Origin of the sequence: Nonomuraea africana, from assembly GCF_014873535.1 — a bacterium.
Lineage (GTDB): Bacteria > Actinomycetota > Actinomycetes > Streptosporangiales > Streptosporangiaceae > Nonomuraea > Nonomuraea africana.
In genome coordinates, this window is record NZ_JADBEF010000001.1 from 2603140 (window position 1) to 2658098 (window position 54959).

A 54959-nucleotide genomic window follows, 5' to 3' on the forward strand; every position below is an offset into this window, starting at 1 on the left:
CCGCCGCCGACCACCACGACGTCGTAACGCCGCCCGTCATTCGCCTGTTCAGTGTGTGCGGTCATGTGTTCCTCCGTTCACCGGCGATAGTGGGGGTGCCACCCGCTCGTTGGCAAACCTTGTTGCCGGACTGGCAACCGGGCGGGAGGGCGCTCCGAGGGGTACCTTGCACTCGGTGATGCGGACCCGAGTGGGGGCCAGGGTGCCTGGTGATCTCGCGGCGTGACCCCGCTTGACCTTGACACGGTGACAAGGTCTTCACTGTTGCCAAGGAGGTGGTCCCGATGACCATGCAGAAACAGGACACGGATACGATTCGAGCTTCCCAGGGGCTGGAGGACAGCCGCTCGTCAGTGCGGCTGCGGGCGGCGATGGCGGTCGGTACGACCCCTGACCCGCGGTTCATCGACAAGCTCATCGAACGATGCGCGATCGAACCCGAATTTCACGTGCGCGATACGCTGACGTGGGCACTCACCCGCCACTCAGCATCCATGACGGTTCCAGAGCTTCTCAAGGAACTCCGCTCGGAGTGTGCGCAGGCACGAAGCCAGGCGCTGCACACGCTGTCCAAGATCGGGGATCGGCAAGCGTGGCCGGCGATCACACGGGCGCTTCTGTCCGACGCCGACGATGAGGTGGCACGGAGCGCTTGGCGGGCAGCGGTCGTGCTCGTGCCCGAAGGCGAAGAGCCCGAGTTGGCCGCGGTGTTGTCGACACAGCTCGGGCGCGGCGAACGTGAGATGCAGCTGAGCCTCAGCCGGGCGCTGGTGGCGCTCGGTGAGGTGGTTGTGCCCACGCTGCGCGCCGCGATGACGGATCTCGACCCGCGCGTGCGCGCGCACGCGATCGCCACGGAACGGCTGTTGCGCGACCCAGATGCCGGATTCGAGTCCGCGATCGAGGAGGCCAAGCGCGTCGTAGCCCTCGGCAGCACCAGCAAGGAGGAGTGATGGGCAGTGTTGATCGGTGATGTGGCACGACGGTCCGGGGTCAGCGCCCGCATGCTCAGGCATTACGACTCGCTCGGCTTGGTGCGGCCAACGGGTCGTACCGACGCAGGTTATCGAGAGTACTCCAGCGAGGACATTCGGCGGATCTTCCAAATCGAGAGCCTGCGGTCATTGGGGCTGTCGCTACGTGAAGTCAGGCGCGCGCTCGATGATCCCGGCTTCACGCCCTCAGAGCTCGTCGACGACCTCATCCGCCAGACGCGAGAACGCATTGCGGCTGAGACGGAGCTGCTCACGCGACTGCGTCGGATCGACGCCGTAGAACCCGCCGGCTGGGAGGACGTCCTCCAGATCGTCGCACTCCTGCAGGCGTTGGGGTCAAAGAGCGCCGGTAAGCGCCAGCGCGCGGCCTTGTCCTCAGTCGAAGAGGTTCCGGTGCCAGTGGAAGTACTGGTCGAGGCAGCGCTGAGCGAGACGGACCCGAACGTCGCCGGAGCCCTTCGCTGGGCTTTGGCGCAATCGGGCGATGACGGCTTGGCGCTGCTGGCGGAGGGCCTCGGCTCACCGGTAGCCGAGGTGCGCAAACGTGCCGTCCAGTCCATCGCCGAGATTCCGAACGGTGAGGCGACCACACTGCTGCAGGGCGCCCTCGCGAACCCCGACATCGTGGTCCGCAGGTATGCAGCTCTGGCACTCGGGGCACGTGGAGTGGCCGACGCGATCCCGACGCTCATCGACATCGTCGTCGAGGGGACGAATGACGTCGATGCAGCCGACGCCCTGAGCGCGCTGGCGAGTCGTCCCGCGTTGGCGGATCAGATCGCTACCAGGCTCGTTGATCGCCTCGCCCACGGCAGCGTTGAATCGTCTGCACGTCGACGGCTGACACAGGCGCTCGCGGACATCCCCGGAACCACAGCGTCACGAGCCCTCGCAGATCTGTCACATGACGAAGACCGTGCCGTTGCGCTTACCGCGACATACATTCTCGGGATACGCGACGCACGATGACGGATCTTTCCTGGCGTGCTGTGTGCGGCGCCGGGAGGGCAGCCCGGCCTGCTGCGGGCTGATCTTGGCCCGGCGGGAGGTCAGGAACTCACGGATCTCGCTGCGGTTGTCCACCTTCCAGAGGTTATGCGGCCTTCCAGCTTGCAGGGGTGCCCTGTCAGTACACCTTTCACCACTGCCTTCCTCGCCGTCTGACCTGCGCTTTTCATGGGTATGTGAACCAGCATGCCCGGCCTGCGGGAGGCACATCTGTAGGTGCCGTCCGGACGGCCGCGTCGCGGTCTGCCCGTGCCGGCGCCGAGCGCGCGCGGGCTGCTGAAAGCAACAGACCCTCAAGGAGTGAATGACATGCGTGGTGTAGTGCTGCACGCCCCCGGCGATGTCCGGGTGGAGGAGATCGACGACCCGAAGATCACCGCCCCGACGGATGCGATCATCCGGCTGTCGGCGTCCTGTGTCTGCGGCTCGGACCTGTGGCCCTTCCGCGGTGTCGAGCACGTCGATCGGCCCATGCCGATGGGGCACGAGTACGTCGGAATCGTCGAGGAGGTCGGCAGCGAGGTCAAGAACGTCAAGCCCGGCCAGTTCGTCGTCGGCTCCTTCGTCGCCTCCGACGGCACCTGCGAGATCTGCCGCGCGGGCTACCCCTCCTCCTGCGTCGACCGCGTGTTCATGTCCCAGGTCGGCACCCAGTCCGGACGGGCCCTGATTCCGCATGCCGACGGCACGCTCGTGGCCACTCCGGCGATGCCCGACGCGGAGCTGATCCCCAGCCTCCTGGCTGCCTCCGATGTGCTGGGCACCGGATGGTTTGGCGCGGTGGCCGCCGAGGCCGGCCCCGGCAAGACGGTCGCGGTCGTCGGCGACGGCGCGGTCGGCCTGATGGCGGTGCTGGCCGCCAAGCAGCTGGGCGCCGAGCGCATCATCGCCATCAGCCGCCACGAGACGCGCCAGAAGCTGGCCCGAGAGTTCGGCGGCACCGACATCGTCACCGAGCGAGGTGACGACGGCGTGGCCAAGGTCAAGGAACTGACCGCAGGGATGGGCGCCCACTCGGTCGTCGAGGCGGTCGGCACCCAGGAGTCGATGCAGCAGGCCATCCGCTCCACCCGCCCCGGTGGCCACGTGGGTTTCGTGGGCGTCAACCACGACGTCGCTCTCAGCGGGGAGGAACTCTTCTTCGCCCAGGTCCATCTGCTCGGCGGCCCCGCCCCGGTGCGCCGGTTCCTGCCCGAGCTGATCGATCTGATCTGGGAACGGAAGATCGACCCGGGCAAGGTCTTCGACCTCACCCTGCCGTTGGAGCAGGCCGCCGAGGGATACCGGGCCATGGACGAGCGTCGGGCCATCAAGGCCCTGCTCACCCTCTGACCTGTGCTCCCCCTATCGACCGCCGTCCCGCGCAGAGCATCGATACGGCCATAGCCCTCCACGGGGCGCGGCACGGAGAGGACACCACTTGATCGTTGGCAGTGTCAGCGGCCCATGGCGTACACCGCTTGGATGAAGCCGGTGAAGCCGTGCCAGGGGTCAGGGTCGGCCAGGGCTTCGGCGACGCCGGCGGCGTAGGCGTCCATGCGGTCGGCGAAGACCGCGTTGATGAGGTCCTCGCGGGTAGCGAAGCACCGGGACAGGGTGGCCTTGCCGACGCCGGCCTCGCGGGCGACGCAGGCCATGGAGACATCGAGCCCTTCGGTGGAGAACGGGCGGCGGCCAGGATGCGCTCGCGGTTGCGTTCGGCGTCGGCGCGCAGTCCCGGCTCGGGCTCTGCGGATCTCTATGCGGCGGTGACCAGGTTCTTCGTCGCTTAAATCTACTTTGTAAAGGCGCTCGGCGGGGCGACCTACCGGTCGCCCATCATTCAAGGACTAAAGACTCTCAACAACAAACAGGTGCGGCGTCGTGGTGGTCAGCGCGGTGAAGCCGAGGCGGCTCAGGATGGGGCGGCTGTCGTCGGAGGCGTCGACCTGCAGGTAGCGGTAGCCGTGTGCGGCGGCGATGCGGGCGCGATAGGCGACCAGCGCGCGGTAGATGCCGCGTCCGCGCCAGTCGGGCACGGTGCCGCCGCTCCAGAGGCTGGCGAAGTGGGTGCCTTCGTGGAGGTCGAGGCGGGCGGCGCTGACGGGGTGGGGGCCTGCCATGGCGACGACGGCGGCGATGGTGTGGGGCGCCTCGGCGAGCTGGGTGAGCAGGCGGTGCCTGATGTGGGTGGCGGTGGTGCCGAAGGCCTGGTGGTGGACCTCCATCATGAGGTCGACGTCCGCGGGGTGGGTGACGGGGTGCAGGTGGATGCCGTCGGGTGGCGGTGTGGTGGTGGGCAGGTCGCTGATCTGGGCGACCATGAGCGTTTCGGTGGGTTCGGGGGTGGCGCCCGCTTTCAGGAGGCGGTGGGCGAGGTCGGTGGGCTGGTCGTGGGCGTAGAGCTTCCATTCGAAGTCGTGGCCGAGTGCGGTGTAGTGGCTGATCTGGGCGGCGATGGCGGCGTCGGCGGTGGTGTGGTCGAGGTCGCTCCAGAGGATGCCGTTCCAGCCGTGGCGGGTGCTGGTCTGGCGGAGGACGCCGCTGTCGAGGTGGAGGGTGGCGTGGGCGTCGTCGGGTTGGGCGTGGCGGCGCATCTGGTGGTCGAAGAGGGCGAGGGTGTCGTGGGGGTTCATGGGCGGTCCTCGGTGATGTCGCGGAAGCCGTTGAGGAGGTCGGTGGTGGTGGGAAGGTCGCCGAGGATCATGATGGTGAGGGTGGCGCGGTCGGTGTCGTAGCGGGTTTGGACGCGTAGTCCGTGAGTGTTGTTGATGGAGGTCATGATCCAGGTGGTGAGGCGGTCGGTTTGGGGGCGGCTGATGGCGTGGATCTGGATGGTGGTGGAGACGTCGGTGTGGCGGTGGTCCGCGGTGGTTTCGGTGGCTGGCGGGGTGGTAGTGGCGCCGGTGAAGGCGTCGAGGTCGTGGCGGGCGATGCGGTATTGCTTGCCGATGCGGGTGGCTCTGAGTCGGCCGTCGCGGACGTAGCCGCGGATGGTTTTGACGTGGAGGCCGAGGAGGGTGGCGACTTGTTCGACGGTGTAGGGCTGTTCCGGCATGGCCTATCCTTCCGTATTCTTCCCTGAATTACTCTAGTGACGGGGTGTCTCATGGTGGATGCGGGCGTGCACGCCTATCTGAGGTCGGTGGCGGGGGCTCGGGCGCGTCGGGTGGGGCCGTTCACGGTCCGGTTCGATGAGTGTGATGCCGCGCTCTCGTTCAACTACGCCATCCCTGATGACGGCGCGGCGCCGACGGCGGGTGAGGTGGCGGCGCTGGTGGCGGCGTTTCGTGAGCGGGCCAGGACGCCGCGACTGGAGTACGTGCCGCGGGCGGCGCCGGAGGTGGAGGGCGCGCTGCTGGCGGCGGGGTTTCGCGCTGAGGGCCGGTTTCCGGTGCTGGTGTGCCGTCCGGAGGAGGTGGTGGACGCGCCGGTGTCCGGGGCTGTCCGGGTGGGGCTCGTGCGCGATGATTCCGTTCTCTGGCAGGTCGCGCGGGTGATGAACGAGGCTTTCGAGGCGCCGGAGGCGACGGAGCATGATGTGGCGCGGTTGCGTCGGGTGCTGGATGGCGGTGGCCTCGTGGCGGCGGCGGTTGACGAGGCGACGGGGGAGGTCGTCGGGGCGGGGCAGATCGGGAGCCCGCATGGGGGTGTCGCCGAGGTGGCGGGTATCGCGGTGCGGGCTTCGCATCGGCGGCGGGGGATCGCGGGGGCGGTGACGGCGCTGCTGACGCGTGCGGGCGGGGACGCGGGGATCGCGATGCCGTTCCTCACTCCGGCTGATGAGGCGGCGGCGCAGGTCTATGCGCGGGTGGGGTACCGGAAGGTGAGTGAGGCGCTGTTCATCTCGCTCCGCTAGTTCTCCCTGCAATCGCATTCTCATCGATAGGGCGTCCGGGAGGTTCGACCGTCGAAGCGAGCACCTGTACGGCGTGGGCGAGGCTGCGGTGGACCCAGTGGTCCCGGTAGCGGAAGCGTGGGATCTCAGTGTGAAGAAGATCGGCGGTCCTGCCGCACGGTCGGCACACCACAGGGCGAGGGTGCCGCCGGAGGAGTTGTCCGGGGCCTGCGGTTCGGCGCCCGAGGAGGTTGTCGGCGAGCGCCGCCGCGCGCAAGACCTCGACGAGTTCGAGACCGGGCACGGCGGTGCGGGATCAGCGAGTGCCGGGGGCGGGCCGGGCGTGGTATTCCTCGTCGGTGATCGGCTCGCCCCACTCGGTCTCGGGGACGCCGTCCTCGCTGGTGCCTTCCCACATGGCCAGGTGGGTCATGAAGCGGTCGGGGGCGGCGCCGCTCGTGCTCAGCGGCGGCGGGCGGCGGGCTGCAGGGCCGGGCTGACCCAGCCGTTCTCCGCCGGGTTGATGGTCAGTCCGGGCGGCACGATCTCGTCGATGCGGTCCAGCACGTCGTCCGGGAGTTCGACGTCGGCGGCCGACAGCTGGGATTCGAGGTGGTCCATGGTCCGGGGGCCGATGATCGCTGAGGTGATGGCGGGGTGGCGTAGGACGAACGCGATGGCCATCTCGATCAGTGTCGTCCCGGCCTGGTCGGCCAGTTCGGCGAGCTGTTCGGCGGCTTGGAGCTTGCGTTGGTTCTCCGGGAGCGAGAGGTCGAAGCGGTTGGCCAGCCGCTGGCGGGCCGCGGAGAACGGTCCTTCGGACTCGCTGCCCTTGCGGTAGCGGCCGGTGAGCCAGCCGCCGGCCAGCGGGCTGTAGGAGATGACGCCCATTCCGTATCGGGCGCAGGTGGGCAGCGTGTCGGTCTCGATCGCGCGCACGAGCATGTTGTACGGCGGCTGCTCGCAGGTGAATCGTTCCCGGCCGCGCTCGCGGGCGGTCCACTGGGCCTCCACGATCGCCGAGACCGGCCAGGTCGAGTGGCCGATGTAGCGGACCTTCCCGGCGCGGACGAGGTCGGTCAGAGCGCCGAGCGTCTCGTCGATGTCGGTGTCGGGGTCGTAGCGGTGGATTTGGTACAGGTCGATCCAGTCGGTGCCCAGCCGGCGTAGCGAGTTGTCGACCTCGTGGGTGATCCAGCGGCGGGAGTTGCCGCGGCTGTTGAGGTCCTCGCCCATCGGCATGTGCACCTTGCTGGCCAGGACGACGTCGTCGCGCCGGCCGCCGGCCAGGGCCTTGCCGACGATGACTTCGGACTCGCCGTCGGAGTAGACGTCGGCGGTGTCGATGAAGTTGATGCCGGCTTCGAGGGCGCGGTGGATGGTGCGGATGCTCTCGTCGTGGTCCTTGGTGCCCCATTCGCCGAACATCATGGCGCCGAGGCACAGCTTGCTGACCGAGACGCCGGTGCGTCCCAGACGGCGGTAGTCCATGGATGACTCTGGCTCAGGTGCGGGTGATGGGTCAGCGCGGCACGAGTTTGATCGTCGCGGCGCGTGCGTCGGGGTTGACGACGCCGCCGACGATGTTGGGGCCGTAGCGGTGGTACTTGGTGCGGTAGACGTCGTCGATCTGGTCGTCGAGGGAGCGGTCGGCGTCGGCGAAGGTGACGTCCCGCTGGAGGCCGCCGGCCGAGATGCGGCCCTCGTGGCGCGTCTGCGTGCCGCGGTACCAGGCGCCGTCGCGGCCGTTCATGCAGCGGACGTACAGCTCTTCGCCGTGGCGCACGACCCACATGGTCACCGGGTCGCGCAACGTGCAGTCGCCGCGGCGGGAGGCGAGTTGCAGTTCCTCGGCGTCGCCGATCGTGGCGAGTTCCTCGTTCGTCCAGTCGGCCATCGGTGTGCTCCTTGGTGATGCGGGATGTGATCTGATGGGCAGAAGGCGGGGTCCGGCGCCGGTTTCCGAACGGCGTGCGGTTCTTCGTCGGCTCGCTGTGGTCGCGACCTGCGCCGCCACGGGGTCACGCCCCTGGTGGAAGGTCGGTGGAGGCGGCGGGCTCGGTCTGGTTCTCACCATGTGCGATGCGCTTGCGCGCGCCGCCGGGCTCCACGATGGTCATGCCGATGCGGAAGGGCGCGAAACGTGGTGGCGTGGTGCAGCGGGTTGCCGGGGAAGTCGACGTGGCCGCCGTAGGATAGGCGCGCACAGGGGCGGGGCCGCAGGTGAGCTCGCGGAGCTTGGCGATGCCTTCCTGGCCGCGTTCGGTGACCACGTCCGTGGCGCCGAACTCCCGCCCAGGTGGCTGCGGGCCTTGTGGCGGCCCATCAGGATGATCTGGTGCTCGATGAATGTCGCGCGCATATCTCTCCAGCTGAATGGCGTCGAAAAGCTCCTACCCAGACGCCGGGCGGCCCGGTGCGGGCCGGCCTCTTGCGCCGGTCCGACTCCAGCAAACGTTGTTTTACCGACCAGTGGGAGTCACTGCCGTTCCAGGTAATGCCAGTACCTGTCTGGCCACTGAGCAGGTCACATGCCGTCAGTACATGGATGATCGAGCCGAGATCCCAGCCTTCCTCAGCTCCAGGCGGGCCCGCCTCACCCCGCAGCAGGCCGGCCTGCCGGCCTTCGGGGGCAACCGCAGGGTCAAGGGGCTGCGCCGCGAGGAGGTCGCGATGCTGGCCGGCGTCTCAGTCGACTACTACGTGCGCCTTGAGCGCGGCAATCGAGAACATCGAGAACATCGACAGCCCCCACCGCCGCCGGCGGGCGCGGATCACGCCAGGTCCAGCTCCCGGTTTCGGGCTGCTCCCGACCGGTCTACTTTCCGCGCTGCCACGATGATGAGTGCCCCGGAGATGATCCCGGCGAAGAACGGGCTTGGCACAAGGAGGACGCCGCCCACCGCGCACCACGTCGCGAGGCCCCAGCCGATCCCGGCGGGCACGGCCACTTCGCGTCCAGCGAGGTGCCAGGTCAGGCAGCCCAGGAGAATCAGGGGCACGGAGAAGCTTCCCGGACCGGCCCAGAAGGTGACCGTGTTCTGCAGGGACTCCACCGTCGGAACGGCGCCCCCGCCTGTGAGCACGAGCGGGACGGCTGCCCATATCCCCCGATCCACCCAGCCGGCGATGTTTTCAAAGGCGACGAGCGCCAGCAAGGACAGGTGCCCTGTTCCCAGCACGAGCATGATCCCGCTCGCCCAGCGGAGCAGCCGCTTTCTGGAGTTCATCGTGACTTCCCTTCTTCGTACGCCGCCGCCGCATGGTGGCGGTCGCGCCAGGCTTGTTCCCATCGCCGGGTCAGGGCTGGGTAGACGATGAGGTAGCGGAAAGGCGCGATGGCGGCCATGTAGAGCCGTCCGAACCGGCCGTTGGGCTTGACGAGGACGGCCATCCGTAGCTCGTAGTCGCCGTTCGCCCCTTGAATCCAGCCGAGGTGCATCACGGTGTGCACGGTCTTGTTCGCGAGCTCGCGTGCGGACTCCATGTCGAGCTCGTAGACCGCTTTGAGGGGCATGCTCTCGTGGTCGGTGCCGCGGGGAGCGTCGCGGACGTCGCCGGGCAGGCGGTCGCGGAGTGAGGCGACCCGCGCTCCGACGCCCGCTGATGGTTTGTCCCAGCCGAGGAGTGCGCCGAGCTTCCACCGAATGGCGAACAAGGACCTGACCAGCCGGGGCTGTTTTTCGAGTCCGCCGGTGGCTTGCATCGCTGCGAGCATCGTCGGGAAGTCGTCAGGTCCGGCTCCCGGAGTGCGGAACGACCACACGTCCTCGACCGAGAAGTCACTCGTGAATTCGTGGATGCGCCACGGCTGCTCGGTGTGGGTGGCCTCTGCGAGTCGTGGCAAGGTTCGGCCTCTCATTTATACGTTACCGTACATTACGTGTGTACGGTAACGTATAAATGAGAGGCGATCAATGGAGGTGGCCAGATTCCCGCCGTGGCCCGCACAACACGAGCCCGCTGGATAGAGGCGGGCCTCGAAGCCCTCGCCGAGGGAGGACCCGACGCGGTCCGCGTCGAGACGCTCGCCACCAAGCTCGGCGTGACGAAGGGCGGGTTCTACGGGTACTTCGATGGGCGTCCCGCGTTGCTCACGGAGATGCTCGACGAGTGGGAACGCCGCTGCACCAGAGAGGTCCTCGCCCAGGTCGACGCTGAAGGCGGCGACGCCGCCGAGAGGATCAGGCGCGTCGGTCAACTGACCTTCTCAGAAGACCTTCACCGGATTGATCTCGCGGTCCGGGCCTGGGCCCACCACGACCAGTCCGTCGCGGCGCGCCTGCGGCGTATCGACAACGAGCGCATGGACTTCCTGCGGAAGATGTTCGGCGCCTTCATCACCGACCCCGACGAGATCGAGGCCCGCAGCACCCTGGCGTTCGCGCTCGCGATCGGCCGCCACTTCATCGTCGCGGACCACCCTGGGTACACCAAACGCGAAGCCATCCACCTTGCCGGAGAACACCTCTTGCGCCCGCCACGGTGAACGCCCGGTTCGCGCCTCATCGCCATCATCCAGGGGCGTCCCCAAGATGCGTTTTCACCACGGGTGTACTCAAGTACAGGTGACGGGGACAGCTCTCGCGCCGCTTCCATCCTGACGACCGAGTCGCACCTGCCGCCAAGGGCAGGACCGTGCGCCCGAGTGCGCCACCGGCGGCACCGCGTACCACCCCTCCAATTGATCTGGCCCTCGCTCGGGTCGGTGCGCTGAGACCCAGGGGTCGGACGGGGTCGCCGGCACCCACCTCACCTGAGGGGGTCGAAGGACCGCCGTCATCACCGCATTCCTTCGGGGCAAGGCGGCACCCCTGCGGAAACTACCCGACCCGTGCCGACATCCCCACCTTCCTTCGTGACCACAGATGACGGCGACACCCGACGGCGATCCGCGAGGGGGCGGCATTCTCCCTCCGTTCGGGGCTCATGACAGATTTCTTGTCGGCACCCCACCTTGGTGGCCTCGGCGGTCGTTCTCGACGGGGTGCGGGCGGTCTCGGCGGCCGAGGACCGGCAGTGATGACGCCGATCCTCGGCGAGCCCCCACGACGAGGCGCACCTGCGGCCCCGGGCGGCAGGGAGCACGCCTGCCGGATCCGGTGGTGTGGGCTCTGCGGGTCGGTCAGTGGGCGGCGCTGGTGTCCTGGCGGGGGAGGGGAAGGTCGGCGGCGATGGCGGCGATCTTCGTGGTGATGTCGGCCAGGGAGCGCAGGGAGTCGATGTCGAGGCGCTCCATGATGCGGCGGTAGTTGCGCAGTCCGGCGTCGTTGATGTCCTCGACGAGGGCGCGGCCGGCGTCGGTGAGCTGGACGCGCCGTACGCGCCGGTCGTGGGGGTCTTCGTGGCGGGTGACGAGGCCCTGGGCGACGAGGCGGTCGACGATGCCGGTGACGGTGCCGAGGCCGACGCCGAGATTGCCGGCGAGGTCCTGCCCTGAGGCCGAGCCCGCGCAGGACAGGAGGATGACGACTTTGAGCTGGCGCATGGTGAGGTTGGAGTCGAACAGGGGGGAGCGGTCGTGCGCCAGGAGGCGCCCGAGGCCGCGCTGGGTCTCGCTGATCTGACGGATCAGGGCTTCACGTTCGTCGTCCACTCTCACCTCTCGCTTCCTGAGAAGGTTATCAGGAACGACACAAGCGGTTAAATATTCGCTCAAGGCGAAGTGTTAGTCTGAGGCGAATTCTTTGCCGCTGACACCGTGAGGACCGGATGACTGCTCTGGCCCGGCTGAGCCTCGCCAACCGAAGTCTCGTCATATTGGTGGCGATCGTGTTGAGCGCGTTCGGCGCCTTCACCATTCCGCAGCTCAAGCAGCAGTTGCTGCCGTCGCTGTCGTTTCCCGGCGCGTTCGTCGTCGCGCCCTATCCCGGTGCGTCGCCGGAGATCGTGGAGGATCTGGTCACCAAGCCGATCGAGGACTCGTTCGCGAGTGTCGACGGCCTGGAGGAGATGACCTCGACGTCGAAGGAGGGTCTGGCGCAGGTGCAGGTCGCCTTCGCCTACGGCACCGACATCGACGACTCGCTGGCCAAGATGCAGCAGGCGATCAGCCGTATCCAGCTGCCGGACGGGGTCGATCCGCAGGTGGTGGCGGGCAACACCGACGACATCCCGGTGCTGGTCCTGGCGGTGGGCGACGGCGGTGACGAGCGGGCGATGGCCGACCGGCTGCGCCGCGTCATGGTGCCGCAGCTGCAGGGCATCGAGGGTGTGCGAGAGGCGGAGGTCACCGGCGCCAGGGACGAAGAGGTGGTGATCACGCCGGACGCCAAGAAGATGGCGAAGAAGGGCGTGTCGCCGGCGCAGATCCCCGAGGTGCTGAAGGCGAACGGCACGCCGATCCCGGCCGGCACGCTGTCCGAGGACGGCAGGTCGCTGACGGTTCAGGTGGGCGCGCGGGTCGATTCGATCGAGGCGTTGAAGGACCTGTACCTGACGCCGGTCGCGCAGCAGGCTCCCCCGCAGGCACAGCCCCAGCAAGCACAGCCCCAGCAAGCACAGCAGCCGGGAAGGAGCGCGGAGGCGCCGCCCGGGACGCAGCAGGGTCAGCCGGGTCAGCAGCCGCAGGCCGTGCCGACGGCGGCGCCGAAGCCGCCCAAGCCGGTCAAGCTGGGCGAGGTGGCGAAGGTCGAGCGGCGCAAGGCCGAGGCCACGACGTTGACGCGGACCAATGGTGAGCCGAGCCTGGGCGTGTCGGTGACGATGACGCCGGACGGCAACGCGGTGAGCATCTCGCATGCCGTACGGGACAGCCTGCCGAAGCTGGAGGCGGCACTCGGTGGCGCGGCGGTGACGGTGATCTTCGATCAGGCGCCGTACGTGGAGCGCTCGATCGAGTCGCTGACGACGGAGGGCCTGCTGGGTCTGGCGTTCGCCGTACTGGTGATCTTGGTTTTCCTGCTGTCGGTGCGCTCGACGCTGGTGACGGCGGTGTCGATCCCGCTGTCGGTGGTGATCGCGCTGATCGCGTTGTGGGCGGGGGACTACTCGCTGAACATGCTGACGCTGGGCGCGTTGACGATCGCGGTGGGCCGGGTGGTCGACGACTCGATCGTGGTGCTGGAGAACATCAAACGGCATCTGGGGTACGGCGAGCCGAAGCGGACGGCGGTGACCGCGGCGGTGCGTGAGGTGTCGGGCGCGGTGACGGCCTCGACGCTGACGACGGTGGCGGTGTTCGCGCCGATCGCGTTCGTGGGTGGCATGGTGGGTGAGCTGTTCGCGCCGTTCGCGATCACGGTGACGGTGGCGTTGCTGGCGTCGCTGCTGGTGTCGCTGACGGTGATCCCGGTGTTGGCGTACTGGTTCCTGAAGGCGCCGGTGCTGGAGCCGGAGCAGGCGCGGGCGGTCAGGGAGGCGGCCGAGGCGAAGGAGCTGCGCAGCCCGCTGCAGCGGATGTACCTGCCGGTGCTGCGGTTCGCCACGCGTCGCCGGCTGGTCACGGTGCTGATCGGTGTGGTGGTCTTCGCCGCGACGATGGGTCTGGCGGGCCGGTTGGAGACGAACTTCATCGACTCCTCCGGGCAGGACACGATCTCGGTGAGTCAGCGGATGCCGGTGGGCACGGATCTGGCCGCCACCGACGCGGCCGCCAAGAAGGTGGAGCGGGTGCTGGCCGGGCTGGAGGGCGTGCGGTCCTACCAGGTCAACGTCGGCGGCGGCAACGCGATGATGGGCGGCACGGGGGGCGGCGCCGATCGGGTGTCGTACTCGGTGACGGCCGAGGAGGGCGCGGACACGGCGGCGCTGGAGGAGCGGCTGCGGTCCGAACTGAAGGGCCTGTCGGGCGTGGGTGAGGTGACGGTCGGCGGTCAGGGCGGCGGCGGTTTCGCCTCCGACTCGATCGACGTGATCGTTCAGGCGTCGGACGCCGACACGCTGGGCCGGGCGGCCGAGCAGGTGAAGGCGGCGATGGGTGAGCTGCCGCAGCTGCGGGACGTGTCGTCCAACCTGGAGGGCAGCGCGCCGCGCATCGAGGTGGTGGTCGACAGGAAGAAGGCGGCGGAGAAGGGGGTCACCGAGGCGCAGGTCGGGCAGGCGGTGGCGCAGGCCTTCCGCGGCGCGCCGCTGGGCCAGCTGACCCTGGACGGCATCGCCGGCGATCTGATCCTGCGGGGCGGTGACGCGCCGGCGGATGTGGAGGAGGTCGAGGACCTCAAGGTCGGGCCGGTGAAGGTGTCGCAGGTGGCGACGGTGTCGCAGGTGGACGGGCCGACGCAGATCACCAGGATCGACGGTGAGCGGTCGGCGACGGTGTCGGCCAAGGCGGCGGCCAGCGACCTGGGCAGTGTGACGCAGACGCTGACGACGAAGCTGAAGGCGCTGGCGCTGCCGGCGGGCGCCTCGTACACGATCGGCGGGGTGTCTGCCGATCAGGCCGACGCGTTCGCCGACCTGGGCCTGGCGATGCTGGCGGCGATCGCGATCGTCTTCATGATCATGGTGGCGGCGTTCAGGAGTTTCGTGCAGCCGCTGATCCTGCTGGTGTCGGTGCCGTTCGCGGCGACGGGCGCGATCGGGCTGCTGCTGGCGACGGGGACGCCGATGGGTGTGCCCGCGCTGATCGGCATGCTGATGCTGATCGGCATCGTGGTGACGAACGCGATCGTGCTGATCGATCTGATCAACCAGTACCGCGACCAGGGCATGGGCGTGGTGGAGGCGGTCATCGAGGGTGGCAGGCGCAGGTTGCGGCCGATCCTGATGACGGCGGTGGCGACGATCTGCGCGCTGACGCCGATGGCGCTGGGGGTGACGGGCGCCGGCGGGTTCATCTCGCAGCCGCTGGCGATCGTGGTGATCGGCGGTCTGATCTCCTCCACATTGCTGACGCTGGTGCTGGTGCCGACGCTGTACACGATGGTGGAGCGGACCAAGGAGCGGCTGCGCCGTACGCCCGCCGCGTCCTCGCCCGCCCAGGAGAAGGTCGGCGCTCCGGCCTAGACACGTGAAAGGGGGGGCGCCTCGCCCCCCTTTCACGTGCGCGGGGGCGGGCCCCATACACTGGGGCAACGTGACGTCCAAGCCGCTGATCCCCAATGTCCTGGCCGCCCGCTACGCCTCCGGTGAGCTGGCCCGCCTGTGGTCTCCCGAGTACAAGGTGGTCGCCGAGCGGCGGCTGTGGCTGGCGGTGCTGAGGGCGCAGGCGCAGCTGGGCGTCGCGGTGCCGCAGCAGGCTATCGACGACTACGAGAAGGTCGTCGAGCAGGTCGATCTGGCCTCGATCGCCGAGCGGGAGCGCATCAGCAGGCACGATGTGAAGGCGCGCATCGAGGAGTTCAACGCGCTGGCCGGGCACGAGCACGTGCACAAGGGCATGACCTCGCGTGACCTGACGGAGAACGTCGAGCAGCTGCAGATCCGCGACAGCCTGCTGCTGGTGCGCGATCGGGCGGTGGCGTTGCTGGCGCGGCTGGCGTCGCTGGCCGAGGAGCACGAGGCGACGGTGCTGGCAGGCCGTTCGCACAATGTGGCCGCGCAGGCCACGACGCTGGGCAAGCGGTTCGCCGGCGCCGCCGATGAGCTGCTGGTGGCCTTCGCGCGGCTGGAGGAGCTGATCGGCCGGTATCCGCTGCGGGGCATCAAGGGGCCGGTCGGCACCGCGCAGGACATGCTCGACCTGCTGGGCGGCGACCGGGAGAAGCTTGCGGCGCTGGAGGAGCAGGTGGCCGCGCACCTGGGCTTCGAGCGGCGTTTCACCAGTGTCGGGCAGGTGTATCCGCGATCGCTGGACTTCGAGGTCGTCACGGCTTTGGTGCAGCTGGCGGCGGCGCCGAGCTCGCTGGCCAAGACGATCAGGCTGATGGCCGGGCACGAGCTGGTGACCGAGGGGTTCAAGGAGGGTCAGGTCGGCTCGTCGGCGATGCCGCACAAGATGAACACCCGCTCGTGCGAGCGGGTCAACGGGCTGACGGTGATCCTGCGCGGGTACGCCTCGATGGCGGGCGAGCTGGCGGGCGACCAGTGGAACGAGGGCGACGTGTCGTGCTCGGTGGTGCGCAGGGTGGCGCTGCCTGACGCGTTCTTCGCCTTCGACGGGCTGGTGGAGACGATGCTGACGGTGCTGGCCGAGTTCGGCGCCTTCCCCGCGGTCATCTCCGCCGAGCTGGACCGTTACCTGCCGTTCCTGGGCACGACCAAGATGCTGATGGCGGCGGTGCGGGCGGGGATGGGCCGCGAGCAGGCGCACGAGCTGATCAAGGAGCACGCGGTGGCGTCGGCGCTGGCGATGCGTTCGGAGGGTGCGCCCAACAGGCTGCTGGAGCGGCTGGGCGGCGACGAGCGTTTCCCGCTGGACCGGGCGCAGCTGGAGGCGTTGCTGGCCGACCGGGTCTCGTTCACGGGGGCGGCGGCCGATCAGGTGGAGGCGGTCTCGCAGCGGGTGGGTGAGATCGTGGCGCGCTACCCGCGGGCGGCCGGCTACGCTCCCGGCGCCATCCTCTGATTCGCGAGCCGACCTCGCCGCAGCAGGAGGCGGCCGCGTGCGGCGTTGCCCGAGTGCCGCGTGAGCGGTGGAGCGGCCGATCTTGAGGGAGCCAGGGGGATGCCACTGTGTCGGGCTTTTCGCTACCTGTGGGTGGGGCTGGACGACGACCGCCGTGGCTGGTCATCCAGGCCGCAAGTCGATCGGGCGGACCGACGAGCAGCTCGTCGAACTCGCCGAGGCACCGATGATCCCGCGGCTGACCAGCGGGTCACGGTTTCAGTTGCCGTCGGCCGAGGTGAACGCCGCGGCGTGGTCGCGGACGAAGTCGGCGATGTCGCGCGGGGGGCGGCCGAGAAGGTCGGCCACCGTATCGGTGGTGAAGCCTCCCCAGCCGGAGACATACGCCTGCGCGTACTCCTCGAGCATGTCGACGATCCATTTCGGAACGCCGTAGCCGAGCAGTGTCTTGCGCTTGGCGTCGTCGCTGACCGGCAGGTACGTGATGGACCTGCCGAGAGCGAGACTCAAGTGGTCGGCGACCTCGTCGAACGTCAGCAGGCGCGGGCCGGAGAGGGTGTACGTCTGGCCGTGGTGGCGATCCGGGTCGTCGAGGAGCACGCGGGCAGCGCACTCGGCGATGTCGCGTACGTCGATCATGCCGATCCGCGCCGAGGCCATGTTCAGCGAGAACGTGCCGCTGGCGGCGAGGTCGCCCGCCTCGTTCAGCAGGTTCTGCATGAACCAGTGTGGACGCAGGATCGTCCAGCGCATGCCGCACCGCTCGGTCTCCCGGTCGGACAGCGCGTGCAGCCTGCCGCTGCGGTTCGGCGCGTCGTGTGCCGCGCCGATGGCGGACAAGCGCACGATGCGCTCCACACCGGCCTGGCGCGCGGCCCACACGGCGTTCATGCTGTTCTCAGGAGCGCGTGGGCCGTTCGGGGTGAGCAGCCACACGTCCTGTACGCCCTCGAAGGCGGGCGGCAGCGACCGAGCGTCGTCGAGGTCACCGACGAAGACCTCGGCGTTTCGCCTGCGCAGGCCGTCCGCATCGGACTCTTCGCGGACGAGAGCACGAAGGTCCACATCGGCCCCTTCCAGCGCATTCATCAGTGCGGTGGACACGGTTCCGGTGGCTCCCGTGATCAGCACGGTGCGTGACATGTTCATTCTCCTTCGGTGGTGACGGGGATACGGACCAGGTTGCGGACGACGTCGGGGGTCAGCTGCGCGGCGGCGATGGCGGCCAGCGCGAGCACGAACCCGACACCCTGCCACGGCGTCAGGGATTCACCGAGGAACAGCCAGCCCAGGATCGTGGCGACCATGGGTGAGAGCAGGGCGAGGAACGACACGGCGACCACGGGCAGCTTGCCGATGCCGTGGAACCAGACCAGGAAAGAAAGCAGGGCGCCCACAACAGACAGCCACGCGTAGCCGCCGATGGCACGAAGATCCAGTCCGGACGGAAGTCCCTCGAACGCAAGCGCGAGCGGGACGAGCACGAGACCGCCGGCGGTGAGCTGCCAGCCGGCGATGGTCGCTGCGCCGGCGCCCTCCGGACGTCCCCAACGTTTGGTCAGGACGATCCCGCCGGCCATCACGCCCGCAGCTGCGATGCCGGCCAGGATGCCTAGCAGGTCGAAGGAGAGCTGGCCGCGCAAGACGATCAACCCGACGCCCACCACGCCGACCAGGCCCCAGCCGAGCCGCCAGCGTGTGGGCTTCTCACCGAGCAGCAGGAACGCCAGGCCGACGACGAGCAACGGCTGGACGGCGGTGAGCGTCGCCGCGATGCCACCCGGCAATCGATAGGCGGCGACGAACAGCAGTGCGAAGAGCGCGCCGATATTGAGGGTGCCGAGCAGCAACGAGCGCCACAGCCACTGGCCGTGCGGCAGCTGGCGCGTGACGGCGAGCAGGATCAGCCCCGCCGGCAGCGCGCGGATCACACCGGACACCAACGGGTGGCCGGGCGGGAGGAACTCGGTGGTGACCAGGTACGTGGTACCCCAACTGACCGGCGCGGCCGCGGTCAGCGCGGTCAGTCCCAGGGTGCTACCGGGCGGGGACGCGCTGCCCGCGTCCGGCCGGCTCGGAGCCAATGTCATCTAATCTCCTTAACGTTGAAATGTTCAACGTTGGCGAATGTAGCCGCCTGTTAGGATGGCGTCAAACAGTTTCACGTTGAGAGGTTTCGGAGGCGGCAGGCTCGTGAAGGACAACGTCGACTGGCGGATGGACCAGTGGCGGACCGAACGGCCCGACATCGACCCCACGCCGATGGGCGTGGTGGCCCGGATCCAGCGCGCCTGCCGACTACTCGAACGCGAGCTTCGTGACCACTTCGCCACGCATGACCTGCAGCTGTGGGAATTCGACATCCTGGGGACGCTGCGCCGGTCCGGGCCTCCGTATCAGCTCACCGCGGGGCAGTTGGTCGAGTCGTCGATGGTCACCTCCGGAGCGATCACCAACCGGATCGACCGTCTCGTCGCCAAGGAGCTGGTGACCCGCGAGGTCGATCCCCTCAATCGGCGCAGCGTGTTGATCACGTTGACCGAGCGTGGCCGGGAGCTGATCGACCGAATCGTCGTCGACCACGTCGACCTGGAGGCGAAGCTCCTCAGCAAACTGAGCGGCCGTGACCAGGAACATCTCGCCGGGTTGCTGCGCAAGCTGCTCACCAGCCTCGGCGACTACTCGCCTGGCAATCCCCTGAATCCGTAGAGACAGGGCCGAACGCTGCTCGGCTGGGATACCGCGGCGCCCAGCCCGTCGCGGCCCGGAAGCGGGCGTCGCTGACGTACTATCCGCTGCTGCGCGTGCTCATCGGGCACTCACCCGGCGACGTCGAGCAGGAGCGGTTCCTCGCCGCCTGGGTGGACCATGCCGCCGCCACCCCCTGGGCCTCCCGGGGTGAGCACGCGAGGCCGTCGACCCGGCCGTAACGCCTCGCGCGTCGGTCGGGTTCCTGGCCGGGGTGGCCACCGATACCGCTGACCGGGACAGAGGGCCGGCCGGGTGGGTGTGCCGGTGGTTCAGCGGCAGGTGGGTGGCCGCGCACGGCAGGGCGGGGCTGATGGTCGATGACCACGACGCCGCCGCGCCGGCCGTCCAGGAGCGGCTGGGTCAGCGCCGGCTGCCGGTGGTGGTGACCGGGGTGGCCGGCTGAGGGGAGGCTGTCCTGCGGCGCTGCTGGCGGCGTTCGAACCAGACGGTGGCCAGCGGCGGCACCGAGCAGGCCAGACCGAGCGCGGTCGTGCCCCTGCTCCAGCCCTCCTGGCGGGCCAGCAGCAGCACGGCGAGCAGGTAGAGCAGGAACAGGCCGCCGTGGACGGGGCCGAAGATCTTCACGCCGAGCTCGCCGGCCTGCGCGATGTATTTGACGTACATGCCGGCCAGCAGGCCGACCCAGGAGCAGGCTTCGGCGATGGCGACGGCGCGGAACAGGCGGAGCACAGGTGGGGACCCTTTCGCTGGTTTCGTGGTGACCGCAAGCCAGCCTAGGGGCAGGGTGGGTCGCCAGGTGATGCGGGCCATGCGGGGCCATGGGGGCGTGGGCGGCGGCACGTCGCCGGCCGGCCGGAGGTCATGGGTGGCAGGCACAGACGGCCCTCCCGAGCACTGGCTCACCCCATGAGGGATTCCAGCGGGCACGCAGTCTGCGGCGCCACCGGGTGCGACGCTGCTTTCGCCGGGCGCCCGAGAAAACCGGGTGAGGTTCCCGTCCCGCTCAGGCACAGTTGAACGAGTGATGTCCGGTTTTGTTCCTGGTCTTGAGCTGAGCCGCGCCTACTACGCCGACGTGGTGGCGCCGCTCGTTGCCGATATCCCGCACAGTGCCGCGTTGGTCGGTCCCGGTTCGGAGGTGCTGGCCTTCGACACCCAGCGCAGCGCCGACCATGACTGGGGGCCACGGGTGCTGCTGTTCGTGGCGCCCGGCGCCGTCGCCGCCGTGGAGGCGGCGGTCGCGGCGGGGCTTCCGCCCTCCTTCGGCGGTTATCCGACCGTTTTCGTCCAGCGGGGTGAGTTGCGCCATGGGGTGCTGGTGGCCGAGCTGGGCGCGTGGCTGCGCGAGCGGCTGGGCTTCGACCCGCGCGAGCAGATCACCGCGCTCGACTGGCTGTCGGCGCCGTGGCAGGCGCTGGCCGAGGTCACCTGCGGCGAGGTCTTCCACGACGGGCTCGGCGAGCTGAACGAGGTGCGGGCGGCGCTGCGCTGGTATCCCGAGGACCTGTGGCGTTACGTGCTGGCCTGCCAGTGGCAGCGCATCGGCCAGGAGGAGTCCTTTCCTGGGCGGTGCGCCGAGGTGGGCGACGAGCTCGGCTCGGCGACGCTCGGCGGGCGCATGGCCAGGGAGGTGATGCGGCTGGCGCTGCTGCAACGACGACGCTATCCCCCTTACGCCAAGTGGCTCGGCAGCGCGCTGGCCCGCCTGCCGGGGGCGGCCGAACTAGGGGAGGCGCTCGGCGCCGCGCTGGCCGCCCGCACCTGGCCCGAACGCGAGCGCGCCCTGAGCGCCGCCTACGAACGCCTGGCCGCGGTGCACAACAGGATCGCGCTCACCGACCCCGTCGAGACGGCCGTGCGGCCCTTCCACGACCGGCCCTTCCAGGTGATCGACGGCGGCCGCCTCGCCGAGACGCTGCTGGAGTCGATCCGCGACCCCGCCGTGCGGGCCCTGCCGCTGACCGGCAGCATCGACCAGATGTGCGACAGCGTCGAGGTGCTCACCCATCCCGCGCGCGCCCGAGCCGTCACCGCCGCCGCGCTCACTCTTCAGCGGGCCGCCGCCTGAGCCGTACGGCCAGCTCCCTCAGCCGCTCCCGCCAGGCCGTGGCGGCCAGTTCTCGGCCGGCGGCGGAGGCGCCGCTGTGGGTCAGCACGAGGCGGGCGCCCTGGCCGGTGCCCTCGCCCAGCTCCCAGGAGACCGTCCCGTCGGGGATGTAGTAGACCAGGCGCCGTCCGGCCTCGACCTCGGCGACGTTGCCGGCCTGGATCGGCGGGCAGGTGAAGCCGGCGGGCACCGGGCCGTCGGCGCGCACCCGCTGCCCGGCCGTCAGCTCCCGCCACACCACGTCGGCGCTGGCGGTCAGCTGGCGTTCCAACCGCACGGAGGCGGGCCCGAACTCCGGCTCGTCCAGCCCGAACTCCTCCACGAACGCGTCGTGCAGTTCGGCCGAGTCGTCCATCTCCGCAGGGGGCAGACCGGCCAGCTCGGCCGCCAGCGCCCGCAGGCAGGTGTGCCAGCCCGCCGCGAAGCTGCCCGCGCCGGCCCTGTCGTCGAAGGTGTGCGCCAGCGCCAGCACGCCGGGACGCACCTCCCAGCGCAGATGGTCGCCCTCCCAGGTGTAGGCCAGCAGGTGGGGCGGCTCGAAGTCGGTGACCATCCCGACCATGGCCGGTCCTCCGGCGCCGAAGTCGAAGACCACCTTGCCGCCCGGCACCGGATCGTCGATCCGCAGGTCGGCGGGGAACCATCTGGCCAGCACCGACCGGTCGGTCAGCGCCCGCCACACCGTGTGCACCGGATGCGGCAGCTCGCGTTCCATGCGCAGGACGCTGCGTCCCAGGTCGGCGTCGAGGGATTGGATGTTCATGCAGGGCCTATACCCCGCAGCCGACAGCGAACAGCCCCGAAAAGCCAGCAACCAGCCCAGTACGGTGCACAGGTGATCAGTTATGACGAGGCGGGTGAAGGTCCCGTCGTGGTGTTCGTCCACGCAGGCATCGCCGACCGGCGGATGTGGGAGCACCAGTTCGCCGCGCTGGCCGCCACGCACCGGGTCGTCCGCTACGACTGGCGCGGCTACGGCGCCTCCGGCGACGCCGAGCGGGAGGTGTGCCACCACGAGGACCTGCTGGCCCTCATGGACCGCCTCGGCGTGGCGCGGGCGGCGCTGGTGGGCTGCTCCATGGGCGGCGCCTACGCGGTGGAGGCCGCCCTGGCCGCCCCCGAGCGCGTCACGTCGCTGACGCTGATCTGCTCGGGCCTGGCCGGGCACGCGTGGCCCGAGGCGATGCTCGCCCAGGCGCGCGAACGCGTGCACAGCGCGGTGCCGGCCGACCGGCTGGCCCGCTACCGGCAGGGCGGCGCGCGGGTCGATCCCGCCGACGCGCGGGCGATGGCCGAGGCGCAGGTGCTGTGGCAGGTGGCGGGCCCGGCCCGCACCCGTGAGGATCTGCCGCCGCAGGTGTGGGAGCAGGCGGTGCGCATGTGCGAGGGGGTCTTCCAGCGGCTGTGGAGCGGCCCGGCCGTCCCCGAACGTCAGCTGGCCCCGGCCGCCGCCGGACGGCTGGACGAGGTGCGCGCCCCGACCCTGGTGATCAACGGGATGGCCGACGTGCCGTCCATCCAGCACGTCTCGGACCTGCTGGCCGCCGGCATCAAGGGCGCGCGCCGCGTCGATCTGCCCGAGACCGGCCACCTGCCCCCGCTGGAGCGGCCCGCGGAGGTCACCGGCCTGCTCTCCGCCCACCTGCGCCAGGACTGACCCGCCGTACGGCCGGCACTACGGCCGGCCCGGTCAGCGGGTGAACAGCGGCACCAGCACCTCGTCCACGATCTCCACGATCACCTCGTCGGCGATCGGCACCCCGTGCGAGAGGAACTGGTGGCGCAGCATCGCCTGCCCCACCTCCAGCCGGCGTGGCGTCACCGCCGAGGCGTCGATCTCGCCCCGCTCCACCGCCCTTCGCGCGACCTCGCCCATGGCCTGCCGGCTGCTGCCGTGCGACAGGCGGCGCAGCTCGGCCATCCGCGACGCGTCGGCCAGCACCTCCGACAGCAGCCCGCGCAGCGCCTCGCCGGCGGGCCCGGCCAGCAGCTCGGCCTGGCGGCGCAGCAGCGCCAGCAGGTCGCCGCGCAGGCTGCCGGTCTCGGCGGGACACGACGGGTCGGGCATCGCGTGGTAGACGGCCTCCATCGCCAGCTCCATGCGGTTGGGCCAGCGCCGATACAGCGACGCCTTGCCCGTCCTGGCCCGTTCGGCGATCCGCTCCATCGTCATCCTGGCGTAGCCGACCTCGGCCAGTTCGGCCAGCACGGCCTCGAAGATGGCGGCGTTGAGCGCCTCGCCGCGCCGTCTGGGCTGTTTGCGGTGGTCGGTGACCATGCTCTTGATCCTAGGAAGTGATCTCGGATGCGGTGACCCGTCCGGTGGATCCGTCGACCGTCACCATCTGGCCGGTGCGCAGCACGCTGGTGCCGACGGCGGTGCCCATCACGGCGGGGATGCCGTACTCGCGCGCCACGATCGCGGCGTGCGAGGCGGGCCCGCCGGTGTCGACCACCACCGCCGCCGCCCGCTGGAACAGCGGCGTCCACGACGGGTTGGTGTACGGGCACACCAGCACCTCGCCGCCGGCCAGCGTGCCGAACTCGGCGGGCTCCCTGATGACGCGCACCGGCCCGCCGGCCCGGCCGCCGCCCGCGGGCGTGCCGGCGACCAGCGCGTCGCCGGCGTCCTGGACGGGGAAGACGGCGCGCGGGTCGATGAGCGGCACCCCTTCCAGCTCGGCTCGGCGCTGGGCGCGCCGCCGCACCAGCTCGCGCAGCCGCGCCCGGTCGGCCGCGGACGCCCGGGCGGGGTCGCCGATCGTCTCCAGCTCCTCCAGCCGCAGGTGGAAGACCTCCTCCGAGGCGGCGAGCACGCCCGCGTCGCGCAGCCGTGCGCCCATCTCCAGCAGGGCGCGGCGCAGTACCGGCAGCGGCTTGGTGAAGTAGAAGTGGCTGTCCTCCCTGAAGGCCAGGCCCGCCCTGGCCTGTTCGACCCAGCGCCGCACCCGCTGGGCCCTGCGCGGGCGGCCGCGCAGCAGGCGGTGCTCCAGCAGGCTCCGCAGCGCCCGCTCGGCCTGGTCAGCCTGGTCAACCTGGTCAGGCTGGTCAGGCTGGTCGGCGGTACCCGCGGGTTCGGGTGGACGGCCGGCCAGCACCTTGATCGCGCCGAGGACCACCTCGGGCGCCTCGCCCCACGTCGGCGGCGTGACCAGGATCGGGCTGGTGGTCTCCCGGTGCCCGTACTCGGTCAGGAACGCGGCGAACGCCGTGCGGAAGGCGTCGTTGTGCTCGAAGGTGAGCGCGCCCTCCTCGAGGGCCGCGCCCAGCCGCCGGTCCTGGCGCACCATCGCGGCCAGCGCCTCCAGCGCCCTGTTGGCGTCGGCGGTGCGGGTGCGCGCCCCGGTGATCAGCTCGGCCAACAGCCCGCCCCTGCCCAGCAGCCGCAGCACCAGCGCCAGGCGCAGCAGCGACAGGCCGGTGCGGGGCAGGTAGTCGATGCGGAAGGCGGCGATCGGCGCCAGCGAGCGCAGGGCCTGGCGCGGCAGCCGGACCAGCTCCGGCCAGTCCATGGCCGCGACGTCGCGCTCCTGCAGGCGCGCCATGCTCGCCATGAACGCGGCGAAGCGCGGGTCGGCGGTCCAGCGGGCGGGATCGTGGCGCCGCGCCAGCCGCACCAGCTTGTACGGCGTGGCCAGCATCGCGAGCGAGGGCCGCGGAGCGGGCGGCACCAGCCGCTCCACCACGCCGTCGACCTCGGGCAGGAACCCCTCGAAGGCGCCCCTGAGGCCGAAGTGGCGGGTCACCTCGGCCATCAGTCCCGCCGGGCCGTACGGCACCCAGGTGGACATGTCGATCGGGTAGGGCCGCACCGGCACGTACTCCAGCAGGATCGAGCCCAGCTTGCGCCGCAGCCTGCCCAGCCGCAGCGGCGGCGGGGGAAGCGCGGTCAGCGGGCGGGCCTGCAGCAGCGTCACGGCTCCCGCGGCGTAGGCCCACTCGATGTCCTGCGGGCGGCCGAAGTGCGCCTCCACCGCCCTGCCGAGCGCCGCCAGCCGTGCCAGCGCCCGCTCGGGAAGCGACTCGGCCGCGCCGACCGCCCCGGCGGCGGGGGTCTCCTTCAGCACGCCGCCGCCGGGCGCGGGCCTGATGACCACCTCCCGCCGGCCCGGGGTGTGCTCGACGATCCGGCCGTGGCCGTCCAGGACGTAGTGGTCGGGGGTGACCAGTCCGGACACGACCGCCTCGCCCAGGCCGCCGCTGGCCTCGACGATGATCTGGTCGCGCGCGCCGGTCACCGGGTTGGCGGTGAACATCACCCCCGCCAGCTCGGCCTCGGCCATGGCCTGCACCACGACGGCGATCCGCACGCCGCCCACCTCGCCGTCCGCCCCGATGCCCGTCTCTATGCCCGCCCCGATGCCGCGCCTGGCGCGGTAGGCGATCGCGCGCGCGGTCCACAGCGAGGCCCAGCACCGCCGTACCGCGTCGATCAGCGCGCGCTCGCCGACGACGTTGAGGTAGGTGTCCTGCTGCCCGGCGAACGCGGCCCCCGGCAGGTCCTCGGCGGTGGCGCTGGAGCGCACCGCGACGGGGCCCGCGCCGAGCGCCGCGTAGGCATCGAGGATGGCGCGCCTGATCTTCTCCGGCACCTCGGCGACCTCGAAGGCGGCCCGGACGCGGGCGCCCGGATCCGCCCCGGCCGGCTGCTCGCCGGTGAGCTCGCCGGGCATCCCGGCTTGGATCTCGGAGAGCGTCTCGGCCAGCACAGCCGACACGCGCGGGTCGGCAGCCACGAGCGCGTAGGCGTCGGTGGTGACGACGAACCCGTCGGGGACGGGGAAGCCGGCCCTGATCGCCTCACCCAGGTTCGCGCCCTTGCCGCCGGCCACGGCGAGGCTGTGCCGGTCGAGGTCCTTCAACGCTGTCACGAAGGTCATGCGGGCTCCTTCACATGCGCGGTGGTACGCAACGGACGGACGGGCAGGGCGACGGCCAGCACGAACGCCACCCCGAGCAGCGGCGCCATGAGCCCGAACACCAGCGGCATCGCCGCGCCGAGCGCCGCCGCCTCCGGCAGGCCGCTCTCCAGCCGCCAGGTGATCAGCGTGCCGGCCACCGCCACCCCCGCCGAGGCGCCGATCTGGCGCAGGAAGGTGACGGAGGAGGTCGCGGCGCCGAGGTCGGCGTAGCCGACGGCGTTCTGCGTGGCCAGCACCATCACCTGCATGACCAGCCCGACGCCGAGCCCGATCACCGCCATCGCCGCGCTCAGCGCGGCCACCGCCGTCCCCGGTGCGAGGCTGGCGACGCCGCGCGACGCGGCGGCCAGGACGGCCAGCAGCGCCAGGCCCGCGGCCGCCAGCGCGGTCCCCGCGATCGGGTACGGCTTGTAGCGGCCCGTCCTGGTGATGAGCCGGCCCGAGACGACGGTGGTGAGCAGCACGCCCGCCATGAGCGCGGTCACCACCAGCCCGGCCTGCGCCGCGCCCGCGCCGAGCGCGATCTGCAGGTAGGAAGGCAGGTAGGTGAGGGTGCCGAACAGCGCGAACCCGATCAGGAAGCTGATGGCCACCGGGACGGCGAAGGCGGGGTCGCGAAACAGCCGCAGCGGCAGGACGGGGTCGGCGGCCCGACGGGCGGTGAGGAACCAGGCGGCGCCGCCCGCCAGGGCGAGCAGGAGCCAGGCGGGGTGGCGGGTCTGTCCGAGCAGGACGATGCCGAGCACCGCGGCCGCCAGCGTGAGCGTGCCGGCGTAGTCGACGGGCGGCCACGCGGCAGTGCCGCTCTCTGTGGCGGTGGCGCGGGCGGGGCGGGGCAGGTGGAGGGTGAGGGTCAGCAGGACGAAGGCGACCAGGCCGAGCGGCGGGTAGACGGCGAAGATCCACCGCCAGCTGAGCCGGTCGACGAAGAAGCCGCCGAGCAGGGGCCCGCCGACCGCCGCGACCACGTAGGCCGCGCCGATGAAGCCGAGGTAGCGGCCGCGTTCGCGGGGGCTGACGATCTCGCCGATGATGGCCTGCGCGCCGATCATGAGCCCGCCGCCGCCCATGCCCTGCAGCGCGCGGAAGGCGACCAGCTGCGGCATGGAGGCGGCCATCGCGCACAGCACGGCGCCGGCGACGAACACCGCGATCGCCGCCTGCATGACGGGCTTGCGGCCGAACCTGTCGCCGAGCTTGCCGTAGACGGGCATGACGACGGTGGCGGCGACCAGGTAGGCCGTGACGACGGCGGGCATCTGCGCCAGTCCGCCGAGGTCGGCGGCGATGGACGGCAGCGCGGGGGTCATGATCGTCTGGTCGAGCGCGCCGAGGAGCATGGCCAGCAGCAGGCCCGGCAGGACAGCGGTGACGGAGCTGCGCACGACCACCCCTTTAGAAGACGTCGCGTTCTCTAAGGAGCCTACGCTTCGCTCATTGGATACGCAACGTTCTCTAAGTGCGGCGTCAGCGAACGTCGTCACCCTGGGAGGCGGCCGCGCCGTTCAGCCCGTGCCGTTCAGCCTGTGGGGTCCTTCGCGGAGTACCCCGCCGACTCGGCCGCGGCGGCGATGACGGCGTCGAGCCTGTCGCGCGTCCTCCTCAGCTCGCCGATCTGCCTGTCGCGTGCCGGTCGGCGTTGGCGTCGATCGCATCCCGCAGATAGGCGGCCAGGCCCTCGGCGGCCGCGTCGATCGTCGCGGTGAAGCGGGCGTCGGTGACGTACAGCTCGCCCAGACACCGGTGGATGTCCGGCGTGCAGTCGTAGAACCAGCGGCTGATGTGCGCGCGGTGCCGTTCGGCCAGATCCATCACCGCCTCGCCGGCGGCGGGCAGGCCCGCCTTCATCGCCGCCACCAGATCTTCGGTGATGCCCTCCGCCTCCGCGCGCAGCCGCAGCCAGTCGACCTTGGTGTAGGAGGCGACGCGGCGGCGGCTCTCCGCGTACCGGCTGCTGCCGCCCCAGCGCCGCTCCACCTCCTCGTCGTACTGTTCGGGACGGAAATCGCCGAACACCTCGAAGCGCTCCTCGGGGGTCAGCGTGATGTTCAGGGTGCGTGCCTCCATCGCGACCTCGATCGCCTCGGCCATGTCCCGCAGCCGGTCGATGCGCACCATGAGCAGCTCGTGCTGGCGGCGCAGATGGGTCATCGCGTCACTGCCGGGATCGTCGAGGATCGCGGCGATCTCCTCCAGCCCGAACCCCAGCTCCCTGTAGAACAGCACCTGCTGCAGCCGCTCCAGGTCGGCGTCGGTGTAGCGCCGGTAGCCTGCCTGGCTGCGCTCGCTGGGCGACAGCAGGCCGATCTCGTCGTAGTGGTGCAGCGTCCGCACCGTCACCCCGGCCAGCCGCGCCACCTGCCCCACTGTCACGCTCATGCCCCCAGCATGAACCCTCACCCAACGTGAGGGTCAACCGGCTGGACTCTCCCACAGAGGGAGACCCCATCCTTGAGACATGGACCTCCTGCCAATCGGGCAGTTCGCCCGTCTCAGCAGGCTCAGCGTCAAACAGCTGCGCCACTACGCCGACCTCGGCCTGCTGAGGCCCGCCCACGTCGACGACGACACCGGCTACCGCTACTACCACCCCTCCCAGGCCCGCCAGGCGCTGTCGATCGGGTTGCTGCGGTCACTGGACGTGCCGCTGTCGGTCATCGGGCAGGTCCTGTCGGGGACGGCGGGCGCGCTCGGCCAGGTCCGCGACGACCTCGACAGCGAACTGCGGCGCCGCCGCCGCACCCTCGCCGCCCTGGAGCGGGTCATGGCCGACGGCCTGCCGGCCGCCCAGATCCGCGTGGTCGACGAGCCCGCCCGCATGGTGGCGCTGACGCGGGAGCAGGCCCACGATGATCTGGACGTGGGCCGCGCCACCTCGGCGTGCGTGGCCAGGCTGCTGGCCGCCGCCGCCGAGACGGCGCCCCGCCTGATCGGGCTGTTCCCCGTCGACCTGACCGAACCGCTCACCGTCGAGGTGGCGCTGGAGACCGGCGCGCCCGTCGCCGGCGCCACCGCCCGCGTCCTGCCCGGCGGACGCTTCGCCCAGGCCACCCACATCGGCCCCTACGACCAGATCTCGCTGACCGCGCACGCCCTGCTGGCCTGGTGCGCCGAACGCAACCACCCCGTCCACGGCCCCCTTAGGGAGGTCTACGCCAGCGACCCGGCCACCACCCCCGCCGACCAGCTCATCACCCACCTGCAGATCCCCTTGGAGGAACACCCGTGAAGACCACCTACGGCCCCGTCACCGCGCTGACCGTCACCGGACTCGGCGAACCCGGCGGCGGCGAGCACCTTTCGGCGATCAACGCCCTCTACACCGTCGCCGCGGCCATGAACGCCCCCGTCGGCCCGCTGGAGGGCCGCTGGTGGGTCGAGGACGAGCCGCCCCCGCTCGAGGTGCCGCGCGAGCAGTGGCGCTGGCACCTGCACCTGCCGCTGCCCGCCGTACCGGCCGCGGGGGAGATGGAGCGCGCCAGGGAGACGGCCCGCACCTCGGGCGCGGCCGTCGACCGGGTGCAGGTCGTCACCTTCACCGAAGGCGAGTGCGTCGAACTGCTGCACGAAGGCCCCTACAGCGATGAGCACATCACGCTGGCGGCGATGGCGGAGTACATGGCCGCCCACGGGCTCGTGGCCAACGGCCTCCACCACGAGGTGTACCTGTCCGACCTGCAGGAGAGCGACCCCGCCAAGATGCGCACCGTGCTTCGCCAGCCGGTCAGGAGCGCAGGAACCGCCCCGTGACGGAGCCGGCCGCCTCGCCCAGACCGGCGGGCGGGCCCTCGTAGAGGACGCGCCCGCCGTGCCGCCCGCCACCAGGGCCGAGATCGATCACCCAGTCGGCGCGCCTGATCACCTGCAGGTCGTGCTCGATGACGATGACCGTGTTGCCCTGCTCGACCAGCCGATCGAGCAGGTCGACCAGCGCCTCCACGTCGGCCAGGTGCAGGCCGGTGGTCGGCTCGTCCAGCACGTACAGGCTGCCGGTGCGGCCCAGCTCACCGGCCAGCTTCAGCCGCTGCCGCTCACCGCCCGACAGCGTCGAGGTCGGCTGGCCCAGCGTCAGGTAGCCCAGCCCCACCTCCACCAGGCTGCGCAACCTGGCCGCGATCGCCGCCGCGCCGGCGTCGGCGAAGAAGGCCGACGCCTGCTCCGACGTCATCGCCAGCACCTCGGCGATCGTCCGCCCGCGCAATCGGTACGACAGGGCCTCGGCGTTGAAACGCCGTCCCTCGCACGTCTCGCAGGTGCGCGTCACCGGATCCATGAACGCCAGATCGGTGTAGATGACTCCGCGCCCCTCGCACTCGGGACACGCCCCGGCCGAGTTGAAGCTGAACAACCCGGCCTTGACCCCGTTGGCCTTGGCGAACGCCGCCCTGATGCCGTCCATCACCCCGATCGCCGAGGCGGGACTCGAGCGCGAGCTGACCGCGATGGCCCCCTGGTCGACCACCACCGCCTCCGGATGGGCGGCCACGAACACCTGCCCGATCAGCGTCGACTTGCCCGACCCGGCCACACCCGTCACCGCCGTCAGCACCCCGACCGGCAGGCGCACGCTGACGTCGTCGAGATTGTGCAGGCTCGCGTGCTCGACCGTCAGCCACCCGGACGGCGTGCGCGGTTGCTCCTTGATCGAGGTACGGCGACGCAGGTGTGTCCCGGTCAGCGTGTCCGTCAACTCCGCGACCGGGCCCTCGAAGACCACCTGGCCCCCGTGCACCCCCGCGCCGGGCCCCAGGTCGATGACGTGGTCGGCGATCTCGATCACCTGCGGATCGTGCTCGACCACCATGACCGTGTTGCCCTGGTCGCGCAGCTGCAGCAGCAGGGAGTTCATCCGGTGCACGTCGGCGGGATGCAGCCCCGCGCTGGGCTCGTCGAAGATGTAGGTCATCCCGGTCAGGCTGGAACCCAGATGCCGCACCATCTTCAGCCGCTGCGCCTCCCCGCCGGAGACGGTCGAGGTCTCCCTGTCGAGCGACAGGTAGCCGAGACCGATCTGCTCCACCCGCCGCAGCGCCGCCACCGCCGCCCCGGCCACCGGATAGTCGAGCCTGCCCAGCTCGGCGATGAGGTCGGTGACCTCCATCGCGCCGTAGTCGGCGATGGAATGCCCGCCGATCCTGCTGGCCAGCGCCTTGGCGTTGAGGCGCGCGCCCCCGCACGAGCGGCACACCCCCTCACTGACCACCGCCAGCACCGCCTCACGGTTCCTGCCGCTCAGCTCCGACAGGTCGCGCTTGAGATACAGGCGGGTGAAGCGATCGGCCACCCCCTCGTAGGCGACCTTGTTGAGGGTGCCGTTCTTGCCCCTGACCGCCACGCTGAAGCCCTGACCGTGCAGGAACAGCTCCCGCTCGGCGTCGGTGTAGTGCTTCAGCGGCTTGGCCGGGTCGAAGGTGTCGGAGCGGGCGTAGATCTGCCACTGCCAGGTGCCGACCCCGAACAGCGGGAACCTGATCGCCCCCTCCTCCAGCGACAGCTCCTCGTCGAGGAAGGCGCCGAGGTCGAGCTCGAGCCTGCGGCCCAGACCGTCGCACTCCGGGCACATGCCCTGCGGGTCGTTGAAGGAGTAGGCGAAGGAGTAGCCCGCGCTCGGCTCGCCGTATCGGGAGAACAGCACCCGCAGGATGGAGGAGATGTCGGTCATGGTGCCGACGGTGGAGCGGGCGTTGCCGCCGATCGGCTTCTGGTCGACGACGATCGCGGCCGACAGGTGCTCGATCGCCTCGGCCTCGGGTTTCTCGTAGCGGGGCAGGCGGTTGCGGACGAACGTCGGGAACGTCTCGTTGAGCTGGCGCTGCGACTCCACGGCGATCGTGTCGAAGACGATGGAGGACTTGCCCGAGCCCGAGACGCCGGTGAAGACCACCAGCCGGTTCTTCGGGATGCGCAGGGAGACGTTCTTGAGGTTGTTGGTCCGTGCGCCGGTGATGACGATGGCCTCGCTCATGGGAGCGACGCTAACGACGCCCACCGACAGAATCCCCGCCCTGGCCGGCCTCGCACGCGGCACGCGCCAGGCTTGTCGACCGCCGGGGTGGCGTTGCTTCGGCGGCTTTGGTGGCACTAGTGTGATTTTTGTGACTGCCGGGTCGGCCTCGATGGGCCAAGAGCGAGTGAGGCCCCCGGCCACGGCGTGAGCGCCGGGCGGGCCAGAGGCCCGCCTTTCCCGTGAGTGCCGCCCGCGTGCCGTCTTCCCGCGCCTGACGCGCGACACCCCCTCTTCACCGCGCCGCCGTACGCCACCGGGCCGCCCCTCGCACCACCACCGCACCACGGTCGTCCCGTGGTGACGTCGTCATGCCGCCACAGCCCGAAAACAGAAAGCAGAGAATGCCGAACGAGTTCAACCAGCAGATCATCGAGGAGTTCCGCGCCAACCGAGGACAGGTGGGCGGATACTTCGAAGGAGCCAGGCTGCTCCTGCTGACCACCACGGGCGCGCGCTCGGGCGCCCGGCACACGACCCCTCTCGGATACCTGCCCGACGGCGGCGAACAGGTCCTGGTCATCGCCTCGGCCGGCGGCGCCGCCCGCCATCCGGACTGGTTCCACAACATCGTGGCCAACCCCCGCGTCCGGGTCGAGAACGGCGTCTTCACCTACGACGCGCAGGCCGTCGTCCTGGAGGGCGAGGAACGCGAGCAGGCCTTCGCCCGCGCGGTCGAGGCCGACCCCGGATGGGCCGACTACCAGGCCAAGACCACCCGCCTCATCCCCGTCGTCGCCCTGCGGGAGATCCCGAGCGGGCCGCCGAACGTGAACGCCGAATCGTTCGGCGCGGCGCTCAAGCTCATCCACGACGCCTTCAGGCGGGAACTCGCGCTGATCCGCAAGGAGGTCACCGAGTCCGGTCCCGGCCTCGGCGTCCAGCTGCGGGTGAACTGCCTGACCGTCTGCCAGGGGCTGCACCACCACCACACCCACGAGGACGCGGGGATGTTCCCGGCCCTGGCCGCGCGCCATCCCGAACTGGCTCCGACCTTGGAGCGGCTGGGCGAGGAGCACCAGAAGATCGCCGCCCTGATCGAGGAGCTGCAGCAGCTGGTCTCCACCGACAGCCCGGACCCCGCCGTGGTGCTGCCGGAGGTCGAGCGGCTCATCGACGCGCTGGAGAGCCACCTGGCCTACGAGGAGGAGCAGCTGATCCCCATCCTCGACGCGTAGTCCATGCGGCGGGGGAGCGCCGCCGGGGCGAGACCCCCGTGGCTCACCTCGTCGGCGCACCCCGTGTGGACAACCTGATCGCCGATTACCACATCCGGTACGGAGGCTACGGGGGCATCCATCCCGACAGAGTGGAAAATCGGCGCTCGCCGCCGACCAGGGACGCCAGATCCCGGTGTCGGGATCGGTCAGGCGTCGCCGGGTTTGCCGAACTCTTCGATCAGCACGGGATACTGCTCCCCACCGTGTCCGGCGGCGATCGAGCGGTCGGCCATCGCCTTGATCAACTTCGGCAGTTCGGCGTTGACACCCACCGCCTCGCTCTCCTCGATCAGGTGTGCCATCGCCCGCGCGTCGGTCTCCAGGGCCGACACCTCGGCCGGGAAGGAGCCGCGGTCGATCTGCTCGGCATACCCAGGCAGCCATTCGGCCACACCGGCAGCGATCTGCTGCGCGAACGGCGCATACGTTGCGGCGTCAACACCGGCCGTCCTGAGCAGGGCAGTGCCCTGGAGCCAGGCGTTCAACACGCTCCACATCATGGCTAGGCCGGCCACGTCGTACAGGGACGCCAGCCCATGGTCCGCACCAAGGTAGGTGACGGTGCCGAGCGCGTCGAGTGTTGACTTGTGTGCCTCGAAGTCCGACTGCGGCCCGCTGTGCAGAATCACCGCCTCGGCGGTCCCGATCGCCGGCGGGATGGCCATGATGGCGCCGTCCAGGTAACGGGCGCCGCGCTGCTCGGCCCATTGGGCGGCTTCCCGGGCCTGGGCCGAGTCGCCCGAGGTCAGGTTGATCAACATCGTGCCGTCCAGCTCGATATCGCTCGCGCCGAGCAGCTCGTGCATGGCCTGGTAGTCGGTGACGCAGATGATCGTCAGGGAACCTGCCTTGAGCGCGTCGCCAACCGTTGGCGCCAGCCGTGCACCCTCGGCCACCAGCCGGTCGGCCTTGGAGGTCGTACGGTTCCACACGGTGGTGGGATGCCCGGCTTTCAGGAACGCGCCGGCGAGTGCCTGGCCCATCAGTCCGAGTCCGATGACTGTCACGGGTGTATCGGTTATGTGGTTCATGGCACCATCGTCAACGTTGATACCGGTATGAAGGTCAAGTGAGGTTTCGATGCGGATCGGGGAACTGAGTCGTCGGGCGGGCGTCAACGCCCATCAGTTGCGCTACTACGAGGCCCAGGGCCTGCTGGAGGCAGACCGCGGCGCGAACGGTTACCGCGAGTACAACGAGAGCGCCGTGCTGCGGGTGAAGCAGATCCGGCACCTGCTTGGTGCCGGTTTGTCCTCTGAGGACATCGCGTACCTGCTGCCCTGTGCGGTCGGAGAGGCCCCGGAGCTGCTCGGGTGTCCCGAGTTGCTGGCCGCGATGCGGTCACGGCTGCAGCGACTGGACGATCAGATGTCCAGGCTCGCTCAATCCCGCGACGCTCTTGCCGACTACATTGATGCGGCCGATCGAATGGGCAGCGAGAGCTATCCACCCTTTGACGGTGCTGACCAGGAGCCCGTCCCCGCCTGAGCAGCCGGGTGCCGGCTACGGCCCGAGGTCACGCTCACGGGGGGTCACGGGTCACGGGTTACGGTCGCACGCGGCGATGGGCTCGGGGAGTTCAGCCGTCCGGCGGGTGCGTCGACCGCTGGCAGGTTGTCACTCGGGCTTCCACTGGGAGAAGGCCTCCTGTACGTCCCCGGGCGCGTGGGCGAGCGCGGCGTCGTCGGGTTCGGCCGCCGTGACGTACGGCAGGTGCACGACGACGTCGAAGGCCTCCAGCGGGTTCAGGCCGGAGTAGAACGCCCCGTTGCCGGCCCGCTGCCGCGAGGCGGCCCGGACGGCGTCGGCGTCGTCCGGCGACAACCGCCGCAGGTCGGTCGCGAAGGGGCCGTCGTGGCTGGCGTCCATGAGCGCGTCGAGGCTGCCGGGCTCGGGCGCCGCCATCGCGGTGAAGAGTGTGCCGGTGAAGAAGTCGGGGGCCACGTTGAGGGCCTGGCCGGTCCCCGAGGTCGTGCCGATGACGAGATAGCCGTCACCGAGGCGATCGGCGAGGTGCATGCCCATCGGTGTCGCCGCAGGCGAGCCCGGAAGCGCAGGGCCAGCGCTGGACGTGGCCGTTGTGGGCGGCGACGACGATCCGGTCCTCCCTGCGCAGGATCCATTCGACCGTGTCGGCGATCGCGGCGTCGCGATTGAACAGCATGCTCTGCTGGTCGCCGCTGGCCATCGCGCGGATGGCCGAGTCGAGGGTCACCGTGAGGCGCAGTGAACGCAGCGCGCGCTCGTAGGCGTCGACGGTGGTCCGTCGCAGGCAGTCCAGGCGCCGGGCCGTCATGCGGGCGGCGAGGTCGGCCAGGCTCGCGGTGAGCGCGTCCTTGGCTTCGGGGGTGAGCTGTCCGTAGGCGGCGAAGGCCGCCGGTGCGGAGAACGAGGACGGCGCCGCGAAGGCGGACGCCGTGTCCCGGACGCCGGGGTCGATCCGGAATTCGGGATCGGCCTGCGCGAGGTAGGCGAGCACGGCGTCCAGACCGGGCAGCAGGGACATGTTCGAGCGGGCAGGTCGATCCCGTAGAAGCCGACCGGGTGCGCGGCGCTGTCGTTGTGCTGCCGCATCCACTCCAGGTGGTCGCGCGTCTGGGTCCACAGCCCCATCAGGGACGTCAGGCCGCTCGCCATGACCTGTCCGAGCCGGTCGCCGCCGCCCTTGACCCAATTACACGGAGATTCCCCAGCCACCAGCCCGGTCTCAGGGGAGGGTGAGGATGCGGGGGCCCTCGTCGGTCACCGCGACGGTGTGCTCGGCGTGGGCCGCCCGCTCGCCGCTGATGCTGTGCAGCCTCCAGCCGTCGGCCGCGGTCCGGTAGCGGCCGTCGCCGCCCGCCACGAACATCGGCTCGATCGCCAGCACCATCCCGTGCCGCAGCACCATCCCCCGCCCCGGCCTCCCATGGTTGGGCACGGAGGGGTCCTCGTGCATCCGCCGGCCGATGCCGTGCCCGCCGAAGTCGGGCGGCGTGCCGTACCCCGCCTGCCGGGCCAGCTCGCCGATCGCGTGGCCGATGTCGCCGATCCTGTTGCCCGGCAGCGCCGCGGCGATGCCGGCGGCGAGGGCGCGTTCGGTCGCCTCGATCAGCGCCAGGTCGGCCGGGCGCGCCGTCCCGACCGTCAGGGAGACGGCCGCGTCGGCGGCCCACCCGTCGAGGTGGGCGCCGCAGTCGACGCTGAGCAGGTCGCCCTCACGCAGCCGGTAGCAGTCGGGGATGCCGTGCACGATCGCGTCGTTGACCGACGCGCAGATCATCGCGGGGAAGGGCGTGGGTGCGAAGGCGGGGTGGTAGTGCAGGAACGCGGGCCTGGCGCCCGCCTCGGCGATGACGCTCGCGGCCACCTCGTCCAGCTCGGTCAGGCGCACGCCGACGGCCGCGTGCTTCCTGACCGCTTGCAGGGCGCGGGCCACGACCCTGCCCGCCTCTCGCATCGCGTCCAGTTCGTTGTCGGTTTTGATCTCCACCATGCCGATAACTATAACGGTATTTCTATGACGCTTGATAGGATGGGATCCATGGTGCGACCCCCGTTGACCCCACACGAGCGCGAGCGCGGCGAGCAGCTCGGCCGCCTGCTGCGCCAGGCGCGCGGCGAGCGCAGCATCGTGGAGGTGGCCGCCGCCGCCGGCATGTCCGCCGAAACCCTCCGCAAGATCGAGACCGGCCGCATCCCGACCCCCGCCTTCTTCACCATCGCCGCGCTGGCCGAGGTGCTCGACGTCTCCCTCGACGAGATCGCGCTACGCCTCACGCCCGCCGCCCATCCTTGACGTCCGCCACCCGCGCCGAGTGAAGCGCCTCATCCGTGGCAGGGGAGAGGAGGGCGAGCAGGGCGAGAGGGGCGACTCATGGGTCCACTGACCGGCAGAACCGCACTGGTGACGGGCGGCTCGCGCGGCATCGGCAGAGCCATCGTGCAACGCCTGGCCGTCGACGGCGCCTCCGTCGTCTTCACCTACGCCACGGCCGAGGCCGCCGCGCGCCGCGTGGCCGCCGAGATCGACCTGGAGGTCGGCGCGCTGCGCGGCTCGGCCGACGGGGGAGCCTGGCCCGTACGGCTCGACCTCACCGACCTCGACGACATCAGGCGGCTGTTCGCCACCGCGCGCGACCGCTTCGCCGAACCCGGCCTCGACATCCTCGTCAACAACGCCGCCATCGCCGCCGACCGGCCCATCGCCAAGGTCACCGAGGCCGACTACGACCACGCCATGGCCGTCAACGTCAAAGGCGTCTTCTTCACCATCCAGCACGCCCTGCCGCACCTGCGCGACGGCGCCCGCATCATCAACCTGTCGACGGCCAGCACCGCCTGGCCCGGCCCCGGCGAAGCGCTCTACGCCGCGGGCAAGGCCGCCGTCGAGCAGTTCAGCAGGGTCGCCGCCAAGGAACTGGCCGGACGCGGCATCACCGTCAACACCATCTCGCCCGGACCCACCGACACCGACCTGCTGCGCGGAGCCACCACCGAGCAGGAACGCCAGGCCGTGGCCAGCATGACCCCCCTCGGCAGGCTCGGCACCCCCGCCGACGTGGCGGGCGTGGTCGCCTTCCTCGCCGGGCCCGACAGCGGCTGGGTGACCGGCCAGAACATCCTGGTCGACGGCGGCCTCATCTGAGCCCTGCTGAGCCTTTCCGGGCGAGCTGAGCAGCTCGCGCAGGTGACGCGAGGCCTTCTGCGCGCCCTTACTGCGGCGACAGCGCCAGGCGCAGCCCGAAGCCGACCAGGACGGTGCCCGTCACCCTGTCGATGACCCGGCGCGCCGGCGGCCGCTCCAGCCACGACCTCGCCGCCCCCGCCCCGAAGATCAGCACCGTGAACCACAGCATCCCCTCGGCGTTGTGCACCATGGCCAGCAGCAGCCCGCCCAGCAGCGGCGGCGCCTCCTGCGGCAGGAACTGCGGCAACAGCGCCACGTAGAAGACGCCGATCTTGGGATTGAGCAGATTCGTCAGCGCGCCCCTGGCCCACGCTCCGGCCAATCCGCCCCCTTCCCGTACGGGGGGCTCCACCACGCCCTCCGCCGGTCGCCGGGCCTTCCGGATCATCGACACCCCGAACCACACCAGATACGCCGCGCCCGCGTACCGCAGAACGGTGAAGGCCAGCTGCGAAGCGGTCAGCAACGCCGACAACCCGGCCGCCGCGGCCACACCCCACACCAGCACCCCGGTGTTGACGCCCAGCGCCGTCGCGAACGCCACCCGCCGGCCCCGCGTCAGCGCCGCCCGCAGCACCAGGGCCGTGTCGAGCCCCGGCACGATCGTGACCAACCCCGCAACCACCGCGAACGACAGCAAAGCCGATGTCATGCCACACATCATCGCTGATCGGGAGGCTTCAACAACGGATGGGTCCGCATCGCCACCTCCAGCTCACCCGGCAACTCGTCCCGGTACCGGCCGAGCGTCGCCAGATCGCTGTGGCCCAGCACCCGCCGTACCGCGTCCATGTCGACCGCGTCGGCCAGCAGATGCGTCGCCGTCGTGTGACGCAGGCCATGCGGCGTCACCGAACGCCGCTGGGACGGATCGACCTGCCGCTGCACCCTGTCGATCACCGCCTGCACATCACCACGCGCCAGCCGCCGCCCCCGCCACGACAGCAGCAGCGCCTTGTCGGCCGTCTGTGGACGCCCGCCGGCCAGATACTCCTCCAACGCCTGCGCCACCAGCCCCGGCAACGGCACGTCGCGCGTCTTGCCGCCCTTGCCGAAGATCCGCCAGTAGCGCACCCCGTCGTTGGTGTAGAAATCCTCCACGTTCGCCCGCACCAGCTCCGACACCCGCGGCCCCACCGTCGACAGCAGCAACACGATCAACGCGTCACGCGACTCCGTCCGCTGATCGCTGCGTGGCCTGCGCCGCCCCTCCCGCACCGGCTCCGGCCGCGCCGGAGCCGAGCCCAGCTCCCTGGCCGCACCGATCAACCCCTGCGCCTGCTCCCGCGTCAGCGCCCGCCGCTCGGCCCGCAGCCCGCCCCGCTCCCTGGCCGTCACCGTCGCCATCGCCATCGGATTGATCTGCACCCAGCCCGCCAGCGTCGCGTGCTTGAACAACGCCGAGATCGACCGCCGGAACCGCGCCTGGGACGAGGCGCTCTGCAGCCCGCCCGCCGGCTCGGCCCGCCGCCCGTCGGGCTTGCGCGCGAACGCCAGCAAGATCGCATCGATGTCCTCGCCCGTCAGGTCGTCGAGCACCGCCCCTTCACCGGCCAGCGCCACCAGCGTCGCCACGTCGCGCGCGTAGACCTCCGCCGTCGACATCGACAACGCCCCCGTCAGCGTCTTGGCCCGCACCAACTCCACGTAGCGGTCAGCCGCCTCCCGCACCGTCAGCCTGTTGAGCTCCGCAGGCCGCATGCCCCTCCTCGCCTAGAACACCAGCGGCAAGAACGTACCGAGCGGCACCGACAAAAAATGCGAGGACCTCCGCCACCAGCGCCGATAACCTTGCTGACCATGTCACACATCGCCATGGTCAGCATCCCGGCGCCCGGACACGTCAACCCGAGCCTGGAGGTCATCGCCGAACTGGTGCGCCGTGGTCACCGCGTCACCTACGCCAACGACCCCTCCTACCGCGACGTGGTCACCTCCGTCGGAGCCGAGCTCAAGCCGTACGCCTCCACCCTGCCCGTCCCCGGCGACCCGGACGGCTGGCCCGAGGACACCATCGCCCAGCTCGACGTGTTCCTGCGCGACAACCAGGCCATGACCCCGCAGCTGCGCCACGCCTACGACGACGACCGGCCCGACATGTTCCTCTACGACATCGGCGCCGCGCCCGCCCGCGTCGTCGCCACCCAGTGGAACATCCCGATCATCCAGCTCTCGCCCACCTACGTCGCGTGGGACGGCTACGAGAGCGACATGGCCCCCCTCTTCGACCAACTGCGCTCCACCCCCGAAGGCGCCGACTACTACCGCCGCGCCCAGCAGTGGCTCGACGACGAGGGCATCGAGGCCACCCACGAGAACTTCGTCGGCCGCCCCGACACCTGCCTCGTCCTTGTCCCGCGCGCCCTGCAACCCAACGCCGACCGCGTCGACCCCGCCCACTACACCTTCGTCGGCCCCTGCACCGGCTCGCGCGCCCAGCAGGGCACCTGGCAGCGACCCCGCGACGCCGAGAACGTCGTCCTCGTCTCGCTCGGCTCCGCCTTCACCAACCAGCCCGCCTTCTACCGCGAATGCCTCAAGGCCTTCGGCGACCTGCCCGGCTGGCACCTCGTCCTGCAGATCGGCAAGCACGTCGACCCTGCCGACCTCGGCCCCATCCCGGTCAACACCGAAGTCCACACCTGGGTGCCCCAGCTCGACATCCTGCGCCAAGCCGACGCCTTCGTCACCCACGCCGGCATGGGCGGCGCCGCCGAAGGACTCACCTGCGCCGTCCCGATGATCGCCGTGCCCCAGGCCGTCGACCAGTTCTCCAACGCCGACCGCCTCGCCGAACTCGGCGTCGCCCGCCGCCTCGACACCGACCAGGCCACCGCCCAGGCCCTGCGCGAGGCGCTCCTCGACCTCACCGGCGACCCCCGGGTCGCCGAGCGCCTGCGCGCCCTCCAGCACGAACTCCAGATCGAGGGCGGCACCAAGCGCGCCGCCGACCTCATCGAGGCGGCCCTGCGCTGAACGTCGTCACAGCCCAGTCGTCCGCCCCGGGAGGGTCTTCCACCGTGCGCCATCGGGGCGGCACAGGGGGACCAGAACGGCGCGCCGGCCTGGTCCGCACACACTCGCCGCGTGGACGCCTTCGCCAGACGTTCTCCTCGGGAGACCGGAGCCGGGGCACCGCTTCCGTCCGCGGTGTGTCGACTGGTCCGGCGGTTCTCAGGCCACGGTCCCGCATGGAGCGCCCGGTCGCGGCCGCCGCGCCGGTCATCAGCCCGTCGCGCGGCCCGGGGCCGAAGCGCGCGCCGACATAGACGGCGACGGACAGGCCGTTGAGCAGGACGCCACCGGCCAGCAGCGCGACCCGGGCGGCAAGCCCGAGGTCCTGGGGGATGAGCAGGAGGCCGAGGTCGGCTGAGCACGCCAAATGGCCACCGCCCTCGCCGGCGGCCTCCCCCTCTCGTCCACTGCCCGACGACCACACTGGGTCGCCTGAGCGAGACCTGGACGCCGAGTGGCTCAACGCCGCCACCGCCGTGGCTTTTCCGGCGCCCTCCTCCGGCACGCGCGCACGCTCACCAAACCGCAGACCGGCCCGCCCTCCACCCTGAGGACGAGCCGGTCCAGCTCGGGACGTGAGCCCCGGCCCCGAACAGACGCCCCTGGAAGACCGGTGGACCTGTTCGATGGTGCGGCAGGGGATCGGCCGGCTGCGCGGCCCCAGCCAACGGGCCGCGCGCCGTCCGTATGGGTGGCGGCTCCGGGCTCGAAGCCTCCACGAGGACAGGAGCGGCCTCTCGTCAGCCGCTCACCGAGCAGTCCGCGGGCGGTGAGCGTGGGAGCGGATCAGGCCGGGGAGCCGCGGCAAGCGCCTCCTCGGGAGTCAGCACGCCGCCACGCCGGAAAACGGCCTGATAGGCGTCCTCGTCCAGGTGCTGCCGCACCACCCGGGTGATCCGCTCGACGTCGCCCCGTTCGGCAGGGGGCAGCGGCATGCCCACGGAGTCCCTGGCCGCGTGCGCGGCTCCGAGCAGCACAGCCGCATACGCGTGACGCCCCGCGAGGGCATGGGCTCCCGCCAGGCCCTCCAGGGCCAGCGCCATGGCCCGGGCATCACCCGTCTGACGGGCCGCGCTCCAACCGTCCAGGTGCAGGCACAGGGCCTGCTCCGCCTCCCCGCGCAACTCGGCGACGAAGCCGAGTTCGGCCAGAGCGAGCGCGCGGCCTGGTTCGAAGGCCATCGCGGACTGCCAGCGCAGCACGTGGCGCATCTGGGACTCGGCGGCGTCGAGCCGTCCCTCGCGCCGAGCGCCGAGACCGAGGCCGACCTCCGCGTGGATCTGCCCTGGCTTGAAGCTGTGCTCGGAGGCCAGGCGCATCGCCCGCTGGTGGAACTCCCGCGCCCTTGCGTGGTCCCCGGTGAGCATGGCGATGCTGCCCAGGCTGCTCAGCCGATCCGCGGCATCCGGCCACAGCCCGAGGTCCTCGGCCATGCGCAGCCCTTCGTGATGGAGCCGGGCCGCGCGTTCGTAGTCGCCCGCCATCTCGGCCAGCGCGGCGAGCGGTTCGACGGTCTGCAACCGCCCCCAGCCGTCGGCGAGTTCGGCGAACAGCTCCGCGCTGCGCCGCCCGTCGTGCGCGAGCCGGGCGAGGTCGCCGCGCACATGGGCCTGGTTGGCCCGTACGCTCAGCGCCGCGGCGGTTCCCCAGGTGTCGCCGAGGGCCTGGAAGCCGGCCAGCGCCTGGTCGATGAGGTCCTCGCTGGCGGCCTGGTCGCCGATCCCGAACAGGGCGAAGCCGAGGAACCACTGGGCCCTGGCCCGCTCCCGCGGGTCCGCGACGTCCCGGGAGAGCTCCACGGCGACACGGCTGTACTGCCTCCGCTCGGCGTCGTCGCCGACGAGAAGGGCGAACCCCGCCCGCCACGCCCGGGCCTGGGCCCGCAAGGACGCCACGGCCGTCGAGTTCCGGGTGGCCGCGGCGAGCGCCGCCTCCAGCGACCGGCCGGCCTCCCGCAGCCGGCCGCGCAGGAACCAGTACCAGGTCAGCGCGTTGACCAGCCTGAGGGCGTCCTCGACGGCACCGTGCCGGACCGCGTCGTCGAGCGCCCGGCGGCAATTGGCGGCCTCCGCGTCCAGAAGACCCAGCCGGCGCCGCTGGTCGGGGCCGTGCAGCCGCGGCGCGGCGCGCTGGGCGAGGTCGGTGTAGTACTGGCGGTGACGCCGTCGTACGTCCTCGCTCTCGCCCGCCTCACGCAGGCGGGCCAGGCCGTAGTCCGCAACCGACTCGAGCAACCGGTAGCGGGGTTCGTCGCCGCCGTCGGCCACGACGACCAGCGAGCGGTCCACGAGGCGGGCGAGCAGGTCGAGGACGTCCTCGGAAGGAACCCCTTCCCCGGCGCAGACGACCTCCGCCGCCTCCAGCGTGCACCCTTCGGCGTGGACGGCCAGCCGGCGCAGCACGATGCGCTCGGCCCCGGTCAGCAGCTCCCAGCTCCAGTCGATCATCGCCCGCAGCGTCCGCTGGCGGGGCGGCGCGCCCCGGTACCCGGTGGCCAGGAGCCTGAAGCGGTCGTCAAGGCGGTTGACCAGCCCCCGTACGCCGAGAGCCCGTACCCGGGTGGCGGCCAGTTCGAGCGCCAGGGGGATCCCGTCGAGCCGGCGGCAGATCACCGACACGTCCCGAGCGTTGCCGGCGTCGAGCGTGAAGCCGGGCGCCGCGGCAGCGGCCCGGACGACGAACAACTCCACGGCACTGGAGCGCGCCACAGCGTCGAGATCGGCCTCGCCGGTGAGATCGGGCACCTCCAGCGGCGGCACGGCCCAGACCACCTCGCCGAGGATGCCCAACGGTTCCTGGCCGGTAGCCAGGATGCGCAGGCCGGGGACACGCTTGAGCAGCAGCGCCGCCAGCTCGGCCACCGCGCCGACGATGTGCTCGCAGTTGTCGAGCACCAGCAGCAGCCGCTTGTCGCCGAGCGCCTCGGCAAGGCTCTCGGCGGGCGAGCAGAGCCCGCCCACGCCGGGGGAGACGGGACCCGCCCCTTCCCGGATGCCGATCGCGGCCATGACGGCCTCCGCCACCGGATCCACCGCGTCCGCGCCGCCGGTACGGCCCAGCGCGGCCAGCTCGACCAGCCAGGTGCCGTCGGGGAAGTCACCGGCGAGCTGGGCCGCCGTCTCCAGCGCGAGGCTGGTCTTGCCGACCCCGCCCGAGCCGGTCAACGTCAGGTGCCGCGCGGCGGCGAACAGGGATTTCACCTCGGCCACCGCGCCCTGGCGGCCGACCAGCCCGGTCAGCGGAGCGGGCAGGTTCGTGGCGGGCCGGCGCGCCGGGGCCGCGCCGGCAGAGACGGTCCCGGCGGTGCGGGCGGTGCGGGCGGCGGGGACGGTGCTCAGCGCCGGGTCCTGCTCCAGCATGGCCTGATGCAAGGCGGTCAGTTCGGGCCCCGGGTCCAGGCCCAGCTCGTCGGCGAGCCGGGCCCGCAGCTCCTGATAGCCGGCCAGTGCCTCGCTCGTCCGCCCGGCGGCATGCAGCGCGCGCATCTGAAGGGCGCGCAACCGCTCGCGCAGCGGGTGCCGCATGACCAGCTCATGCAGCTCTGCCACCACGTCGAGGTGCCGGCCCAGCTCGATCCGGGCTTCGGCGTACGCTTCGACGGCGGCCAAGCGGGCCTCCTCGAGACGGGTGATGACCGGACGGGCGAACGCGGCGTCCTCAAAGCCGGAGAACGCCGTGCCCCGCCACAGCCCGAGGGCGTCGGACAGCAGCGCCGCGCGAGTGCCGGGATCATCGGCGGCCATGGCGCGCGCCGTCAGCGTCCCGAACCTGCCCATGTCGACGCTCTCGGGTTCCGTACGCAGCACATAGCCGTCGTCCCGCAGCGCCACCAACTCCCGGCCGCCCGCTTCGGCGTCCTCCAACACCTTCCGCAGCTGCCACACCTTGGTCTGCAGGGCGGCCAAGGGATTGCCGGGGAGCTCTCGCTCGGCCCACAGCTCGTCCACGAGCCGATCCGCCGACACCGGGCGCCCCTCGTGCCACAGCAGAGCGGCCAGCAGGGCGCGGGTCTTGAGGCCGGGCACGGTGACCGGACTGCCATCCGCCCTCCACACGGCCAGCGGCCCCAGCACCCCGAATCGCATGGGAGCCACGGTAACGCAGCCCCGCGACGTGCCGAGAGCCGGCCGTGAGCGGGCGATGAGCGGCTCGTGAGCGCCGGGCCGCAGGCTGGGCCGTGTCCACCACCGCCCCCGCCAAAGGCGATCCACGAACCACGGAGGCACACCCATGACGACACAAGCACAGGACCCGGCCGATCACCGAGCCGGGCCCCGGGAATGGCTCGGCCTCTTCGTCCTCACCCTCCCCACCATCCTGCTGGCCCTGGACGCGACCGTACTGAACCTGGCGGTACCCCACCTCAGCGCCGACCTCAAGCCCAGCAGCACCGAACTGCTGTGGACCATCGACATCTACGGCTTCATGATCGCCGGGTTCCTGGTGACCATGGGCACGCTGGGCGACCGCATCGGCCGCCGCAGGCTGCTGATGATCGGGGCGCTCGGCTTCGGCCTCGCCTCGATCCTCGCCGCGAAGTCCACCAGCCCGGAAATGCTGATCGCGGCCCGCGCGCTGCTCGGCATCACCGGCGCCACGCTGATGCCCTCGACACTGGCCCTGATCAGCAACATGTTCAAAGACCCCCGGCAGCGCGGAGTCGCCATCAGCGTGTGGGTCACCTGCTTCTCCGTCGGCACCGCCGTCGGCCCGGTCCTGGGCGGCGCGCTCCTGCAGCGGTTCTGGTGGGGTTCGGTGTTCCTGCTCGCCGTCCCGGTGATGGCGGTGCTCCTGGTGGCCGCACCACTGCTGCTGCCCGAGTACAAGAACACGCAGGCGGGCCGCATCGACCTCACCAGCGTGATGCTCTCCCTGGTCACGGTGCTACCGGTGATCTACGGGATCAAGCGCCTGGCCGAGCACGGGCCGGACGCCCTCGCGGCCACCACGATCCTCGCCGGCGCGGCCTTCGGCGTGGTGTTCGCCCTGCGCCAGCGCAAGCTGGCCGACCCGCTGCTGGACCTGCGGCTGTTCGCCAACCGCGCGTTCAGCGCCGCGCTGCTGGTGCTCCTGCTCGGCCTCGGCCTGATGGGCGGGCTGTACCTGTTCATCACGCAGTACCTCCAGCTGGTGGCGGGCCTGACACCGATCACGGCCGGCCTGTGGCTGCTGCCCGCCGCCGCGACGCTGATCGCGGCCTCCTCGCTGACGCCCGCGATCACCCGGCGGGTGCGCCCCGGATACGTCCTCGGCGGCGCGCTGTCCCTCTCGGTGCTGGGCTACGCCCTGATCACCCAGGTCGACAGCACCCACGGGCTGCCGCTGCTGGTGACCGGCTTCGTGCTCATCTACACCGGCATCAGCCCGATGATGGCGCTCGGCACGGACCTGGTCGTCGGCTCCGCGCCGCTCGACAAGGCCGGTTCGGCCGCAGCGATGTCGGAGACGGGCATGGAGTTCGGCATCGCGCTGGGCATCGCCGGCCTGGGCAGCGTCGTCACCGCCGCCTACCGGGACGAGATCGGCGACGCCCTGCCCAAGGACCTCCCCGAGCCGGCCGCAGGCATCGCGCGCGACACGCTCGCCGGCGCCGACGCCATCGCAGCGGACCTGCCCGGCCCGATCGCCGCCCACGTCCTGGAACAGGCCCGGGAAGCGTTCACCAGCGGACTGAACCTCGCGGGCGGTATCGCGGGCGCCATCGTGGCGATGCTGGCCGTCACCGCGATCGTCCTGCTGCGGCACGTGCCCTCCAGCGGCGGGCCCGACAAGGAAACCGGCAAGGCCACACCGACCAGGGAACCGGCCACCGCCGGAGACAGCCACTGAACGCGGCGCGAAAGACGGCGCGGGACGGCCCAGCCGAACGACTCCACCAAGCCGCCCCGCCGCCGCGCCCGACGAAAAGCGGGGGAGCAGGCCTCAGATGTCGCGGAAGGTCTCGATCCGCGCACCCAGCGCCGTCAACCGCTCCGCCAGATCCTCATACCCCCGATTGATCACATACACGTTCCGCAGCACCGATGTCCCCTCCGCCGCCATCATCGCCAGCAGCACCACCACCGCAGGACGCAACGCCGGAGGACACATCATCTCCGCCGACCGCCACCGCGTCGGCCCCTCCACCAGCACCCGATGCGGATCCAGCAACTTCACCGACGCCCCCAGCCGCGTCAGCTCCGTCAAATAGATCGCCCGATTGTCGTACACCCAGTCATGAATCAGCGTCGACCCCTGCGCCGTCGCCGCGATCGCCGCGAAGAACGGCACATTGTCGATGTTCAGCCCAGGAAACGGCATCGGATGAATCTTGTCCGTGGGGGAGACCAGCTTCGACGGACGCACCGTCAGATCCACCAGACGCGTACGACCATTCGCCGCCCGATACTCCACCCCCCGATCATGATCCAGCCCCATCTCCTCCAGCACCGCCAGCTCGATCTCCAGGAACTCGATCGGCACCCGGCAGATCGTCAGCTCCGACGACGTCACCACCGCCGCCGCCAGCAGACTCATCGCCTCCACCGGATCCTCAGAGGGGGAGTAGTCGACATCCGCCTCGATGTCCGGCACCCCGTGCACCGTCAACGTCGTCGTCCCGACGCCCTCCACCTTCACACCCAGCTCCTCCAGGAAGAAGCACAGGTCCTGCACCATGTAGTTCGACGACGCGTTGCGGATCACCGACACCCCGTCATGACGCGCCGCCGCCAGCAGCGCGTTCTCCGTCACCGTGTCACCCCGCTCGGTCAACACGATCGGCCTGGTAGGGGAGACCGACGCGTCCACCCTGGCGTGATACATCCCGCCCGTCGCCGTCACCTCGAGACCGAAATGCTTCAACGCGCTCATGTGCGGCTGCACCGTCCGCGTCCCCAGATCACACCCACCCGCGTACGGGATCTCGAACTGCTCCGCCCGATGCATCAACGGCCCCAGGAACATGATCACACTCCTGGTACGGCGCGCGGCCTCGGTGTCCATCGACGCCAGATCCAACCGCGCAGGCGGAACGATCTCCAGATCGCTCCCACCGTTGATCCACCGCGCCCGCACCCCGATCGAGGCCAGCACCTCCAGAATCCGGTAGACCTCCTCGATCCGCGCCACCTTCCGCAAGATCGTCCGACCCGAATTCAACAACGACGCGCACAACAACGCCACACACGCGTTCTTGCTCGTCTTCACCTCGATGCTGCCCGACAACCGCCGGCCACCCACCACCCGCAGATGCATCGGCCCCGCATACCCCAGCGACACGATCTCGCTATCGAGCGCCTCACCGATCCGGGCAATCATCTCAAGACTGATGTTCTGATTACCCTTCTCGATCCGGTTCACCGCACTCTGACTCGTCGCCAAAGCCTCCGCCAGCTGCAGCTGCGTCCAACCACGATGCTGCCGCGCATCCCTGATCAGCCTGCCGATCCGCACAAGATAGTCATCCGCCATAACAGGGAAACCTATCTCACATATGAGATGCACACGCGACAAACGAGACCTCAGAGACCAGCAACCCCACGATGCGACGCAAGATGCGCCGGCGTCGCCACCGCCTTCACCTTCCCCACAAAAGCCCGCCGCGCCTCCGCGAACCCATTCCGGTCATCGAACATATCCCGGCTCATCTCCGCCAACTCCTCGATCCGATACGCCTCCAACGGCTTACGCCGCTCATCCTCCTCCCGCCGCTCCCGCTTCACCCGCACCAACTCCTCATAGTCATCCCGACCCGCCAACCGCTCCGCATACTCCAGAACCTCCTGCTCGAACTCCTCCCTCGACCCCTTCAACAACCGATCAGCCAACCCCAGCGACACCGCCTGCGCCGCCCCCACCGGCAACGCATCACCCGTCAACGACCCCGCCACCTCCGCACCCACCCGCCGAGGCAGCACATACGTCCAGTACTCCGAACCGAACAGCCCCATCGTCCGATAATGCGGATTCAACACCCGCCCCTCACGCACCAGCACCCGATCCGCGCCCAGCGCCATCATCACCCCACCGGCACCGGCGTTACCCCCCATCGACGCCACCACCAACTGCCCCGTACACGCGATGATCTCCCGGCACACCCCGTTGATGGCGTTGATGTTCATCCACGCCTCCATCTCCGGATGCCGCGCCGACTCGATCACATTCAGATGAATCCCGTTCGAGAACACCTCACCACCACGAACCACCACCACCCGCGTGTCCTGCGCCACCGCGTACTGCAGCGCCTCCACCAACCGCCGGCACTGATTCGTCGCCATCGCCCCGTTGTAGAAGTCGAAAGTCACCACCCCGACCCGACCCGCCCGCTGATACGTGATCTCCGAGAACCCCGGCTGACTCGACGGCGCCCGCCCCAGCCGACGCCGCAGCACCGACACAGCAGGCAACTTCACCCCAGCCCGATCCTCACGCCGCAACTGACCGACCCACACCGTCCCATCACCGGTGTGCACCAGCACCGCCCCACCCCGCCGCGCCGCCACCGAACCCGGCTGACCCACCAACTCAGGCCCCAGCCGCGCGTCGAAGACCCGCACCGGCATCCCGCACAGCAACGCCGCCGCCCCCGGCGCCCCGTCAGCCGCCCGGATCCGCCGCACCACCCGCTCCGACGACTCCGCCCACGAGAACTCCCGATCCGCCCGCGTCATCGCCGGACGCAACCGCCCCCACACCTCAGAACGCCCGTAATCCAGCGGCACAGGCACGAACGACGGATCCGCCGCCTTCTGCGCCACCTCCACCACCAACTCCACCGCGGCATCCGCCACCAGCCCGTTGTACAACGAACTCTTCCGCATCGGGTCGGCCGGCAACGCGAACTCCCGCCACCCCCAGATCGGCCCCGCGTCCATCTCCTCGACCGCCTGCAACGCCGTCACACCCCAGCGCGGCTCACCGTCGAGAATCGCCCAGTCCAGCGAGGACGGACCCCTGTCGCCCCGCGGACCCGGGTGAATGATGATCACCCGGTGCTCACGCCACAGCCGCTCCGGCACCCTGTCCTTCAGGAACGGACAGATCACCAGGTCCGGCTTGGCCAGCGCCACCGCCTCGAGCATCACCTGCTCCGACAGCGCCAGTTCGACCGTCACCTCGTGGCCGGCCTCGCGCAGTTCGATCCAGGCGCGCTGGGTCAGGCCGTTGAACGCAGAGACGAGGAGGAGAATCCGCACGTGAGGTCATCCTTCAGAGCTGAACTTCGGCTAAAGAAGTGATGCTGACATGCCTGAGCAAACCCGAGTGACAGAACACCGCAAATTCCCGAATTTCCCGACATCTGGACCCGGACATTGAGTGACAAACAGGACAAAAGTCCGCACGGGACGGCGCGACAACGGGGGAGAGGTACGTCACAAAAAGATGCGCTCATGTCCTCACATGGACAGAGGGAGATGAGCGACACGGGAGTGCGGTCGGCACGGGGAGCGGGTCGGCCGCCATGCCGTCCATGCAAGACGAAGAGCGCGAACGGCCCCTGTCGGCCGTTTCTTACACCAAACAGAATTCACCTTCTGTCCGGTTTAGCTACGATTCATAGCTTTCGTACGAATCGCGTGGCGGCGCGATGACTCATACCCGTCTCGCCGCGCACCAGGAAAACCGCGTCCTGGAACTGTCCCGCGGCCTTCAGCTCACGCGCCTGATCGGCCACGTCGAGGCTGGGCAGGAGGCGGTTGCGGGGGCGCCGCGTCAGCCGTACGGCCAGGAAGATCAACCAGATGATCGCCGCTGTCACGAGAACGGTCAGGAGGACGAGGGAACCCAGACTCGTCGGCATGTGTCGATCGTAACGCCGATCACAGCGCCTGCACGAAGGTCTGCGCCTCGCTCTGGCTCATTCCGGTCTCGCCGATCACCAGGTGCACGGCTTGCTCGGCACGGCCGTCGGCCTTGAGTCGGCGGACTCTGGTGGCGAGGTCGGGCTGGTGGGCGCGTGGTTGCGGTTGTGGGAGGCGGGCCATGGCGGGGTGGTCGATGAGGCGGTGTCCTGCGCGCATGCCGTCGACGGCGGTTTTGGCGTCTTTGAGGCTGAGGCCGGTGTGCTCGCGCAGGATCTTGATGGCGAGGATCGGTTTGCCTTGATCGACGAGGGCCTGCAGGTGGTGTTCGAGTTCGGCGGGTGTTCGGGGTGTGATCAGTGGGTTGGGTGTGCGGGCTCGGGCGGCTTTGGTGGCGCTGAGGGCGATGGCCGCGATGATGCCGATGGCGAGGAGGACGGGGAGGATTTCGGGGATTCCGATGTTCGTCATGGCTTGATCGTAGCTTCGCGCGTTTGCTTGATAATGAGCATTATGTCAAGTTGAGGCGGTGGGCGGCGTGGCGTCTTGCTCCCCCGGATGTTGACGGGTGTTTTTGACGGATCGTCGAAATATCGACCCGGAATGATTGAGTGCGCATAGTGTGGGTTACCCGGCGAGACTGCGGATAAGGAGCACACGTGGGGAACGACGGGATTTTGTGCCAGGTGTGCCAGGGGGTCCTGCCCGCTTCCGGCCGTGACGCGTACACACCCGCCAGGGGGCGGCTGATCGTCACCAACGGGTACTGCGAGGGTGGCTGCGCGGAGCGGGTGGCGTCGCGGCAGCGTCCGATGGAGGCTCCGGTACGGCAGCAGCAGCCGCCGGCGGCGGCTCCTCAGGCTCCCGCGGTGCGGGTGCTGACTTCCTAGGGAGGGCCACTCCCCTGCCCTGTCGCGGCCTCGGCGTAGGCCGCGGGGGTTTCCATGGGCATCAGGCGTCCGGCGCCCTCGAACACGCGTAGCTTCCAGTCGGGTCTGCGGCTGAGCAGGTAGTCGACGGTGGGGCGGTCGATCAGGGGGTCCTGGTCGCCCCACAGCAGCAGGGTGGGCGCTCGTACGGGTTCTCGTCGGTCCCGAGGAGGTCGGTGTCATCGACGTCGATGACACCTGTTGACCGCCGTCATCGCCGGACCGCTCCGCGCGGATATCCGGCCAGGGCGTCCTTGTCGCGCAAGGTCTGGAGCTCGTTGCGGGGCAGGGTCGTGGTGAAGAGGCCGGACTCGGTTCCGGCCTGGTAAAGCCGCCTGCCGTCCGGGTGCCAGGCGCCGCTGCCTCCGCAGGACTCCCATCCGGGTCCCGTGCCGGCGTGGTTGGCGACGACCGCGAACATGCGGTGGTCCATGGCGCGGGCGGCGAAGTGGATGTCCATGCGCCGCGCCTCCTCCCGGGTGTAGAGGGCCGAGGCGGCGTACACCTCGGCGCCGTCGTGGGCGGCGTCCGCGGCGTGGGCGGGCATCCCGGCGTCGAGGCACAGGGCGAGGGCGACCTGCCAGCCGTCGATGTCGAGGAGCGGGCCCTTGTCCGCGGGCTGGAACAGGTCTCGTTCGAGGCCGTGCAGGTTCCGCTTACCGTGGGCGTGGATCTCTGCGTCGGGGCGGATCACCAGGGAGGCGATCCAGCTCGTGCCGTCGGGGCGGCGGTAGGGGGCGCCCACCACCGTGGTCACTCCGCGTTCCTGTACGGCGTGGCGGACGATGTCGAGCCTCGGGTCGTTGTCGCTCACCCAGCATGATGGGTCGGCGAAGAGGGACAGGTCGTAGCCCACCAGTGAGAGCTGGGGGAACAGGAGCAGGGCCGCCCCGCTTTCGGCGGCTGTGTGGACGAGGTCGGCCGCTGAACGGGCGTTGGCCCGTACATCGCCTGGTTCTGCGGATGTCTGTGCGACTGCGACGACCAACGACTCTGACGGCATGCCGGGCATGGTATCTGTCGTGATCTTGCACGTTTCGCCCTGGGCCCTCGCCGGCTGTTCGCTTCCGTGACGCCACCGCCCTGGGGCGATCCCGGCGCTGCTCGGCGCCCTGTGGTCAGCACCCGGCGCCCGGCGCTGCTCGACTCTCTGTGCTCGGGGCGCCGGTCCCTTGCCCGGGGCTCGGCTCCCCTCTGGTCGGCGCTCGATCCGCCGAGCTCTGCGCTCGGCGCTCGACCATGATGCCGCGACCGTGGCATGGGGAGTCGGGTCAATCGCGACCTCGGTCCGCAAGCAGGCGTTGCTCGACGCGTCCTCGCTCGGCGTGCACAACTCCGGCGGGGGGCCGACCGCGACGTGGGGTTGTGGCCTCCTGAATCAGGTCTGCGGTGTTCAGCCGCCGGCCGAAGCCGTCCAGCCGGTCGCTCGTCGACCGTCCGGCAGGCTGTGAACGCCGGCCGTCACCCGCCGGCCGTCACCCGCCGGCCGAAGCCGTCCAGCCGGTCGACCGTCGACCGTCCGCAGGCTGTGAACGGCGGCCCATCCGATCGCCGTTGAGAGCGCCGTCCTGCCGCCCGGATCTTGTCCGCTCCCCCTCGGCAACCCGTTTATTCGCTTGCGGTTCTGTCGGTGCCGTTGGCTAGTGTTCCGGCTCGTGGCTGAACATCAACCTCTTATTCACGCGCGCGGGCTGGTCAAGCGGTTCGGTGAGTTCACTGCGGTGGACGGCATCGATCTTGACGTGGAGCCTGGTGAGGCGTTCGGGTTCCTGGGTCCCAATGGCGCGGGCAAGTCGTCGACGATGCGGATGATCTCGTGTGTGTCGCTGCCGTCGGCCGGTGAGCTGCGCATCCTGGGGATGGACCCGGTGCGGGAGGGGCCGGCGATCAGGGCTCGGCTGGGGGTGTGCCCGCAGCTGGACAACCTCGATCCCGATCTGACGGTGCGGGAGAACCTGACGACGTATGCCCGTTACTTCGGGTTGTCGCGGGCGAAGGCGCGGGAGCGGGCCGAGGAGATGCTCGATTTCGCGCAGTTGCGTGACAAGGCGTCGTCGAAGGTGGAGCCGTTGTCGGGTGGCATGAAGCGGCGGTTGACGATCGCGCGGGCGATGGTGAACGAGCCGGATCTGGTGCTGCTGGACGAGCCGACGACGGGTCTCGATCCGCAGGCGCGGCATCTGCTGTGGGAGCGGTTGTTCCGGTTGAAGCAGCGTGGGGTGACGTTGGTGTTGACGACGCACTACATGGACGAGGCCGAGCAGCTGTGTGACCGGCTGGTGGTGATGGACGGTGGCCGGATCGTGGCGGAGGGGTCGCCGCGGTCGCTGATCGAGTCGTATGCCTCGCCGGAGGTGGTGGAGCTGCGGTTCGGGTCGGAGTCGCTGGAGGGGTTCGTGGAGCGGCTGTCGGGGGTGGGTGATCGGGTGGATGTGCTGCCTGATCGGATCCTGCTGTACGCCAAGGACGGCGACGACGCGGTGTCGGAGGTGCATCGCAGGGAGTTGGCGCCGTCGAGTGTGCTGGTGCGGCGTTCGTCGCTGGAGGATGTGTTCCTGCACCTGACCGGCCGGACGTTGGTGGACTGATGGCGCATCCGACGGTGGCGGTGCTGGAGCGGCACCTGACGTTGTACAAGCGGTTGTGGCGGGCGTCGCTGTTCTCGTCCTTCCTTCTGCCGTTGTTGTTCCTGGTGAGCATCGGGCTGGGGGTCGGGGGTTACGTGGGCACGGTGGAGGGCGTGCCGTACGTGGAGTGGATCGTGCCGGGGGTGCTGGCGTCGACGGCTTTCCAGATGGCGGTTGGTGAGTGCACCTACAGCGTGCTGGGCGAGTTCAAGTGGACGCGGGGTGCGCACGCGATGTTCGCGACGCGGGTGTCGGCGTGGGACATGGTGCGCGGCTGGATGCTGTACATCGTGTTTCGGGTCGAGGTCGCGGCGGTGGTGTTCCTGGCGGTGGTGGCGGCCTTCGGGGTGCTGGCCTCGCCGTGGGCGGTGGTGACGCTGCTGGTGGTGGGGTTGCTGGCGGTGGCGTGTGCGGCGCCGGTGTCGGCGTTCTCGGCGTCGATCGATCATGACAGTTACTTCGCGTTGTTGTTTCGGTTCGTGATGATCCCCTCGACGTTGTTCGCGGGGGTGTTCTTTCCGGTGGAGCAGTTGCCGGAGCTGGTGCGGCCGCTGGCGTACGCGTCGCCGTTGTGGCACGGGGTGGAGTTGTGCAGGGCGGCGACGTTGGGGGTCGCTCCCCCGTGGCCGGCGTGGGTGCATCTGGGGTATCTGCTGGCCTTCGCCGTGGCCGGGTTGTGGTGGGCGGCGTTCTCCTTCCGTAAGC

At 70.4% G+C, this 54959-nt stretch carries 53 protein-coding genes and 2 pseudogenes (2 of these 55 only partly in view); 23 read left to right on the forward strand and 32 right to left on the reverse strand.

What is annotated here, in order from left to right; genetic code table 11:
* Positions 1-65, reverse strand: the beginning of a protein-coding gene (locus H4W81_RS49255) for an FAD-dependent oxidoreductase (protein ID WP_192774907.1). Its footprint begins 1555 nt before the window's first position; only the first 65 of its 1620 coding nucleotides appear in the window; its start codon is at positions 63-65; its stop codon lies off the left edge, out of view.
* Between the two features lie 219 nt (positions 66-284).
* On the opposite strand from H4W81_RS49255, the gene H4W81_RS12150 reads away from it, so the two are divergent.
* The 3 genes from H4W81_RS12150 (at position 285) to H4W81_RS12160 (ending at position 3335) form a co-directional block, all read left to right on the forward strand.
* Positions 285-953: a HEAT repeat domain-containing protein gene (locus H4W81_RS12150; RefSeq protein ID WP_192774908.1), complete on the forward strand. Its 669-nt coding sequence runs from the start codon at positions 285-287 to the stop codon at positions 951-953.
* Positions 954-959: 6 nt separating this feature from the next.
* A complete protein-coding gene (locus H4W81_RS12155) occupies positions 960-1964 on the forward strand; it encodes a HEAT repeat domain-containing protein (RefSeq protein WP_192774909.1) in 1005 nt (334 codons plus the stop codon).
* 348 nt (positions 1965-2312) lie between these two features.
* On the forward strand, positions 2313-3335 hold the full coding sequence (locus H4W81_RS12160) for a zinc-dependent alcohol dehydrogenase family protein (RefSeq protein ID WP_192774910.1): 1023 nt from the start codon (positions 2313-2315) through the stop codon (positions 3333-3335).
* A 104-nt stretch (positions 3336-3439) separates the two neighbouring features.
* Here H4W81_RS12160 and H4W81_RS48500 read toward each other — a convergent pair whose 3' ends face one another.
* From H4W81_RS48500 to H4W81_RS12175, 3 genes are all read right to left on the reverse strand, one after another.
* Positions 3440-3640, reverse strand: coding sequence for a TetR/AcrR family transcriptional regulator (locus tag H4W81_RS48500; RefSeq protein ID WP_192774911.1), 201 nt, complete (start codon positions 3638-3640; stop codon positions 3440-3442).
* A 192-nt stretch (positions 3641-3832) separates the two neighbouring features.
* A complete protein-coding gene (locus tag H4W81_RS12170) occupies positions 3833-4618 on the reverse strand; it encodes a GNAT family N-acetyltransferase (RefSeq protein ID WP_192774912.1) in 786 nt (261 codons plus the stop codon).
* Positions 4615-5040 (reverse strand): helix-turn-helix domain-containing protein, encoded by a 426-nt coding sequence (locus H4W81_RS12175; RefSeq protein ID WP_192774913.1) that lies wholly within the window; start codon positions 5038-5040, stop codon positions 4615-4617. The genes H4W81_RS12170 and H4W81_RS12175 overlap by 4 nt, the downstream gene beginning before the upstream one ends.
* 66 nt (positions 5041-5106) lie before the next feature.
* On the opposite strand from H4W81_RS12175, the gene H4W81_RS49260 reads away from it, so the two are divergent.
* Positions 5107-5841, forward strand: a complete 735-nt coding sequence (locus H4W81_RS49260; protein ID WP_192774914.1) for a GNAT family N-acetyltransferase — start codon at positions 5107-5109, stop codon at positions 5839-5841.
* Between the two features lie 441 nt (positions 5842-6282).
* Here H4W81_RS49260 and H4W81_RS12190 read toward each other — a convergent pair whose 3' ends face one another.
* From H4W81_RS12190 to H4W81_RS47000, 3 genes are all read right to left on the reverse strand, one after another.
* Positions 6283-7311 carry an aldo/keto reductase gene (locus H4W81_RS12190; RefSeq protein WP_192774915.1) on the reverse strand — a complete coding sequence of 343 codons (1029 nt, stop codon included), beginning with the start codon at positions 7309-7311 and terminating at the stop codon, positions 6283-6285.
* A gap of 31 nt (positions 7312-7342) precedes the next feature.
* The gene (locus tag H4W81_RS12195) at positions 7343-7717 is read right to left on the reverse strand and encodes a DUF2255 family protein (protein WP_192774916.1); all 375 of its coding nucleotides are present in this window, start codon (positions 7715-7717) and stop codon (positions 7343-7345) included.
* A 124-nt stretch (positions 7718-7841) separates the two neighbouring features.
* Positions 7842-8093 carry a hypothetical protein gene (locus tag H4W81_RS47000; protein ID WP_225958575.1) on the reverse strand — a complete coding sequence of 84 codons (252 nt, stop codon included), beginning with the start codon at positions 8091-8093 and terminating at the stop codon, positions 7842-7844.
* 271 nt (positions 8094-8364) lie between these two features.
* On the opposite strand from H4W81_RS47000, the pseudogene H4W81_RS12205 reads away from it, so the two are divergent.
* Positions 8365-8544 (forward strand): annotated as a pseudogene (locus tag H4W81_RS12205) (transcriptional regulator); the annotation flags it as partial.
* Positions 8545-8594: 50 nt separating this feature from the next.
* Here H4W81_RS12205 and H4W81_RS12210 read toward each other — a convergent pair.
* Complete coding sequence (locus H4W81_RS12210; protein WP_192774917.1) at positions 8595-9050, reverse strand: hypothetical protein; 456 nt, start codon at positions 9048-9050, stop codon at positions 8595-8597.
* Complete coding sequence (locus tag H4W81_RS12215) at positions 9047-9667, reverse strand: DUF2867 domain-containing protein (RefSeq protein ID WP_192774918.1); 621 nt, start codon at positions 9665-9667, stop codon at positions 9047-9049. Before H4W81_RS12215 ends, H4W81_RS12210 begins: the two co-directional genes overlap by 4 nt.
* 93 nt (positions 9668-9760) lie before the next feature.
* On the opposite strand from H4W81_RS12215, the gene H4W81_RS12220 reads away from it, so the two are divergent.
* Positions 9761-10309, forward strand: a complete 549-nt coding sequence (locus H4W81_RS12220) for a TetR/AcrR family transcriptional regulator (protein ID WP_318781692.1) — start codon at positions 9761-9763, stop codon at positions 10307-10309.
* 636 nt (positions 10310-10945) lie between these two features.
* On the opposite strand, the gene H4W81_RS12225 is transcribed toward H4W81_RS12220, so the two are convergent.
* A complete protein-coding gene (locus H4W81_RS12225) occupies positions 10946-11422 on the reverse strand; it encodes a MarR family winged helix-turn-helix transcriptional regulator (protein WP_192774919.1) in 477 nt (158 codons plus the stop codon).
* 110 nt (positions 11423-11532) lie between these two features.
* On the opposite strand from H4W81_RS12225, the gene H4W81_RS12230 reads away from it, so the two are divergent.
* Both H4W81_RS12230 and purB read left to right on the forward strand, forming a co-directional pair.
* On the forward strand, positions 11533-14766 hold the full coding sequence (locus H4W81_RS12230; protein WP_192774920.1) for an efflux RND transporter permease subunit: 3234 nt from the start codon (positions 11533-11535) through the stop codon (positions 14764-14766).
* A 70-nt stretch (positions 14767-14836) separates the two neighbouring features.
* Complete coding sequence (gene purB, locus H4W81_RS12235) at positions 14837-16267, forward strand: adenylosuccinate lyase (RefSeq protein WP_192774921.1); 1431 nt, start codon at positions 14837-14839, stop codon at positions 16265-16267.
* Between the two features lie 258 nt (positions 16268-16525).
* Here purB and H4W81_RS12240 read toward each other — a convergent pair whose 3' ends face one another.
* The gene (locus tag H4W81_RS12240; RefSeq protein ID WP_192774922.1) at positions 16526-17410 is read right to left on the reverse strand and encodes an SDR family oxidoreductase; all 885 of its coding nucleotides are present in this window, start codon (positions 17408-17410) and stop codon (positions 16526-16528) included.
* Positions 17411-17412: 2 nt separating this feature from the next.
* Positions 17413-18357: an EamA family transporter gene (locus H4W81_RS12245; protein ID WP_192774923.1), complete on the reverse strand. Its 945-nt coding sequence runs from the start codon at positions 18355-18357 to the stop codon at positions 17413-17415.
* Between the two features lie 103 nt (positions 18358-18460).
* On the opposite strand from H4W81_RS12245, the gene H4W81_RS12250 reads away from it, so the two are divergent.
* Complete coding sequence (locus H4W81_RS12250) at positions 18461-18976, forward strand: MarR family winged helix-turn-helix transcriptional regulator (protein ID WP_192774924.1); 516 nt, start codon at positions 18461-18463, stop codon at positions 18974-18976.
* A gap of 253 nt (positions 18977-19229) precedes the next feature.
* The gene (locus H4W81_RS12255; RefSeq protein WP_192774925.1) at positions 19230-19421 is read left to right on the forward strand and encodes a hypothetical protein; all 192 of its coding nucleotides are present in this window, start codon (positions 19230-19232) and stop codon (positions 19419-19421) included.
* Here H4W81_RS12255 and H4W81_RS12260 read toward each other — a convergent pair.
* The gene (locus H4W81_RS12260; RefSeq protein ID WP_318781693.1) at positions 19379-19708 is read right to left on the reverse strand and encodes a DUF3817 domain-containing protein; all 330 of its coding nucleotides are present in this window, start codon (positions 19706-19708) and stop codon (positions 19379-19381) included. The two genes, H4W81_RS12255 and H4W81_RS12260, sit on opposite strands and share 43 nt — an antisense overlap.
* A 295-nt stretch (positions 19709-20003) precedes the next feature.
* On the opposite strand from H4W81_RS12260, the gene H4W81_RS12265 reads away from it, so the two are divergent.
* On the forward strand, positions 20004-21047 hold the full coding sequence (locus H4W81_RS12265; RefSeq protein WP_192774926.1) for a DUF4037 domain-containing protein: 1044 nt from the start codon (positions 20004-20006) through the stop codon (positions 21045-21047).
* Here H4W81_RS12265 and H4W81_RS12270 read toward each other — a convergent pair.
* On the reverse strand, positions 21022-21849 hold the full coding sequence (locus H4W81_RS12270) for an SRPBCC family protein (protein ID WP_225958576.1): 828 nt from the start codon (positions 21847-21849) through the stop codon (positions 21022-21024). The two genes, H4W81_RS12265 and H4W81_RS12270, sit on opposite strands and share 26 nt — an antisense overlap.
* A 72-nt stretch (positions 21850-21921) precedes the next feature.
* Here H4W81_RS12270 and H4W81_RS12275 point away from each other — a divergent pair, with 72 nt between their 5' ends.
* A complete protein-coding gene (locus tag H4W81_RS12275; protein ID WP_318781694.1) occupies positions 21922-22743 on the forward strand; it encodes an alpha/beta fold hydrolase in 822 nt (273 codons plus the stop codon).
* A 33-nt stretch (positions 22744-22776) separates the two neighbouring features.
* Here the strand turns inward: H4W81_RS12275 and H4W81_RS12280 are convergent, their stop codons facing one another.
* From H4W81_RS12280 to H4W81_RS12295, 4 genes are all read right to left on the reverse strand, one after another.
* Positions 22777-23364: a TetR/AcrR family transcriptional regulator gene (locus H4W81_RS12280; RefSeq protein ID WP_192774929.1), complete on the reverse strand. Its 588-nt coding sequence runs from the start codon at positions 23362-23364 to the stop codon at positions 22777-22779.
* A gap of 10 nt (positions 23365-23374) precedes the next feature.
* A complete protein-coding gene (locus H4W81_RS49265) occupies positions 23375-25966 on the reverse strand; it encodes a PEP/pyruvate-binding domain-containing protein (protein WP_192774930.1) in 2592 nt (863 codons plus the stop codon).
* Positions 25963-27393 (reverse strand): MFS transporter, encoded by a 1431-nt coding sequence (locus tag H4W81_RS12290; protein WP_318781695.1) that lies wholly within the window; start codon positions 27391-27393, stop codon positions 25963-25965. Before H4W81_RS12290 ends, H4W81_RS49265 begins: the two co-directional genes overlap by 4 nt.
* Positions 27394-27610: 217 nt before the next feature.
* Complete coding sequence (locus tag H4W81_RS12295; RefSeq protein ID WP_192774931.1) at positions 27611-28387, reverse strand: MerR family transcriptional regulator; 777 nt, start codon at positions 28385-28387, stop codon at positions 27611-27613.
* Positions 28388-28466: 79 nt separating this feature from the next.
* Here H4W81_RS12295 and H4W81_RS12300 point away from each other — a divergent pair, with 79 nt between their 5' ends.
* Both H4W81_RS12300 and H4W81_RS12305 read left to right on the forward strand, forming a co-directional pair.
* Complete coding sequence (locus H4W81_RS12300; RefSeq protein ID WP_192774932.1) at positions 28467-29237, forward strand: MerR family transcriptional regulator; 771 nt, start codon at positions 28467-28469, stop codon at positions 29235-29237.
* A complete protein-coding gene (locus H4W81_RS12305; protein ID WP_192774933.1) occupies positions 29234-29758 on the forward strand; it encodes a GyrI-like domain-containing protein in 525 nt (174 codons plus the stop codon). The genes H4W81_RS12300 and H4W81_RS12305 overlap by 4 nt, the downstream gene beginning before the upstream one ends.
* Here H4W81_RS12305 and H4W81_RS12310 read toward each other — a convergent pair.
* Positions 29733-31973, reverse strand: a complete 2241-nt coding sequence (locus H4W81_RS12310; RefSeq protein WP_192774934.1) for an ATP-binding cassette domain-containing protein — start codon at positions 31971-31973, stop codon at positions 29733-29735. The two genes, H4W81_RS12305 and H4W81_RS12310, sit on opposite strands and share 26 nt — an antisense overlap.
* A gap of 383 nt (positions 31974-32356) precedes the next feature.
* Here H4W81_RS12310 and H4W81_RS12315 point away from each other — a divergent pair, with 383 nt between their 5' ends.
* Positions 32357-33190, forward strand: a complete 834-nt coding sequence (locus tag H4W81_RS12315; RefSeq protein WP_192774935.1) for a nitroreductase/quinone reductase family protein — start codon at positions 32357-32359, stop codon at positions 33188-33190.
* A 188-nt stretch (positions 33191-33378) separates the two neighbouring features.
* On the opposite strand, the gene H4W81_RS12320 is transcribed toward H4W81_RS12315, so the two are convergent.
* Positions 33379-34263, reverse strand: coding sequence for an NAD(P)-dependent oxidoreductase (locus H4W81_RS12320; protein ID WP_192774936.1), 885 nt, complete (start codon positions 34261-34263; stop codon positions 33379-33381).
* Between the two features lie 49 nt (positions 34264-34312).
* Here H4W81_RS12320 and H4W81_RS12325 point away from each other — a divergent pair, with 49 nt between their 5' ends.
* Positions 34313-34720 carry a MerR family transcriptional regulator gene (locus H4W81_RS12325; protein WP_192774937.1) on the forward strand — a complete coding sequence of 136 codons (408 nt, stop codon included), beginning with the start codon at positions 34313-34315 and terminating at the stop codon, positions 34718-34720.
* A gap of 129 nt (positions 34721-34849) precedes the next feature.
* On the opposite strand, the gene H4W81_RS48505 is transcribed toward H4W81_RS12325, so the two are convergent.
* From H4W81_RS48505 to map, 4 genes and pseudogenes are all read right to left on the reverse strand, one after another.
* The gene (locus H4W81_RS48505; protein ID WP_192774938.1) at positions 34850-35251 is read right to left on the reverse strand and encodes an erythromycin esterase family protein; all 402 of its coding nucleotides are present in this window, start codon (positions 35249-35251) and stop codon (positions 34850-34852) included.
* The gene (locus tag H4W81_RS48510) at positions 35226-35738 is read right to left on the reverse strand and encodes an erythromycin esterase family protein (RefSeq protein ID WP_264083151.1); all 513 of its coding nucleotides are present in this window, start codon (positions 35736-35738) and stop codon (positions 35226-35228) included. Before H4W81_RS48510 ends, H4W81_RS48505 begins: the two co-directional genes overlap by 26 nt.
* A 20-nt stretch (positions 35739-35758) precedes the next feature.
* Positions 35759-35929 (reverse strand): annotated as a pseudogene (locus tag H4W81_RS49990) (hypothetical protein); the annotation flags it as partial.
* A 10-nt stretch (positions 35930-35939) separates the two neighbouring features.
* Positions 35940-36707, reverse strand: a complete 768-nt coding sequence (gene map / locus H4W81_RS12340) for a type I methionyl aminopeptidase (RefSeq protein ID WP_192774940.1) — start codon at positions 36705-36707, stop codon at positions 35940-35942.
* A 48-nt stretch (positions 36708-36755) separates the two neighbouring features.
* Between map and H4W81_RS12345 the strand changes: the two genes are divergently transcribed.
* The gene (locus H4W81_RS12345) at positions 36756-37010 is read left to right on the forward strand and encodes a helix-turn-helix domain-containing protein (protein ID WP_192774941.1); all 255 of its coding nucleotides are present in this window, start codon (positions 36756-36758) and stop codon (positions 37008-37010) included.
* A 78-nt stretch (positions 37011-37088) separates the two neighbouring features.
* Complete coding sequence (locus H4W81_RS12350; RefSeq protein ID WP_192774942.1) at positions 37089-37859, forward strand: SDR family oxidoreductase; 771 nt, start codon at positions 37089-37091, stop codon at positions 37857-37859.
* 67 nt (positions 37860-37926) lie between these two features.
* Here H4W81_RS12350 and H4W81_RS12355 read toward each other — a convergent pair whose 3' ends face one another.
* Together H4W81_RS12355 and H4W81_RS12360 are read right to left on the reverse strand one after the other, a co-directional pair.
* A complete protein-coding gene (locus H4W81_RS12355; protein WP_192774943.1) occupies positions 37927-38553 on the reverse strand; it encodes a LysE family translocator in 627 nt (208 codons plus the stop codon).
* Between the two features lie 8 nt (positions 38554-38561).
* Positions 38562-39602, reverse strand: a complete 1041-nt coding sequence (locus H4W81_RS12360) for a tyrosine-type recombinase/integrase (protein WP_192774944.1) — start codon at positions 39600-39602, stop codon at positions 38562-38564.
* A 99-nt stretch (positions 39603-39701) separates the two neighbouring features.
* Here H4W81_RS12360 and H4W81_RS12365 point away from each other — a divergent pair, with 99 nt between their 5' ends.
* Positions 39702-40877, forward strand: coding sequence for a macrolide family glycosyltransferase (locus H4W81_RS12365; RefSeq protein ID WP_192774945.1), 1176 nt, complete (start codon positions 39702-39704; stop codon positions 40875-40877).
* A 779-nt stretch (positions 40878-41656) separates the two neighbouring features.
* On the opposite strand, the gene H4W81_RS12370 is transcribed toward H4W81_RS12365, so the two are convergent.
* The gene (locus tag H4W81_RS12370; protein ID WP_192774946.1) at positions 41657-45001 is read right to left on the reverse strand and encodes an AfsR/SARP family transcriptional regulator; all 3345 of its coding nucleotides are present in this window, start codon (positions 44999-45001) and stop codon (positions 41657-41659) included.
* A gap of 145 nt (positions 45002-45146) precedes the next feature.
* Between H4W81_RS12370 and H4W81_RS12375 the strand changes: the two genes are divergently transcribed.
* A complete protein-coding gene (locus H4W81_RS12375; RefSeq protein WP_192774947.1) occupies positions 45147-46745 on the forward strand; it encodes an MFS transporter in 1599 nt (532 codons plus the stop codon).
* 93 nt (positions 46746-46838) lie between these two features.
* Here H4W81_RS12375 and H4W81_RS12380 read toward each other — a convergent pair whose 3' ends face one another.
* The 4 genes from H4W81_RS12380 to H4W81_RS12395 form a co-directional block, all read right to left on the reverse strand.
* Positions 46839-48368: a helix-turn-helix domain-containing protein gene (locus H4W81_RS12380; RefSeq protein ID WP_192774948.1), complete on the reverse strand. Its 1530-nt coding sequence runs from the start codon at positions 48366-48368 to the stop codon at positions 46839-46841.
* A gap of 50 nt (positions 48369-48418) precedes the next feature.
* Complete coding sequence (locus H4W81_RS12385; RefSeq protein WP_192774949.1) at positions 48419-50092, reverse strand: enoyl-CoA hydratase-related protein; 1674 nt, start codon at positions 50090-50092, stop codon at positions 48419-48421.
* 359 nt (positions 50093-50451) lie between these two features.
* The gene (locus tag H4W81_RS12390) at positions 50452-50697 is read right to left on the reverse strand and encodes a hypothetical protein (RefSeq protein WP_192774950.1); all 246 of its coding nucleotides are present in this window, start codon (positions 50695-50697) and stop codon (positions 50452-50454) included.
* A 19-nt stretch (positions 50698-50716) separates the two neighbouring features.
* Positions 50717-51169 carry a hypothetical protein gene (locus tag H4W81_RS12395; RefSeq protein ID WP_192774951.1) on the reverse strand — a complete coding sequence of 151 codons (453 nt, stop codon included), beginning with the start codon at positions 51167-51169 and terminating at the stop codon, positions 50717-50719.
* 188 nt (positions 51170-51357) lie between these two features.
* On the opposite strand from H4W81_RS12395, the gene H4W81_RS12400 reads away from it, so the two are divergent.
* Entirely contained in the window at positions 51358-51588 is a 231-nt protein-coding gene (locus tag H4W81_RS12400; protein WP_192774952.1) for a hypothetical protein, read from the forward strand.
* 250 nt (positions 51589-51838) lie between these two features.
* Here the strand turns inward: H4W81_RS12400 and H4W81_RS12405 are convergent, their stop codons facing one another.
* The gene (locus H4W81_RS12405) at positions 51839-52630 is read right to left on the reverse strand and encodes a carbon-nitrogen hydrolase family protein (RefSeq protein WP_192774953.1); all 792 of its coding nucleotides are present in this window, start codon (positions 52628-52630) and stop codon (positions 51839-51841) included.
* Positions 52631-53243: 613 nt separating this feature from the next.
* On the opposite strand from H4W81_RS12405, the gene H4W81_RS12410 reads away from it, so the two are divergent.
* Positions 53244-54215 carry an ABC transporter ATP-binding protein gene (locus tag H4W81_RS12410; RefSeq protein WP_225958577.1) on the forward strand — a complete coding sequence of 324 codons (972 nt, stop codon included), beginning with the start codon at positions 53244-53246 and terminating at the stop codon, positions 54213-54215.
* A gap of 14 nt (positions 54216-54229) precedes the next feature.
* A protein-coding gene (locus H4W81_RS12415; protein WP_318781696.1) for an ABC transporter permease crosses the window boundary here: on the forward strand, positions 54230-54959 show its 5' portion. It continues 14 nt past the right edge of the window; only the first 730 of its 744 coding nucleotides appear in the window; its start codon is at positions 54230-54232; its stop codon lies beyond the right edge, outside the window.

What these genes read in the sequence shown, in the direction of transcription:
- H4W81_RS12150 (WP_192774908.1), top strand. Translation starts at nt 285, where the DNA reads ATGACCATGCAGAAACAGGACACGGATACGATTCGAGCTTCCCAGGGG.
- H4W81_RS12160 (WP_192774910.1), top strand. Translation starts at nt 2,313, where the DNA reads ATGCGTGGTGTAGTGCTGCACGCCCCCGGCGATGTCCGGGTGGAGGAG.
- H4W81_RS48500 (WP_192774911.1), bottom strand. Translation starts at nt 3,640, where the DNA reads ATGGCCTGCGTCGCCCGCGAGGCCGGCGTCGGCAAGGCCACCCTGTCC.
- H4W81_RS12170 (WP_192774912.1), bottom strand. Translation starts at nt 4,618, where the DNA reads ATGAACCCCCACGACACCCTCGCCCTCTTCGACCACCAGATGCGCCGC.
- H4W81_RS12175 (WP_192774913.1), bottom strand. Translation starts at nt 5,040, where the DNA reads ATGCCGGAACAGCCCTACACCGTCGAACAAGTCGCCACCCTCCTCGGC.
- H4W81_RS12190 (WP_192774915.1), bottom strand. Translation starts at nt 7,311, where the DNA reads ATGGACTACCGCCGTCTGGGACGCACCGGCGTCTCGGTCAGCAAGCTG.
- H4W81_RS12195 (WP_192774916.1), bottom strand. Translation starts at nt 7,717, where the DNA reads ATGGCCGACTGGACGAACGAGGAACTCGCCACGATCGGCGACGCCGAG.
- H4W81_RS12210 (WP_192774917.1), bottom strand. Translation starts at nt 9,050, where the DNA reads ATGAACTCCAGAAAGCGGCTGCTCCGCTGGGCGAGCGGGATCATGCTC.
- H4W81_RS12230 (WP_192774920.1), top strand. Translation starts at nt 11,533, where the DNA reads ATGACTGCTCTGGCCCGGCTGAGCCTCGCCAACCGAAGTCTCGTCATA.
- H4W81_RS12240 (WP_192774922.1), bottom strand. Translation starts at nt 17,410, where the DNA reads ATGTCACGCACCGTGCTGATCACGGGAGCCACCGGAACCGTGTCCACC.
- H4W81_RS12245 (WP_192774923.1), bottom strand. Translation starts at nt 18,357, where the DNA reads ATGACATTGGCTCCGAGCCGGCCGGACGCGGGCAGCGCGTCCCCGCCC.
- H4W81_RS12265 (WP_192774926.1), top strand. Translation starts at nt 20,004, where the DNA reads ATGTCCGGTTTTGTTCCTGGTCTTGAGCTGAGCCGCGCCTACTACGCC.
- H4W81_RS12270 (WP_225958576.1), bottom strand. Translation starts at nt 21,849, where the DNA reads ATGAACATCCAATCCCTCGACGCCGACCTGGGACGCAGCGTCCTGCGC.
- H4W81_RS12280 (WP_192774929.1), bottom strand. Translation starts at nt 23,364, where the DNA reads ATGGTCACCGACCACCGCAAACAGCCCAGACGGCGCGGCGAGGCGCTC.
- H4W81_RS49265 (WP_192774930.1), bottom strand. Translation starts at nt 25,966, where the DNA reads ATGACCTTCGTGACAGCGTTGAAGGACCTCGACCGGCACAGCCTCGCC.
- H4W81_RS12295 (WP_192774931.1), bottom strand. Translation starts at nt 28,387, where the DNA reads ATGAGCGTGACAGTGGGGCAGGTGGCGCGGCTGGCCGGGGTGACGGTG.
- H4W81_RS12300 (WP_192774932.1), top strand. Translation starts at nt 28,467, where the DNA reads ATGGACCTCCTGCCAATCGGGCAGTTCGCCCGTCTCAGCAGGCTCAGC.
- H4W81_RS12310 (WP_192774934.1), bottom strand. Translation starts at nt 31,973, where the DNA reads ATGAGCGAGGCCATCGTCATCACCGGCGCACGGACCAACAACCTCAAG.
- H4W81_RS12315 (WP_192774935.1), top strand. Translation starts at nt 32,357, where the DNA reads ATGCCGAACGAGTTCAACCAGCAGATCATCGAGGAGTTCCGCGCCAAC.
- H4W81_RS12320 (WP_192774936.1), bottom strand. Translation starts at nt 34,263, where the DNA reads ATGAACCACATAACCGATACACCCGTGACAGTCATCGGACTCGGACTG.
- H4W81_RS12325 (WP_192774937.1), top strand. Translation starts at nt 34,313, where the DNA reads ATGCGGATCGGGGAACTGAGTCGTCGGGCGGGCGTCAACGCCCATCAG.
- H4W81_RS48505 (WP_192774938.1), bottom strand. Translation starts at nt 35,251, where the DNA reads ATGCACCTCGCCGATCGCCTCGGTGACGGCTATCTCGTCATCGGCACG.
- H4W81_RS48510 (WP_264083151.1), bottom strand. Translation starts at nt 35,738, where the DNA reads ATGTCCCTGCTGCCCGGTCTGGACGCCGTGCTCGCCTACCTCGCGCAG.
- map (WP_192774940.1), bottom strand. Translation starts at nt 36,707, where the DNA reads ATGGTGGAGATCAAAACCGACAACGAACTGGACGCGATGCGAGAGGCG.
- H4W81_RS12345 (WP_192774941.1), top strand. Translation starts at nt 36,756, where the DNA reads ATGGTGCGACCCCCGTTGACCCCACACGAGCGCGAGCGCGGCGAGCAG.
- H4W81_RS12350 (WP_192774942.1), top strand. Translation starts at nt 37,089, where the DNA reads ATGGGTCCACTGACCGGCAGAACCGCACTGGTGACGGGCGGCTCGCGC.
- H4W81_RS12355 (WP_192774943.1), bottom strand. Translation starts at nt 38,553, where the DNA reads ATGACATCGGCTTTGCTGTCGTTCGCGGTGGTTGCGGGGTTGGTCACG.
- H4W81_RS12360 (WP_192774944.1), bottom strand. Translation starts at nt 39,602, where the DNA reads ATGCGGCCTGCGGAGCTCAACAGGCTGACGGTGCGGGAGGCGGCTGAC.
- H4W81_RS12365 (WP_192774945.1), top strand. Translation starts at nt 39,702, where the DNA reads ATGTCACACATCGCCATGGTCAGCATCCCGGCGCCCGGACACGTCAAC.
- H4W81_RS12370 (WP_192774946.1), bottom strand. Translation starts at nt 45,001, where the DNA reads ATGCGATTCGGGGTGCTGGGGCCGCTGGCCGTGTGGAGGGCGGATGGC.
- H4W81_RS12375 (WP_192774947.1), top strand. Translation starts at nt 45,147, where the DNA reads ATGACGACACAAGCACAGGACCCGGCCGATCACCGAGCCGGGCCCCGG.
- H4W81_RS12380 (WP_192774948.1), bottom strand. Translation starts at nt 48,368, where the DNA reads ATGGCGGATGACTATCTTGTGCGGATCGGCAGGCTGATCAGGGATGCG.
- H4W81_RS12390 (WP_192774950.1), bottom strand. Translation starts at nt 50,697, where the DNA reads ATGCCGACGAGTCTGGGTTCCCTCGTCCTCCTGACCGTTCTCGTGACA.
- H4W81_RS12395 (WP_192774951.1), bottom strand. Translation starts at nt 51,169, where the DNA reads ATGACGAACATCGGAATCCCCGAAATCCTCCCCGTCCTCCTCGCCATC.
- H4W81_RS12405 (WP_192774953.1), bottom strand. Translation starts at nt 52,630, where the DNA reads ATGCCGTCAGAGTCGTTGGTCGTCGCAGTCGCACAGACATCCGCAGAA.